The following is a 55,239-nucleotide window of genomic DNA, read 5'->3' as shown; positions in this document are numbered from 1 at the left end:
CTCGCCCGTTCCCTTCAGGGAGGCGAGGATGCGCCACACCGCGACCGGCACCCCGCGCGCCCGTACCTGTTCGTGGAATTCCGCGCTTGCAACGCTGGAGGCCCGCGCCAGCAGATAGAGCAGATAGCCGTCGACGAAGCGTCCGTCCCGGCTTGCACTTCCGCTGTCCGGCTGGCTGCCGGCGGGTGGGCGGCTAGATGCCGCGATATCGATCATTGCACGCCTCTCATTCGGGCAGGACGGCCGACGCATCGGCATAGCTCGGGGTCGCGTACCGCCCCGAATGATAGAGCAACGGCTCGCGGTCGGCATGGTCGAAGGCCTCGACCTTGCCGAGGAAAACCAGGTGGTCGCCACCCTCCACCCGGGTCGCGTTGAGGCACTCGAACACCGCGGTTACCCCCGCCAGCACCGGCACGCCGCACTGCCCCGGCTGCCAGGAAACTCCGGCGAAACGGTCCTCCACCGGCCGCGCGAACCGGTCGGACAGCGCCCGCTGATCGGACGCCAGAATGTTGACCGCATAGTGCCGGGACCGCTCGAAAACGGCGAGATTCTGCGATTTTCGGGCGAGGCTCCACAGCACCATCGGCGGATCGAGCGAGACCGAGTTGAACGAATTGGCCGTCAGCCCGACCGGCCGACCGGCCTCGTCCAGCGTGGTGACGATGGTGACGCCGGTGACGAACCGCCCGAGGGCGCTGCGGAAGCTGCGGTGATCGCTCATCATGGCCTGTCCTCGTGCCTTCGGCTTGCGGAATGCCGGCGCGCCGCCGCCGGCAACAAGTTCATGCCTAAAAATATTCCTTTTCATACAATAACGAAATTGCTACGCTCCTCCAAGTTCTTTTCGCTTGCTGCGAAAATTGCCCGCCCGGCGCAACAAAACGTCGGACGGCACGGATCGGGCCGTGCCGGACGTCGGCGCGAAGCGATTGGCCGGGGCGGATCGGGAGGAGGATCTGATGCTCGCCGACAGGATCGAGGGAAAGTGGATCGACGCCTTCGCGGCCGTCTTCACCCTCTGCAAGGTGGCGCCGGGGGAGAGTGTCGCAATCCTCTCCGAAACCCAGTCGCGCGCCCTCAACGTCCACATCGCGGAACTTGCCCTGCAGCGCCTCGGCGCCCGGCCTTTCCATGTGGTCGTGCCGACGCCCCCGCAAGATGCGCCGGTGCCGGTGCGCTCGACCGGTGCCTCGGCTGCGCTCACCGGACAGGACGCGGCGATTGCCGCCCTTGCCGCCAGCGGCCTCGTCGTCGACCTGACGGTCGAGGGCCTGCTGCACGCGCCGGAGCTGCCGCGCATCATCGCGGGCGGCGCCCGCATGTTGATGATTTCAAACGAACATCCGGACGCGCTTGAGCGCCTTCTGCCGCAGCCGCGCGACAAGGACCGGGTGCGAGAGGCCGTCTCCCGCATCCGTGCGGCGACCGAGATGACCGTCACTTCCGCCGCCGGCACGGATCTCAAGGTCGCCATGAAAGGCGCCTCGACCGTCGGCGTATGGGGCTGGTGCGACCGGCCGGGCTCCGTCGCCCACTGGCCGGCCGGCCTCGTTGTCAGCTTCCCTGCCGCCCACAGCGTCAACGGCACATTGGTGCTGGATGCCGGCGACATCAACCTGACCTTCAAGCGCTATCTCGAGCGCCCGGTCTGCCTCACCATTGTCGACGACTATGTGACGGAGATCGAGGGCGAGGGCACCGATGCCGAACTGACCCGCCGCTATCTCGCCGCCTGGGGCGACAAGGAGGCCTATGCCGTCGCCCATGTCGGCTTCGGCATGAATGCCGGAGCGCGCTACGAGGCGCTGACCATGTACGACCAGCGCGAGACCAACGGAACGGAAGTGCGCGCCTATTCGGGCAATTTCCTGTTCTCGACCGGAGCCAACGAGTTCGCTGGCCGCTTCACCAAGGGCCATTTCGACATTCCGGTGCGTGGCTGCACCATCGCGCTCGACGGCGAGCCGGTGGTGGTGGACGGCGAGTTGATCGAGGCGCTGCGATGAACGGGACCGACCACATCCGCAGGACCGGGGGCGAGCGCGCCGTCGTGCTGCTGCACGGCATCGGCGCCGGTGCCGAGATGTTCGCGCCGCAAATCGAGGGGCTCGGCCAGGATCACGACGCCATCGGCTGGAACCTTCCCGGCTACGGCGGCACCGCGCTGCTGTCGCCGATGACCTTCCCCGCCTTGTCGCAAGCCCTGCTCGCCTTTCTCGATCGGCTCGGGCTCGACCAGGTCGACCTGCTCGGCCACTCCATCGGCGGCATGCTGGCCCAGGACTTCGTGGCCCGCCATCCAAGCCGCGTGCGCACCCTGGTCCTGTCCGCCACCACCGCCGCTTTTGGCAGCCGTGACGGCGAGTTCCAGAAGCGCTTCGTCGCCGAGCGGCTGGCCCCGCTCGATGCCGGACGCACGATCCCCGAGCTTGCCCGCGAATTCGTGCCGGATCTCGTCGGACCGGCCTCGGACCCGGCTGCCGTGCCGACGGCCACCGCCGCCATGAGCCGGGTGCCGGAGGCGACCTATCGCGAGGCGATCCGCTGCCTTGCCACCTTCGATGCGCGCGAGACGCTGGCGGACATCGCGGCGCCGGTTCTGCTCGTCGCCGGCGAGGTGGACCGCAACGCGCCCGCCCCGACCATGCGCCGGATGAGCGAAAAGCTGCACGACGCCCGCTACGTGGAGTTGCCCGGCACCGGCCATCTGGCCCCGCTGGAATGCCCGCAGGCCTTCGAGGCCGCGCTCCGCGACTTCCTGAAACAGACCGAGACCACACCGCCGCAAGAGGGAGCAGGCCGATGACCGTCGCCGATCTCGAGACGCTCGACATGGACAAGCCGATCTTCGATCCCAAGGCCTTCCGCCTGACCGAGCAGGAGGAGGAACTGACCGCCCTCGCCCGCCGGGTGGCCAAGTCCCGCTTCGCTCCGCGTGCCGAGGCCATCGACCGCGACGCGGTCTTTCCGACGCAGAACTACCGCGACATGCACGAGGCCGGCCTTCTCGGCATCTGCGTGCCCAAGGAGGACGGCGGCCACGGCGCCCCGTTCCGCACCTACATGATGACGGCCGCCGAGATCGGCCGCTATTGCGGTGCGACCGCCCTGACCTGGAACATGCATGTGTGTTCCTGCCTGTGGACCGGCGCGCTGACCGATGACCTGGAAATCGAGGCCGACGAGCGGGAGCTGCATCGCCAGCGCCGTGCCGTCCACTATAAGCGCATCCTGGAAGACGGGGCCATCTACTCCCAGCCCTTCTCGGAAGGCGGCGCCGCCGCGGCTGGCGCTGCGCCCTTTTCCACCTCCGCCCGCAAGGTCGACGGCGGCTGGATCATCAACGGCAAGAAGATCTTCGCCTCCCTGTCAGGCCATGCCGACTACTACGGTATCCTCTGCGGCGAGATGAAAGAGGGCGAGCGCCCCTCCCGCCGCGACACGATGTATATCGCCGTGCCGGCAACGGCGGAGGGCGTCGAGGTGGTCGGTCCCTGGGACCCGCTCGGCATGCGCGGCACCGTCTCGCGCACCCTGCTGTTCAAGGACGTCTTCGTGTCCGAGGACGAGGCATTGATGCCGCGCGGCGTCTACTATCAGGCCGCCAGCCGCTGGCCGCACATGTTCATGACCCTGTCGCCGACCTACATGGGCATCGCCCAGGCGGCCTTCGACTTCACCGTCAAGTATCTGCGCGGCGAATGGCCGGGTCTGCCGCCGGTCAAGCGGCGCATGTTCCCCACCAAGCAGATGGGCGTTGCCCAGATGCACCTGATGCTGGAGCAGACCAAGGCCCTGTGGTTCCAGGCGATCACCGAGGCCGGCCCCGATCCCTCGCGCGAGCAGATGCTGCGTGCCTGGGCGGCCCACTACACGGTGATGGAAAACGCCAACGAGATCTGCCAGCTCGCCATCCGCACCTGCGGCGGCCAGTCGATGCTGAAGTCCCTGCCGCTGGAGCGCCTGTTCCGCGACAGCCGCTGCGGCGCCCTGATGCTGCCCTGGACGGCCGAGATCTGCCTCGACCGGATCGGCCGGGAAAGCCTCTACCTGCCGGGAGAAACCGACGAGTGACGTCGATCGACCACTGGATCGAGGCGCATGCCCGCTTCACACCGGAGAAGACGGCGCTGGTCTTCGGCGACGAGCGGATCGATTACGCCGCTCTCGCCGCCCGCATCGGCCGTCTGGCCGGTGCCCTTGCCACCCGCCATGGGATCACCCGCGGCGAGCGGATCGCGTATCTGGGCACCAATTCGCCCGACCAGCTGCTGCTGACCTTCGCCGCGGCCCGGCTCGGTGCCATTCTCGTGCCGCTGAACTGGCGCCTTGCCCCGCCCGAACTCTCGCACGCCCTCGCCGACAGCGGCGCGAGGCTGCTGGTGCATCAACCCGACTTCGCCGCCACCCTTGCCGCGATGGCGGCCCTCGCCCCGCTTCCCGAGACGCTGGTCGCCGACCCGGCAACGGGCGGCCTCGCCCGCCAGACGCTGGATGACGCACCGCTCGGCCATGGCGAGGGAGACGGTGCGGCGCAAGATCCCCTGCTCATCGTCTACACCTCCGGCACGACCGGCCGGCCGAAAGGCGCCGTCCTGACCCAGGCCGCCGTCGAGGCCAACGCGCTGAACGCCCTGCACATGCAGGAGATCACCGCCGCCGACACGGTGCTGACGGTGCTGCCGATGTTCCATGTCGGCGGGCTCAACATCCAGACGACGCCGGCGCTCTATGCCGGGGCGACGGTGATCCTGCACGACCGGTTCCACCCCGGCACGACGCTCGCCGCGATCCGCGACCAGCGTCCGGACATCACGGTCCTGGTGCCGGCAACGCTCGCCGCGCTGATCGCCCATCCCGAGTGGGAGACGGCGGACCTTTCCTCCCTGCGCCTTGTCGCGACAGGCTCCTCCGACGTGCCGCACGCCCTGATGCGCGCCTTCGTCGACCGCGGCGTGCCGGTGCTGCAGGTCTATGGCGCGACCGAGACCGGACCGGTCGCGATCTACCAGCGCCGCGAGAACGTTGTCCCGGAATTCGGTGCCATCGGCCGGCCCGGCCTGCACACCAGGGCGCGCATCCGCATCGGCGACCGCGACGCCCGTCCCGGCGAGATCGGCGAGATCGAGCTCAAGGGCGGCAACATCACGCAAGGCTACTGGAACAACGAGACGGCGACGGCCGACACGTTCCGCGACGGCTGGTTCCGCACCGGCGACCTTGCCCTTTGCGACGAGGCCGGCGTCTTCTGGTTCAAGGACCGGCTGAAGAACGTCATCATTTCCGGCGGCGAGAACATCTATCCGGCCGAGCTGGAGCGGGTGCTCGGCGAGATCGCCGACCTGAGGGAAGCCGCAGTGGTCGGCATTCCCGATCCGCGCTGGGGCGAAAGCCCCGTGGCGGTGGTGGTTGCGGAACCCGGCCGGGAGGTCACCGCCGAGGCGGTGCTGGCAGGGTTCGACGGACGTCTGGCGCGCTACAAGCACCCGAAATCCGTCGTCTTCACGCAGGAGCTGCCGCGCAATGCGCTCGGCAAGATCCAGCTGGAAAGGGTCAGGAAAATAGCCGAGGATGCGCTCAATGCGTCCGGCAAGAAGCAAAGCGCCTGACCGGAACAAGAACCAGACAGAGGGGACTGAAATGCGGAAATTCATCGGGATGCTGACCGCGGTCGCGGCACTTGGCCTCGCCACTGCCGCCTCCGCCGAGACCACCTTGCGCGTATCCAACTGGCTGCCGCCCTCCCACCCCATCGTCAAGGACATCCTGGCCCCCTGGGGCGAGCAGGTGGCCAAGGCGACCGACGGACGCGTCAAGGTCGAGATCATGGCCGCGCCGATCGGCAAGCCGCCGGCACAGTTCGACCTGATCCGCTCGGGCGCGGCCGATGTCGGCTATGGCGTGCATGGCTACACGCCCGGCCGCTTCAAGCTGACGCCGCTGGTCGAGGGGCCGTTCCTGTCCGACAGCGCCGAGGCGCTGTCCGTCGCCTACTGGAAGGTGCAGGAGGCGATGCTCTCCAAGGCCGACGAGCATGAGGGCGTCAAGCTGCTCACCGTCTTCACCCATGGTCCCGGCGGCATCTACACCACCAACAAGAAGGTCGCCTCGGTCGACGACCTTGCTGGCCTGAAGATGCGCATCGGCGGCGGCATCGTTGCCGAGATCGCCTCGCGGCTCGGCATGGTCGGCGTGCAGGCCCCCTCGCCGCAGGTCTACGAGATCCTCGCCAACGGCGTTGCCGACGGCATCCTGTTCCCGCCGGAGTCCGTGCCCTTCTTCCGCATCGACGAGGTGATCCGCAACGGCGTGTCGGTGCCGGGCGGCCTCTACAACACCTCCTTCTTCGTGGTGATGAACCGCGGCGCCTGGGACAAGCTCTCCGACGAGGACAAGGCCGCCATCGACAGCGTGTCGGGCGAGGCCATGGCCCGCATGGCCGGACAGGCCTGGGATGCGGCCGACGCGGCCGGGATCAAGGTGATGGAGGAGAAGGGCGTCGCCCAGACCACCGCGGACGATGCCATGACCGCCGCCATCGCGGAGAAGCTCGCCGGTGTCGAGAAGGGCTTCCTCGACGCGGCCTCCGCCGCCGGCATCGATGGCCAGGCGGCCATCGACATGCTCAAGGCCGAGATCGCCGCAGCGAAATGACCGGCGAAACCCGCGACGGCGCGACCGGCGGGGGCGACAGCCCCTTCCGGCCGCTCGCCGCGGCGACGCGCCTCCTCCAGCTCGTCGCCGCGCTGCTGCTGCTGGTGATGATGACGGTGACCTTCGTCGACGTCATCGGTCGCTATGTGTTCAACAGCCCGCTGCCCGGCGCGTTCGAGCTGACCGAGGTGCTGCTGGCGCTCGTCGTCTTCGTCGGCCTGCCGATCGTCACCGCACGGCGGGAGCATGTCACCGTCGACCTCGTCACCGGCCGACTGCCCGGCGCGTTGCGGCGCGGCTTTGCACGGCTGGCGCTCACGGTGACCGCCGGCGTGCTGGGGCTGCTGTCGTGGCGGCTCGCCCTGCTGGCGCGCGACTTCAGCTCCTATGGCGATGCCACGGTTTATCTCGGCATTCCGCTGGGGCCCGTCGCCCTCGTCATGGCCGTGCTGACCGGCATCTCGGCGCTGGTCGCCACCGTATTGATCCTGCGCCGGCAGCCCTGAGCGGCCGCCTCGTCCACCTCCCCCAGGGACCTTCGCAAGACCATGGAAACCTGGCTTCCCGGCCTCGTCATTCTCGTTGTCGTGATGTTCGCGGGCGTGCCGATCGCCGTCGCGATGGCCGCCGTCGGCGGCCTCGGCCTGACGATGATCCTCGGCTTCGCCCCGGCCATGGCGATGGTCGGACAGACCACCTTCGACACCGGCCTTTCCTACCCGTTGTCAGTGGTGCCGCTGTTCGTCCTGATGGGCAACCTCGTCACCCGGGCAGGCCTGTCCGACGAGCTCTACGCCGCCTGCCACGCCTGGCTCGGCCATCGACGCGGCGGCCTCGCCATGGCGACCGCCGTCGCCTGCGGCGGGTTCTCCGCCGTCTGCGGTTCCTCGCTCGCCACCGCCGCGACCATGGGCAAGGTCGCCCTGCCGCAGATGCGCCGCTACAAATATGACGACGGGCTGGCGAGCGGCGTGATCGCCGCCGGCGGCACGCTCGGCATCCTGATCCCTCCTTCCGTGATCCTGGTGCTCTACGGCGTCACCGCCCAGCAGGACATCGCCAAACTGTTCATCGCCGGCATCATTCCGGGCATTCTCGGCATCCTCGGCTACATGGCCGCCGTCTGGCTGGTCTGCTGGCGGCGCCCGGAAGCCGGTCCGCCGGCCGAACGCCTGCCCTATCGCGAGCGCTTCCGCGCCCTCGCCGGCGTCGCCGGCATCTCCGCCCTCTTCGCGCTGGTGATCGGCGGCATCTATGCCGGCGTCTTCACCGCCACCGAGGCCGCCGGCATCGGCGCCAGCGGCGCATTCCTGATCGCGCTCGCCCGCCGCCGGCTGACCCTTGCCAACCTGCTGGAGACGCTGAGCGATACGGCCGCTACCACGACGATGATGTTCATGGTGCTGATCGGCGCGCTGATCTTTTCCAACTTCGTCAACATCGCCGGCCTGCCGGCGGCGCTCTCCGGCATGGCGGCGGCCTCCGACCTGCCGCCCTGGGGCATCCTGCTGGCCGTCCTCGGCGTCTATCTCTGCCTCGGCATGGTGCTGGAAAGCCTCTCCATGGTGCTGCTCACCGTGCCGATCTTCGCGCCGATGATGGCCTCCCTCGGCTACGACCTCGTGTGGTTCGGCATCGTCGTCGTCGTCGTCACGGAAATCAGCCTGATCACCCCGCCGGTCGGCCTCAATGTCTTCGTGCTGAAGACGGTGATGCCGGATGTCCCGCTCGGGCGGATCTTCCGCGGCATCGTGCCGTTCATCCTCGCCGATATCGTGCGTCTGGCGCTGATCGTCGCCGTACCCTCGCTGGTCCTGCTGCTGCCCGGCCTGATGCGCTGACGCCCGCCGCTCCGGCCGCTCGGGGCGGCCTGCGCAGGCAACTGCGGCCTTGACCCGGCAAGGCAATCGGCGCAAATGAAAGGGAACGGGCACGACATCGGCAGGCGCGGTTCCATCGAACCGGGCGCCGCCGGGCAGCGTGGCCCGTCATCGATCGACATGCCGGCCGCCGCTTCAGGCGGGGAGGGAACCGGCAGCGTCGGAAGCTGGAGCCGCTGGAGACCATGCCGGTCGCATCGTGTGACAGGACGCCCGCGCCAATGCGCGGCAGGACATCGCAGCCGGACGGCACCGTCCGGGGCGCGCTTGACTGTACGCGTCCGCGCCCGACCCGCACCCGCCGCTGGCAGCGCATCGAGATCGGCGACCGCCGCCGCCTGCCTGCGCGCTTTCACGCCCTTTTTGCATCGCCGGGCGATCCCGGCCTTACCACCGGGCTCGCGCCGGCTGGTACCCCCGCCGGCTGAGAGGCCCGCACTTTTCTTCGAAGACCGCCATTCGCCGCGCTCCGTGCGGCACCCGGCCGGAGGCCCGACGGCCCCGTCCCGGACCTAAAGATTATCAGGAGAGACAGATGAACGCTCCGCGCACACTCTATGACAAGATCTGGGACGACCACGTCGTCGAGACCCAGGAGGACGGCACCGTCCTGCTCTATATCGACCGCCACCTGGTGCATGAGGTCACCAGCCCGCAGGCCTTCGAGGGCCTGCGCATGACCGGCCGCAAGGTCCGCCAGCCGCAGCGTACGCTGGCCGTGGTCGACCACAACGTGCCGACCACCGACCGCAGCCACGGCATCGACGATCCGGAATCCGCCCTGCAGGTCGACACGCTGGCGAAAAACGCCGCCGAGTTCGGCGTCGAGTATTACAGCGAGACGGACCTCCGCCAGGGCATCGTCCACATCGTCGGCCCCGAGCAGGGCTTTACCCTGCCGGGCATGACCATCGTGTGCGGCGACAGCCACACCTCGACGCATGGCGCCTTCGGCGCGCTCGCCCATGGTATCGGCACCTCGGAGGTGGAGCATGTGCTCGCCACCCAGACGCTGATCCAGAAGAAGGCGAAGAACATGCGCGTGACCGTCGACGGCATCCTGCCGGACGGCGTCACCGCCAAGGACATCATCCTGGCGATCATCGGCGAGATCGGCACGGCCGGCGGCACCGGCCATGTCATCGAATATGCCGGCGAGGCGATCCGCGCGCTGTCGATGGAAGGCCGCATGACCGTCTGCAACATGTCGATCGAGGGCGGCGCCCGCGCCGGCCTGATCGCCGCCGACGAGAAGACCTTCGACTACATCAAGGGCCGCCCGAAGGCCCCGAAGGGCGCTGACTGGGACAAGGCCGTCGCCTACTGGCAGAAGCTCTTCACCGACGAGGGCGCGCATTTCGACAGCGAACTGCGCCTCGACGCGGCCAACCTGCCGCCGATCGTCACCTGGGGTTCCAGCCCCGAGGACGTGATCTCGGTCACCGGCCGCGTGCCGGATCCGGAGGAGATCGAGGACGAGAACCGCCGCGCCTCCAAGCGCCGCGCGCTGCAGTACATGGGCCTGACCGCCGGCACCCCGATCACCGACATCTCCGTCGACCGGGTGTTCATCGGCTCTTGCACCAATGGCCGCATCGAGGATCTGCGCGCCGCAGCCTCGGTCATCCGCGGCCACAAGGTGCGCGAGAGCGTCAACGCCATGGTGGTGCCGGGCTCGGGTCTGGTGAAAGCGCAGGCCGAGGCCGAAGGCCTCGACAAGGTGTTCCGCGAGGCCGGCTTCGACTGGCGCGAGCCGGGCTGCTCCATGTGCCTTGCCATGAACGCCGACAAGCTGTCGCCGGGCGAGCGCTGCGCCTCCACCTCGAACCGCAATTTCGAGGGCCGTCAGGGCTTCAAGGGCCGCACCCATCTGGTGTCGCCGACCATGGCGGCCGCCGCCGCGATCGCCGGACATTTCGTCGACATCCGCGAGTGGCCGCACGGCTGACATCCCACGCCGTAGCGTCCAGGAGAATGAACGCGGGCTCTCGGGCCCGCGTTTTTTTGCGTGCAAGCCCCTGCGTCAAAGACCAAGCCATGCGCTTTGTCGGGCTTCACAAGACTGTCACTGTGGCTCTACACTATGCTCGCGTTCGGTCGACCGGCCGGGAAGCGAATCGCGGTTGCGATGCGCCTTCGCTGGGCCGGCGAAGCAGGCATGAGGAGCGAAGGTGTGACACTCGCCATCTCTCCAGGTGCTCACCCGGCCCTGGTGCTTAATGCTGACTACCGCCCGCTGGCCTATTATCCGCTGTCGCTGTGGGCGTGGCAGGATGCGGTGAAAGCCGTGTTCCTCGACAGGGTCAACATTGTCTCCGAGTACGACATCACGGTTCGAAGTCCGAGCAGCGAGTTCAGACTTCCCAGCGTCGTCTCGCTGAAAAGCTACGTAAAACCGAGCCGCCACCCCGCCTTTACCCGCTTCAACGTCTTCCTGCGCGACCGGTTTCAATGCCAGTATTGCGGCTCGCGGGAGGAACTGACCTTCGACCATCTCGTCCCACGCTCCAAAGGCGGGCAGACCACCTGGGACAACGTGATTACGGCCTGCTCGCCCTGCAACCTCCGCAAAGCCAACAAGTCCTGTGGCGACATCGGCATGTGGCCGATGCACATGCCCTTCCCCCCGACCGTCCAGGACCTGCACAACAACGGTCGTCTGTTCCCCCCGAACTATCTGCACGAAAGCTGGCTCGACTTCCTCTACTGGGACACCGAGCTGGAGCCCTGAGCTCAACCGTCTGCCGTCGCCGCCCCGCGCAGGGCCGCGCAGGGCCGCGCCCGCGGCATCCTGGCGGTTTTACCCTTCGTCAACCTACTCTTTGAAACTCCCGTTTTTCGCAGAATGACTTAACCAACCGGTCGCTCCTTCGTGCCACTGTCCCGGCAACAGGCACGTGCCGCCGCATGGGCACGGGAGTGGGGAAAGATGCTGTCTCGTAATTCCGGCAAGAGGCTGAAGGCTGCAGGACGCCAGGCGCGGCGCTTCGGCAGGGACCGCAGCGGTTCCATCCTGCCGCTCTTCGCGATCGTTGCGATCTTCGCGATCGTCGCCGGCGGCGCCGGCCTCGATTTCGCCCGCGCCATCAATCAGCGCCAGAGCATTGCCCGCGGCCTCGACGCTGCAATGCTGGCGGTGGCCCGAGAGCTTTCGATCCGCAACATGACCGCCGAAGAGATCAAGTCGTATCTCAACGCCAACTACGAGGCCTATTTCGGGGCCAATACGAAAGGGTCCGGCAGCGCCAGCCCCATCGTCATCGACGAGCCGAAGATCAACACCGAGTCCCGGGTGATCGAGGTTTCGGCGCGCTCGAGCGTTCCGACCTATTTCATCCATCTCGCCGGCTTCGGCCCCAAGGAGCTGAATGTCAGCGTCAACGCCGAGGCCGTCTACCCGAAGAGCGTCGAGGCGACGCTGGTCCTCGACGTGACCGGCTCGATGGGCGGCAGCAAGATTTCCGCGTTGCGCAGCGCCGCAACCAACTTCGTCAACACGCTGGTGCCGCCCGACATCGCGCCCACCAACGAGAAGGTCCGGATCGCCGTCGTGCCCTATGCCAGCGGCGTCAATATCGGCTCCGCGCGCGCCTCGCTCGCCACCAAGGGCGCGAACTCGACGCGCAGCTCCTACACCGATTGCGTCTCGGAGCGCATAGGTGCGCAGGCCTACACGGATGCCAGCTACATCACCGCCTCGGTTGGGCCGGGAACGGCACAGGCCGGCTACAACAGCGGCTACTACTGGAACGGCTCGCGGGCCTACAGTTCCTCCGGCTTCGTCTGCCCCAATGCCGAAGTGGTGCCGTTGACGCTCGACCCCGGCTCGTCGTCCAAGCCCGGGACGCCGCTCTACACGATCTCGCAGCTGTCGGCCAGCGGCAACACGGCCGGCCAGACCGGTGTCGCCTGGGGCTGGTACACGCTGTCGCCCAACTGGTCGACGCTGTGGCCGTCGGACGGCAAACCGGCCGCCTATACCGACGAGCGCGTGCTGAAATACATGCTGTTGATGACCGACGGCGACTTCAACACCTGGTTCGATGGTCCTGTGAGGCTGGACAGGACGAACTACGACTGGATCGCAAGGCTCGACCAGAGTTCGAACTCGGCCAACCGTGCCATCGCCCTGTGCGATGCGATCAAGAAATCCGGCATCCGGGTCATCACCGTCGGTTTTCAGATCGGCAGCAACTCTCAGGCGAAGAAGGTCATGAGCGAATGCGCCTCCTCGTCCGGCGACTACTATCTCGCCGAAAACGAGGCCGAGCTGAACGGGCGGTTCCAGGCGATCGCCAACCAGATCAAGTCAACCTACCTGTCGCGCTGAGGCCGCGCCGCCGGGGGCTGCGAAAGCGGGGATGGCGGGTGCAAAGCCTCTTGCGCACCGCTCGCTTGTCCGCTATCACACCGCCACCTGACGGACCGGTCGTCCGGCATCACCCTTCCCGTGGTATCGCCCTTGAGGCTCTGCCGAAGCGGAACGGGGTGCTTGCCGAGAAGACAAACCGCCCGGCGGGCAACCGGCCCGGCCCCGTGCCGCCGGTTCTGGCGGGAACCCGCCACACTCCCCGGGGCACTTCGTCCCGGTCTGGTACGCCGCTGTAGCTCAGTTGGTAGAGCACGTCATTCGTAATGATGGGGTCGTAGGTTCGAGTCCTATCAGCGGCACCACTTCCCTCTTCGACCTTACGGAAAATCCGCTTTTCCCCTCGCCCGCAAGGCAGGGTGCGCGCGTATCGTGCCACGGCTGCGCCTGCGGTCCGCCCTCGTGATATCTGCCGAGACGTCCACGTCTGTCGCAGCGGCCGAGCTGGCGCGCATTTGTGCTGGCGAGAGTTCACGATACGTTCTATCATCGCGGCATGACCGGACCCGTTGCAACCCTGCCGGCCGGCACGTCCGCCAGTGACGGCGGAACTGCCGGAACGGAGCATCGACCATCCTCCCCTGCCCGGCCCTCCGGCGCGAGGGGCGAGTTCGCTGTTCCGTCCGCATCTCCAACGGATGCGGCCCGGCCGGCAGACAGCTCGGCCAGCGACCCTGCCGATCTGCTTTCCGCATCCTCCGTCGAGACGCCCATCGCGGGGCAGACGCTGGACGAACTCTCGGTTCCGGCGCAGGCGGGCGCGCCGCGTGCTGCCGAGGAACTTGGCCTCGGCGACCGTTACCGCTATCTCTCCGGGGCCTCGGGCAAGCGCTATCTGTTTTCCGGCGTCGATCTCGACGCGCTGGAGGACTTTCGCAACGCGGTTGTGGTGATCGGTCTCGGCGAGGCAAGCCCGGAGGGCGGTCATGCCCGCTGCGTGTGGATCGGCGAGATCGACCGAGACGGCATCCGCCGCGGTCCGGCCCTGCCGCGAGCCCTGTCCCGGGCAGCGGCAGAAGCACGTGGAACCGTTCTGGTCCACCTCCTGGCGGGCCGGGCGGCGGAGCGTCGCGAGGCGCTGGAGGATCTTGCGGCCGGCCTTGCCCGTGCCGGGCTGGAAACGCTGATCGCCTGAACGGCGGAAAATTGGAACGGATCAGGCTGATGATGTTCGACGGGATCGACCTTCTCGCCGTGCTGGCCGCGGCAGTTGCTTCCTTCGCCGCCGGGGCGGTGTGGTACGGGGTGCTCGGCAAGGTGTGGATGCGCGCCGCGCGCCTGGACGAGGCCGACATCAAGCCGCGACCGCTCCTGTTCCTCGCCACATTCGTCTGCCAGCTGGTGATGGCGCTGATCTTCGCCGGCATCATCTACCACGCCGGCCCGATGACCGTGTCCAACGGCATCCTGTCGGCCGTCCTGGTCTGGACCGGCTTTCTCGCCACCAGCCTGATCGTCAACCACCGCTTCCAGGGCTCCTCCTGGGCGCTCACCCTGATCGACGGCGGCCACTGGCTTGCCGTTCTCCTCGTCCAGGGAATCGTTCTCGGTCTGATGGGCTGACGGATCAGGCGGACTTAACGCCGCGTCCCGCCCCGCCTACGAAAGAACGATTGCAGCAAAGTGGACGGCCCCCGCCGCGATCACCATAATGCCCGGCGACAACTAGGGGTGCGCCGGCATTATGCGCGCGCTTCGAGATACTGGGAGGATCCGTATGTCCGAAAATCTCTATCCGGTTCCGGCTGCGATTGCCGCATCCGCCCTGATCGACGATGCGAAGTATCAGGAGATGTACGCCGCCTCGGTCTCCGACCCGGAGGCATTCTGGGGCGAGCACGGCAAGCGGATCGACTGGATCAAGCCCTATACCCGGGTCAAGAACACCTCCTACGACCCGCACAACGTCTCGATAAAATGGTTCGAGGACGGCACGCTGAACGTCTCCGCCAACTGCGTCGACCGCCATCTGGCGACGCGCGGCGACAAGGCGGCAATCATCTGGGAAGGCGACGACCCGTCCGAGCACAAGGTGATCACCTATCGCGAGCTCGCCGGCGAGGTGAACCGTTTCGCCAACGTCCTCAAGGACCTGGGCGTTGCCAAGGGTGACCGGGTGACCATCTACCTGCCGATGATCCCGGAGGCAGCCTACGCGATGCTGGCCTGCGCCCGGCTCGGCGCCATCCACTCGGTCGTGTTCGGCGGCTTTTCGCCAGACAGCCTGTCGCAGCGTATCTCGGGCTGCGAAAGCAAGGTCGTGATCACCGCCGACGAGGGCCTGCGCGGCGGCCGCAAGGTGCCTCTGAAGGCCAATGTCGACAAGGCCGCCGAAAAGGCGCCGGTCGACAAGGTGCTGGTCGTGCGGCGAACCGGCGGCAACATCGCCATGAAGGATGGCCGCGACGTGTGGTACCATGAGGCGCGCGAGCGCGTTTCGGACAGCTGCCCGCCGGTCGAGGTCAACGCGGAAGACCCGCTCTTCATCCTCTACACGTCCGGCTCCACGGGCCAACCCAAGGGCGTGCTGCACACGTCCGGCGGCTATCTCACCTATGCCTCGATGACCCACCAATACGTCTTCGACTGCAAGGACGAGGACATCTACTGGTGCACGGCGGATGTGGGCTGGGTGACCGGCCACTCCTACATCGTCTACGGACCGCTCGCCAACGGCGCGACCACGCTGATGTTCGAGGGCATCCCGACCTATCCCTCCCCGGCCCGCTTCTGGGAGGTGATCGACAAGCACAAGGTGACGATCTTCTACACCGCGCCGACGGCGATCCGCTCGCTGATGGGCGCCGGCACCGACCATGTGAAGAAGACCTCGCGCGCCTCGCTGCGGATCCTCGGCTCGGTCGGCGAGCCGATCAATCCAGAAGCCTGGATCTGGTACTACGAGAATGTCGGCGACAGCCGCTGCCCCATCGTCGACACCTGGTGGCAGACGGAGACGGGCGGCATCCTGATCACGCCGCTGCCCGGAGCCACGGCGCTGAAGCCCGGGTCCGCGACGCGGCCCTTCTTCGGCGTGCAGCCGGCTCTCGTCGATGCGGAAGGTGCGATCCTGGAGGGTGCGGCCGAGGGCAACCTCGTCATCACCGATAGCTGGCCGGGGCAGATGCGCACGGTCTACGGCGACCACGAGCGCTTCGTGCAGACCTACTTCTCCACCTACAAGGGGATGTATTTCACCGGCGACGGCTGCCGCCGCGATGCCGACGGCTATTACTGGATCACCGGCCGCGTCGATGACGTCATCAACGTCTCCGGCCACCGCATGGGCACTGCCGAGGTGGAATCGGCTCTGGTCGCCCATCCCAAAGTGTCCGAGGCCGCGGTGGTGGGCTATCCGCACGACCTCAAGGGCCAGGGCATCTACGTCTATGTGACGCTGATGGCCGGCGAGCAGCCGAGCGAGGATCTGGCCAAGGAACTGCGCGCCTGGGTGCGCCAGGAGATCGGGCCGATCGCCTCGCCCGACCTGATCCAGTTCGCCCCCGGCCTGCCGAAGACCCGTTCGGGCAAGATCATGCGCCGCATCCTGCGCAAGATCGCCGAGGACAGCTTCGAGAACCTCGGCGACACCTCGACGCTGGCCGATCCGGCCGTGGTCGACGACCTGATCGAGAACCGCCAGAACCGCGGCGCCTGACGCAGGCAGGAAGACGACAAAGAAGGGGCGCGGGAGATGATCCCGCGCCCCTTTTGCATTCTCGTGCCCGCCGTCAGTTGAAGAAGCGGTAACCCGGGTTCTTCGGCGGCTCCTCATCGTCGCCCCCATCCGGTCCCGGGTCGTCCGGCATATGCTTCAGCGGAAACTCGATGGGCCGCGACAGGTCCTTGCCCTTGTCGTCCTTCGGCTCCGGTTTCGCATCGCCCTTCGCCGGGGCGGCCGCGGCTGCAGCTGCAGCCGCCGATGCAGGAACTGCCGGCGCCGCGGCAGGCTTGGCCTCGCTCTTTTCCGCAAGGTCCTTCCCGGCGGCAGCCGTCTCGACCGGCTTTGCTGCCGGAGCAGGCGCAGGTGCAGGCTGTACCTCGGCCACGGGCTTCTCCGCGGCCTTTTCGGCCACCTTCTCCGGAGCCGTCTCCTCGACCTTGGCAACCGTCGCCGGCGTGTCGGCGGGCCTGGTTTCGGCAGCAGGCGCAGCCGGCGTCATCTCCATGACCGGCCCGTCGTTCAGCGCATCGATCTCATCCGGCCGAGCCGGGATCGAGGCAGCAACCGCGGGAAGCGCCTCGAACATCGCCTCGTCCAGCGCCTCCAGAGAGGTGTCCTGGTGGTCGAGCGCGGCCGGAGGCGAGGTCCACACGAAAGCGTCCAGGCGGCCGTCGACCGGAGACACCGGCGCCCAGGCCTCGCTGACGACGCCGTCGGCAACCCAGGCCGGATCTGCCGGCGCACGCACGGCGCGGGCGAGCCACTCGCGCACCCGGCCACGGTCGCCGTGCTGGGTTTCCTCCAGCTCCGCCATCAGCAGGAAGGCCCGGCGGGTCGGCTCCAGCGTCATTGCCGCCTTGAGCTGGGCACGGGCCAGCGTGTAGTCGGAGGCCTCTAGCGCAGCACGAGCCAGCGCCAGCGCGCCTTCCGCATTGTGCGCACGCAGGGCCGCCAGCGCCTTGACCCGCTTCAGCCGGTCGAGCGCGGAATCGCCGGTGCGCGCATGGGCATAGGCGTCCGCCAGATCGGGATGCGGCGAAAGCTTCCAGGTGGTCTCCACCACCTTCAGCGCCTTGCGGATGTCGCCGCGCCGGGTGGCGAGCCGTGCCGCAACCACCGCGGCCGGCACCAGATCGGGCGCAAGCCCGTGCGCCTCGGAGGCCAGCCCCTTGGCCTGATCCGGATCGCGGTCCTCCAGCTCAAGCGCCTGTGCGGTCAGCAGTACCGCCTTGTGGCGGCGGAAGGTCTTCTTGTCGATGAGCTTGGCCGCGTAATTGCGCTCCAGCGAACGGATCGCATCGGCCCAGTCGCCGGCAACGGCCTGATAGCCGAGCACCGCGCGGCCGGCCCAGGCAAGACCCGGCACCAGCTTCGCCGCTTCCTCGGCATAGTGCCGTGCGGCGACCGGCTCGCCGACCCGCTCCGCCTCGACATAGAGCCCGTGCAGACCCACCGGCTTCAGCTGGGGATCCTCCAGCATCGCCTCGAAGCGGCCGCGCGCCTCCTCGTGACGGCCGGCCAGTTGGGCGCTTTGGGCGAGCAGCAGGGAGGTTGCCGGCTCGTGACCGAGCAGCTTGGCTGCCTCGCCGCCATAGCGCGAGGCGCTGGTGGCATCGCCCACGCCCAGCGCCAGCATGCCCTTCGACAGCGCGTCATAACCGCGATCCCGGCGGCGACGGCGGAAGAAGCGGCCGACAAGGCCGGGCGAGCGCATCAGGAACAGCGCCAGGTTCCACAGGAAGATGCCGATGGCCAGCAGCGCCGCCAGCGCTACGGCCGCGGTCATCAGCCCGGTCTCGATCCGGTAACCCTGCCAGTCCAGCGTGACGAGGCCGGGCCGGTCGGCAATCCACGCCATGCCGAGCGCGGCGGCGAAGACCAGGGCGATGAAAATCAGCAAGCGGATCATGTCGTCTCTACTCCCGGCGGCTCGTTACCCGGCGATTGGTGCGCAACTGGCGCGGCGGTCGTCAGTTCGAGGCGGCCGGCGTCGCCGATCCGCCCATCGATTTCAGCACGTCGCCGGTCACCCGGTCCATCAGCTCGTCGGCGGCAAGCCGGGCCCTGGCATCCGCCACCCAGTCCGCGCCGGCGGCACGTACCGCCTCCGGCAGCTCCTCGTAGGCGGCGAGCGCGCCGGCGAGATCGCCGCTGTCGACCCGCGCTTCCATGCGGCCGAGCGCGGCCTCGGGCGTTGCCGCATCGCTTTCGCCGGGCTGGCGAACCGAAACGAGCGAGCGGGCATTGGCCAGCAGGCTGCCGACGAGGTCGCCATCGGCCGGCGCATCGATCTGCGCGGCCATGGCGCGCGCCGCAACGGCGAAATCGGCCCGCAAGGCGGCACGGGTCGGCACGCCGCTTTCAGCGCGCGCTGCAAGGGCGGAAAGATCCGTCCCCTCCGGCAGCGCCGAGGAGACTGCCGCGAGCTCGGTCGCGTAAGACTCGCCCCGGTCCATCGCCGCGCGCAGCGACGAGACGGCAACAGCACGCGCCGCCGTTTCCCGCGCGCTGACATCGCCCATCTGCGCCTCGACGGGGGCAAGCCGCTCGTCCAGCGCGGCAACGCGCCCGGTCAGGCCGGACAGCTCCTGCTCGAGCTTCGTGGCCAAGGCATCCTGGCTGCTGGAAATCGTGTCGAGATCGCCGCGCAGGCCCGAGAGCTCCGACTTCAGCCCTTCGAAGTCCTGCCCGAGCGAGGCCGTGCGGTCGCGCAGCTCGGCTACGCCGCCGGAAAGCTCCGAGGTGTCGGGAACCTTGGCCGCAAGCTCGTCGAGACGGGTGGTCAGCGCCTGCTGGCCTTCCGAGATCTGCTTGAGCGTCGTATCCAGCGTGCCCTGCGCCTCCTGCAGGCTGGCAAGGCCAGCCGTCTCGCCGGCACCGCCGGAGGACACGAACCGGCGAAGCTCGGCAAGTCCGGACTCGATCTGGTCGATGCGCGTTGCCGCTTCATCGGACAGGCCGCTTGCCGCCGACCCGGACGAGAGCTCACGCAAGGACGTTTCAAGCGCGGCGATGCGCTCCTGGACGGCACTCAACGCGGCATCGGCGGCCGGGGCTTCACGCTCGGCGAGCCCTGCGATCTGCGTCTCCAGGCCGGTGATGCGGCTCTGCGCGGCAGTCAGCGCCGACCGCAATTCGGCCGATCCGCCGCCCGGGGACAGAAGACCCGCCTGATTGGCCCCCCAAACGCCGCCAAGAGCGATGGCACCGCCCAGCAGCGAGGCGGCAAGCAACCCGCCGAAACCGGTCGAGGACTTCGCCTCGCTTGCCGGCGTAGAGGCTGCAGGCTTGTCCGACTTGGCCTGCGAAGACGCGCCCGAGGCTGCGGCCGATGCCGAAGAGGTCGGCTTGGCGGCAGCCCCACTGGCTGAGCCGGCGGCACCCGACGATGCCGAGGAAGACGACGGAGTGGACGAGGAAGCCGCCCCCGAGGAGGGAGTTGCCGCAGCCGGCTTGGCTGCCGTGTCCGAGCCGGAGGATGACGGCGAGGGTGCCGAAGATGTGGGCGAGGCCTGCGAGCTGGCGGAAGACGCGCCACTCCCGGTCGAGGCGGCCGAGGACGCGCCAGCGGACGGCTTCGTGCCGGCTGCGGCGGCATACGGGGAAGCCGAGGCCCCGGGCGTCGAACCGCTTGCCGGGCCGGATGCCGGGCTGGGGGTGGACTGGCTGGTCGTTGCGCTGCCTGCAGGCTTCGATGCAGCTCCAGATGCAGCCGAAGTCTGCGAAGGAGAAGACGGCGACGCCGTCGAAGCCGAGGAACTGCCGGAAGACGCAGAAGCGGTCTTCGCCGCGCCCACTTCCTTGGCCTGCAGGTCGATGGTCACCGGCTTGCGCCCGGCGCCCGCCGCCCCCTTGGCGTCGGTCGCTTTCGGATCACCCGCCTTCGGGTCGGCGGTTTTCGAAGCGGTGCTCCTGGGGTCCGGCTTCTTGCTGTCAGCAGCCATGAACGGTCTCTCCCTTGGGTCCTTCACCGGGGCCGGATATCGGCACGGGGCCAGTATAGCGCGTCCGGCGGCGTCCTTGCCCCTCACCCCTTTGTCTATGTTCGCCGCTCTTGCGGTGCAAAACAAATTTGCCCCTCGGCGAGTTTCGCCGCAGGCGAAAAAATCGTTTCAACACCCGCACATCACCGCGGCAGCAGTGCCATGAGGCCGGCCTCATCCGGAGTTTTCGCAAGGTCCACCGGCCCGAGGCCGGTCAGCGGTTCGCCCGCTTCCGCTGAGATGGCGAGAAAGCGAAACGGCGGCCGGTCGCCCCAGGCGGCTAGCACATCGGCCAGCGCCTGTGCGGACCGGCGCGAATAGACGGGCGCCAGCACCGGATCGGTACCGTCCGACAAGGCCGCACGCACATCCCCCGGCAGGTGCCCCACCGGTTCCATCGCATAAAGCTCGACCAGCCGGCAGCCGATCCCGGCATCCTGCAAGAGCGCAGCGAGGTCGCCCGAGCGGTCGCGCCCGGCGAGATGCAGCACCTCGCCTCCGCTTGGGATCGCCGCCCTCAACGCCGCCGCAAGGGCGATGAGATCCCCCTCGGCCGCGTGGGTATCGGCAAAGCCCGCCGCCCGTGCCGCGCGTGCGGTCGCCTCGCCCACCGCATGCAGCGGCAGGGCGTAATGGGCAGGCGACAGAAACGGCACCGCCGCCTCGATGCCCCTCGCGCTGGTCACCGCGATTGCCGCAAGGCCGTCCGCCGGCGGCAAAGCTCCCGGGCCGGGGTCGAGCGGCGCGAACGCCAGGAGCGGCGCCACATGCACCTGATGGCCGGCCGCTCGATAGCGTCCGGCACTACGGTCGGCGGCAGGCGCCGGGCGGGTCACCAGGACGCGGGCCACGTCTCAATACGCGAAGAAGTGCGGGCCACCGCGGCGCTTCAGCTCGGCGCCGGCATCGCGGCCCATCGCTTCGGCCTCGGTCGCCGTCCCCTCGCGCCGGGTCTCGTGCACCGTGCGCCCGTCCGGCGTCAGGATCAGCCCCTCCAGCACCAGCCGGTCGCCGGACAGGCGCGCCAGGCCGCCGATCGGCGTGCGGCAAGAGCCGTCGAGTTCGCGCAGGAAGGCGCGCTCGGCCACAAGACAGGTCTCCGTTGCGGCGTCATGGATCGCGGCGATCATCTCCCGCGTTGCCGCATCGTCGGCGCGTGCTTCGATGCAGATCGCCCCCTGCCCCACCGCAGGCAGGAACTCCTCCACCTCCAGCAAGGAGGTGATGACATGGGCGAGGCCGAGACGGCGCAGGCCGGCATTGGCGAGCAGCGTCGCGTCGACCACCCCGTCGGCCAGCTTCTGCAGCCGGCTCTGGACATTGCCGCGATAGGTCACCACCTCGATGTCCGGTCGCAAGCGCTTGATCATCGCCTGGCGGCGCAGGCTCGAGGACCCGACCACCGCGCCTTGCGGCAGGTCGGCCAGACGCGCCGCCTTCGGCGAGATGAAGGCATCGCGCACATCCTCGCGCGGCAGGAACGCGATGATCTCGAGCCCGTCGGGAAGCACCGTCGGCATATCCTTGGAGGAATGCACGGCAATGTCGATCTCCCCCTCCAGCATCGCCGTTTCCAGCTCCTTGGTGAAAAGGCCCTTGCCGCCCACCTCGGAGAGCGGACGGTCGAGGATGCGGTCGCCGGAGGTCTTGATCACGACGATCTCGAAGGCCTCCTGCGGCAGGCCATGGGCGGCCATCAGCCGGTCGCGGGTCTCGTGCGCCTGGGCAAGCGCCAGGGCGCTGCCGCGCGTGCCGATGCGCAAGGGAAGGCCGGAATGTTTTGTTTGCAAGAAACTCGTCCCTGGTGTTAGGCGGGGTGCGTCCGTTAGGCGGAACCGCGATGATAAGACCTGAAAGCGCATCGGCCAATGCGGCCAGCTCAAGTTTCCCCCTTGGTGGTCCTGGCTCCGGGGGGCCTGCCGGGCCGATGACGGTGTTGGGCATCGAGACCAGCTGCGACGAAACCGCCGCTGCCGTGGTGCGCGTGGCGCCCGATGGCAGCCGGCAGATCCTGTCCGACGTGATCCGTTCGCAGACCGGCGAGCACGAAGCCTTCGGCGGTGTCGTACCCGAGATCGCCGCGCGAGCCCATATCCGCATTCTCGATGGACTGGTGAGCGCAGCGCTCAAGGATGCCGGAGTTGGCTTCGACAAGCTCGACGCCGTCGCTGCAACCGCAGGCCCCGGCCTGATCGGCGGCGTCATCGTCGGCCTGACAACAGCCAAGGCCATCGCCATGGCCGCCGGCAAACCGCTGGTCGCCGTCAACCATCTGGAAGGCCACGCGCTGACGGCACGGCTGACCGACGGACTGCCGTTTCCCTACCTTTTGCTGCTGGTTTCCGGCGGACACACCCAGTTCCTGCTGGTGGAAGGCGTCGGCCGGTACCGGCGGCTCGGCTCCACCATCGACGATGCCCTGGGCGAAGCCTTCGACAAGACGGCGAAGCTCCTGCAACTCGGATTTCCGGGCGGGCCTGCCGTGGAACAGGCGGCCATGCGCGGCGATCCGTCGCGCTTCCACCTGCCCCGGCCGATGCTCGACCGGCCGGGCATCGACCTCTCCTTCGCCGGGCTGAAGACCGCCCTGCGCACCACCGCCGAGGCGAACGCGCCGTTGTCGCCGCAAGATGTCGCAGACCTGTGCGCCTCGTTCCAGCAGGCGGTGACAGACGTGATCGGCGAAAAGAGCCGGCGGGCGCTCGCCCTCTTCGCCGAGAGCCATCCGCAGACCCCGCCCGCGCTGGTCATCGCCGGGGGCGTCGCCGCCAACACGGCGATCCGGGCGCGACTGGAGGCGGAAGCGAGAAAGGCCGGCGCTCGTCTCGTCGCCCCACCGGGCCGCCTTTGCACCGACAATGCCGCAATGATCGCCTGGGCCGGCATCGAACGGCTTGCAGAGGCGCAAGCCGCCGGCAAGTCTCTGGACGAGCGCGACGCCCCGGCGCGGCCGCGCTGGCCGCTGGATGCGGAGGCCGCCGCCGTGATCGGATCGGGACGCAAGGGAGCCAAGGCGTGACCGCAGATCCCCGCTTTTTCGAGGGCGTCCTGTGCGACGTCATGCCGGACCGCTTCGACCGGCTCAAGCACAAGGCCTATATCTACCTTACCGCCGGGCGCGAGGTTCTGGTCTTTCGCCAGCCCGACCAGCCGGAGGTCGGCCTGCAGGTCCCCGGCGGGACGGTCGATCCCGGCGAGAGCCATCTTTGCGCTGCCTGCCGCGAGTTTCGCGAGGAAACAGGGCTGGAAGTCGCCCGTGCGCTCGACCCGCTCTGCGAGCAGACCGTGCTCTTCGACAATTTCCAGGGACGCGACATCCACGCCCGCCGGCTCTATCATGGCCGGCTGCGCGGCAACGAGGCGCGCCGGGCCCGCTGGGAACACTACGAGATGACGCCCTCCGCCGGTGGCGATCCGATCCGCTTCGAGCTGTTCTGGATGGATGTCGGCGAGGCCCTGCGGCTCGGTCCGGAGCGGTTCTTCACCGGCTTTCACGCCCCGCTCGCCGAGCTGGCCCGCCGTCTGGGGATCGCCCCGTGAGCCCCGCGGCGAACAAGGCGCTGGAGATCCACCGCATCGCCGTCATCGGTGGCGGGGCCTGGGGCAGCGCGCTAGCGCTGACCGCAGCGCGGGCCGGACGCGACACGGTGCTGTGGGCCCGCGATGTCGAAACGGTTGCGGCTGTGGCCTCGGGCCGCGGCAATCCGGCCTATCTGCCTGACATTCCCTTCGATGCCCGCGTTGCAGCAACCACGAACCTTTCCGAGGCACTGGAGGGCGCGGACGCGGCGCTGCTGGTGACCCCGGCCCAGACCACGCGCGCCATCGGCGCGGCGATCGCCCCGCTCGCCCGGCCGGGCTTGCCGATCGTACTCTGTGCCAAGGGCATCGAGCGCGAAACCGGACTGCTGCCGGCACAAGTGCTGGCCGAGGCCGCCCCCGCCTGCCGGGCAGCGATCCTCTCGGGCCCGAGCTTTGCCGCGGACGTGGCGCGCGGCCTGCCGACCGCGGTGACCCTGGCAGCCGAGGACGGCGATCTCGCCGATGCGCTGGCGCTGGCGCTGGCCAGCCGCCAGTTCCGCCCCTATGCCTCGACCGACCCGCTCGGTGCGCAGATCGGCGGTGCCCTGAAGAACGTGCTGGCGATCGCCTGCGGCGCGGTAGCGGGCAAGGGCTGGGGCGCGAGTGCGCTGGCCGCCCTGACCGCGCGCGGCTTTGCCGAGCTCAGCCGGCTCGGCCTGACGCTGGGCGCAAGACCCGAAACGCTGACCGGCCTCTCCGGTCTCGGCGATCTGGTCCTCACCTGCTCCTCCGCCCAGTCCCGCAACTTCGCCTTCGGCATCGCACTTGGAGAGGGCCGCACGGTAGCCGAGCTCGCCGCGACCGGGAAGCTGGCGGAAGGCGTGCATTCCGCCGCCGTTGCCGTTGATCTTGCCGCCCGGCACGGGGTCGAGATGCCGATTGCCGCCGCAGTGGCCGAAGTGCTGGCGGGCAGGCTCGCCGTCGACGATGCCCTGCAGCGGTTGATGACGCGCCCGCTGCGCCGGGAAACCTGACACGGGTCCTCAGCGCGGCTTGCGGACGCGTGCGAACCGGGTATCTATGCCGCATGACCTTCCGGTGCCCGTAAAGGGACACCGACATCACCTGAACCGATACGGGAGGCCCCGCCCATGCTTTATGCCCTCATCTGCACCGACAAGCCGAACGCGCTGCAGACCCGCCTCGACAACCGCGCCGACCACCTCGCCTTTCTCAAGGCGATGGGCGACAAGCTGAAGGCGGCCGGCCCGTTCCTGGACGACGACGGCGGCATGACCGGTTCTCTGGTGGTGATCGAGGCGGCAAACCGCGACGAGGCGCTCGCTGTCGCCTCCGAGGATCCCTATGCCCGTGCGGGCCTCTTCGAGAGCGTCGAGATCCGGCCCTGGAACTGGGTCATCAAGAACCCGGAGGCGTGAGCATGCGCTACTGGCTGTTCAAGTCCGAGCCGGACAAGTGGTCCTGGGAGATGCAGAAGGCGAAAGGCGAAGTCGGCGAGCAGTGGGACGGCGTGCGCAACTACCAGGCCCGCAACAACATGCGCGAGATGAAGCTCGGTGACCGCGGCTTCTTCTACCATTCCAATATCGGCAAGGAAGTCGTCGGCATCGTCGAGGTCTGCGCGCTCGCGCATCCCGACAGCACGACCGACGATCCGCGCTGGGAATGCGTCGACATCCGTGCCGTCCGCGACATGCCCAGGCCCGTGACCCTGGCCGACGTCAAGGCCGAGCCGCGACTGGCCAACATGGCGCTCGTCACCTCCATGCGCCTGTCGGTGCAGCCGGTGACGGAAGAGGAATGGAAGATCGTCTGCGAGATGGGCGGCCTGAAGGACGCATGACCACAACCGTCGATCCGCGCGCCTTCGTGCTGGCGAACACGCGGATCCACCCGGTCCCGCATGCGCCGGAGATCCGCCTGCACCTGGCCGACGAGGCGGTGGCGCTGTGGCAGAAGACCGAGGACGATCTCGGCGCCATCGGCCTACCGCCACCGTTCTGGGCCTTCGCCTGGGCCGGCGGCCAGGCCCTCGCCCGCCATATCCTGGACGAGCCGGCGCTGGTGGCAGGCCGCAGCGTCTATGATTTCGCCACCGGATCGGGGCTGGCTGCCATCGCAGCCGCCCGCTCGGGCGCGGCGCGTGTGACCGCTTGCGACATCGACCGCTTCGCACTGGCGTCCGCCCGTCTCAACATGGAGCTGAACGAGGTCTCCTTCGCCCTTGAGGGCGAGGATCCGCTCGACCTTGCGCCGCCCGATGCCGAGGTGATCCTGACCGGCGACGTCTTTTACGAAAAGCCGATGGCAAGCCGGGTGCTGGCCTGGGCCGACCGGGTGCTTGCTCGCGGCTCGCGCGTACTGGTCGGGGATCCAGGACGCGCCTATCTGCCCAAGGAGCGGATGCGGCACCTCGCCACCTTCGACGTGCCGGTGAACCGCTCGCTGGAGGATTTCGAGGTCAAGCGCACCAGCGTCTACGAGTTGCTGGCGTCGGACAGCTGACGTAGCGGCGAGGCGGCGCGGGCAAAACTGGGCCTGCAAAATGGCGCCGGGACTTGCGCAAGCCCCCGTTTTCGGCGTCAGATACGCGCCTCTCCGCGGCCACGCCGCAGCCTCGACAGCTTTTTGCCAAAACCAGAGGACCACCATGCCGATCATCAACCGCTTCGCCGATCTCGCCGAGGAGATCACCGAGTGGCGTCGTGACATCCATGCTCATCCGGAGCTGCTTTACGACACGCACCGCACCTCCGAGCTGGTCGCCGAGAAGCTGAAGGCTTTCGGCGTCGACGAAGTGGTAACCGGCATCGGCCGCACGGGCGTGGTCGGCGTCATCAAAGGCAAGTCGAACGGCTCCGGCAAGGTGATCGGCCTGCGCGCCGACATGGACGCGCTGCCGCTCGACGAGATCACCGGCAAGCCCTACGCCTCCACGGTTCCGGGCAAGATGCACGCCTGCGGCCATGACGGCCACACCGCCATGCTGCTGGGCGCCGCCAAGTATCTCTCAGAGACCCGCAATTTCGACGGCACCGTGATTGTCATCTTCCAGCCGGCCGAAGAGGGCGGCGCCGGCGCCAAGGCGATGGTCGACGACGGCCTGATGGACCGTTTCGGCATCCAGGAAGTCTACGGCATGCACAACATGCCGGGCGAGCCGCTCGGCAGCTTCCACATCCGCCCGGGCGCGATGATGGCCGCCGCCGACCGTATCCAGATCGACATCGAGGGTGTCGGTGGTCACGCGGCAAAGCCGCATGATGCGGTCGATACGCTGCTGGTCGGCGCCCACATCATCCAGGCGGTGCAGTCGATCGCCAGCCGCAACGTCGATCCGTTGAAGTCGGTCGTCGTGTCGATCACCGCCTTCAACGGCGGCTTCACCGACAACGTCATCCCGCAGACGGCACGCCTGCGCGGCACCGTGCGCACGCTCGACGCGGAAGTGCGCGATCTCGCCGAGAAGCGGCTGAAGGAGATCGTGCCGACCATCGCCTCCGCCTTCGGCGCCAAGGCCGAGGTCAACTATCTGCGCGACTATCCGATCACCATCAACCACGCGGAGCAGACCGAGTTTGCCGCCGGCATCGCGCGAAAGATCTCGGGCGACGACAATGTGGTGACGGACGTCGCCCCGACCATGGGCGGCGAGGACTTCTCCTTCATGCTGCTGGAGCGTCCGGGCGCCTTCATTTTCGTCGGCAACGGCAACAGTGCCAGCCTCCACCACCCGGCCTACGACTTCAATGACGAGCTGATCCCGGTGGGCTGCTCCTACTGGGTCAAGCTGGTCGAGACGGCCATGCCCTCGAACTGATGCAAGACCGGATGCGGGAAGCGAACTCCCGCATCCGCCCCTCCCCCTCTTGCGGGTCTCCCCTTGACCGCCGTTCTCGACACGCTCCAGCATCTTGTCTCCGCTCCCGGCATGTCGGCGGCCTCGCAAGTCCTGCTCATCGCCGTCAGCCTCGCGACATCCGCCGTTTCCGCGGCCTTCGGGTTGGGTGGCGGCATGATGCTGATTGCCGTGATGGCGCAGGTCATGCCGATCCCGGCGCTGGTCCCCGTTCACGGCGTCGTCCAGATGGGCTCCAACGGCGGCCGGGCGCTGGTCTTGCTGCCGCATGTCAACTGGATCGCCGCCCTGTGGTACGCGCTCGGTGCGGTGGCCGGCGCCGCGCTCGGCGGTGCGCTGGCCGTCAACCTCCCGGCAGAGGTTGTCCGTCTCGCCCTCGGTCTCTTCATTCTCTGGATCGTCTGGGGCCGCATGCCGCGCTTCGAGCGCGCGCCGAAGCGGGCCATGGCCGGCGCCGGTTTCATCGCGACCGGCCTCAGCATGGTGTTCGGCGCCACCGGCCCGATCGGAGCGGCGGTGCTGGCGGCCCTGCGCCTGCCGCGCCAGACCTTCGTCGCCACGCAGGCGGTCACCGCCCTGTCGCTCCACGTGTTCAAGATCGCCGTCTTCGGCGTCCTCGGTTTCGCCTTCGCCCCGTGGACCGGGCTTATCCTGGCGATGATCGCCAGCGGCTTCATCGGCACGCTGATCGGCACGCGCCTGCTTGCGCGCATGTCGGAAGGCGCATTCCGATACGGCTTCCGCCTCCTCATGACCGTCCTTGCCGGCGGTCTCGTGCTGCGCGGCCTTGCCGGGTTCCTGCCCGTCTGAACCGCAGCCCCCTTTCACCTCCCTCAAGGAGCCAGCCATGACCGACACGGCAGCAACGCCCCTTCCCGTCACCGCCGCCGATATCGAGGCCGCCGCCGCTCGGATCGCAGACAGGGTCCGCCGCACGCCTGTGGTCGGCAGCGGGGCGGGCAGCTTCGGCATCGACTCCTCTCTGTCGATGAAACTGGAACTCGTCCAGCACACCGGCTCCTTCAAGGCGCGCGGCGCCTTCAACACGCTGCTGTCGTCCGGCGTGCCCACGGCCGGCGTCGCAGCCGCCTCCGGCGGCAATCACGGCGCTGCGGTTGCGTATGCGGCACGCGCCCTCGGCCATCAGGCGGATATCTTCGTTCCCGAAACCTCGGCCCCCGCCAAGATCGCGCGCATCCGTTCCGCCGGCGCAAGACTGCACGTGGCCGGCACGCGCTATGCCGATGCGGCGGAAGCTTGCGCCCGCCACCGGGAAGAAACCGGCGCGATGGACATTCACGCCTATGATGCGCCCGGCACCATCGCCGGCCAGGGAACGGTCGCGCTTGAATGGCTGGAACAGGTGCCCGATCTCGACACGGTGCTGATCGCCGTGGGCGGCGGCGGGCTGATTTCCGGCTGCGCGCTGTGGCTCGCCGGCAAGGTGCGTGTCGTGGCGGTAGAGCCGGAAGGCTCCTGCGCCCTGCACGCTGCACTCAAGGCCGGCGAGCCGGTCGATGTGCCGGTCGACAGCCTTGCCGCCGACAGCCTCGGCGCCCGGCGCTGCGGCGACCTGGTGCACACGATTTGCGCCGCCCATGTCGACCAGAGCCTGCTGGTGACCGACGAGGCCATCCGCAACGCCCAGACGCGGCTTTGGACGGAGCTGCAGGTGGCGGCCGAGCCCGGCGGCGCGACCGCCCTTGCCGCCCTGACCTCGGGCGTCTACCGCCCGGCTCCGGGCGAACGGGTCGGCGTGCTCGTGTGCGGCGGCAATGTCGCCCTCGACAGTATCGCAACGGCCTGAGCCGCATGCTTGCCAAGCGGCGCGCGACGTTCTAGCAGAAACCGGAAAGATCATCCCTTTCGCCTTCAGGAAAACCCACGAGGAAACGCTTCCAATGACGACCTACAAGCTTCTGCTCCTGCCCGGCGACGGCATCGGCCCCGAGACCATGGGCGAAGTGAAGAAGGTGCTCGGCTGGTTCAACGCCCGCGGCACCGCCAGCTTCGAGACCGAGGAAGATCTCGTCGGCGGCTGCGCCTACGACGCGCATGGTAAGGCGATTTCCGACGAGGCGATGGCACGTGCGATGGCGTCCGATGCGGTGCTGTTCGGCGCCGTCGGCGGCCCGAAGTGGGACGGCGTGCCCTATGACGTGCGCCCCGAGGCCGGCCTGCTGCGCCTGCGCAAGGACATGGAGCTCTTCGCCAACCTGCGCCCGGCGATCTGCTATCCGGCGCTGGCCGACGCCTCTTCGCTGAAGCGCGACGTGATCGAAGGCCTCGACATCCTGATCCTGCGCGAGCTGACCGGCGGCGTCTATTTCGGTGAGCCGAAGGAGATCACCGAGCTCGGCAACGGCCAGAAGCGCGCCGTCGACACCCAAGTCTACGAGACCTACGAGATCGACCGTATCGCCCGCGCCGCCTTCGAGCTGGCCCGCACCCGTCGCGGCAAGGTCACCTCGATGGAAAAGCGCAACGTGATGAAGTCCGGCGTGCTCTGGAACGAGGTGGTGAGCCAGGCCCATGCCGACGGCTACCAGGACGTGGAACTCGAGCACATGCTGGCCGATGCTGGCGGCATGCAGCTGGTGCGCTGGCCGAAGCAGTTCGACGTCATCGTCACCGACAACCTGTTCGGCGACATGCTGTCAGACGTCGCGGCGATGCTGACCGGCTCGCTCGGCATGCTGCCTTCGGCCTCGCTCGGCGCTCCGGACCCGGAGACCGGCAAGCGCAAGGCCCTGTACGAGCCGGTGCACGGCTCGGCGCCGGACATTGCCGGTAAGGGCGCGGCCAACCCGATCGCGATGATCGCAAGCTTTGCCATGTGCCTGCGCTACTCCTTCGGCCTCGTCGAGGAAGCGGACCTGCTGGAGAAGGCGATCTCGTCCACGCTGGACAAGGGCCTGCGTACCCGCGACATCGCCGGCAAGGGCGAGAACACCATCGGCACCTCGGCCATGGGCGATGCCATCGTCGCCGAGCTCGATGCGCTGAGCGCCTGACGCACCTCGCATACCGCAATGAAAAGGGCCGGCCCCGCGGGGCCGGCCCTTTTTCGTTTCGGATGATCGCTCGCGATCCGCTCCGATTCAGGCCCCGTCGCTATCGTCCAGCGGACGCGCCTCGTCCGGCAGCATGATCGGAATGCCGTCGCGGATCGGATAGGCGAGCTTGGCCGCACGCGAGATCAGCTCCTGCTTCTCCGCACTGTATTCCAGCGTCGTCTTGGTCAGCGGACAGACCAGCAGCTCCAGGAGCTTGCGGTCGAGTGCATGGGCGGGTTCGCTCGCCATCCCGGTCTCTCTCCGTTGTCGGGCCCGGGCAGGCCCGGTTCTGAGCCGATTGCTGCCATGACCGGCTCGCCAATGCAACAGGGTGCCCTGTTGCCGTTGCCGAACCTATTGCAGCGTAACCCCGCCCTCGTCCCGGCTGCGGCGCGCGAGATCGACCTCGGTCAGAGCGACGAGCGTTTCGGCGCGCGTGCGAAGATCCGGCGCCTCCAGCAGCGCCTGCTTTTCGGCCGGACCATAAGGGCTCATCATCGCCAGGGCGTTGACCAGGATCTCGGTCGAGGCGCGGTCGATGCTGTCCCAGTCGGCTTCCAGGTCGTTGGCATCGAGATAGGCCCGCAGCGTCTTCACCAGCCCGTCGCGGTCGACTTCGTCCTCGCCGAGCCCGGTGCCGAAATCCTCGGCAAAGCCGGCCGAAGCGATGCGCCCGATCCGGTAGGGTGTGAGCGTTGCCAGTTCCTCCTCGAGACGGAAGCGGGCGATGCCCGTGAGCGTCACCAGATAGCGCCCGTCGCCGGTCTCCTGCACCGCGATGATGCGGCCGAGACAGCCGATGCCGACGAGCGGGGGAACCGGCTCCTCGGACTTTCCGGAGGCGAAGTCAGGCTGGATCATGCCGACCACCCGGTCGCTGGACAGCGCCGCGTCGATCATCGCCACATAGCGCGGCTCGAAGATGTTGAGCGGCATCTGCGCCTTGGGCAGCAGCACGGCGCCGGCGAGCGGAAACAGCGGAACCGTCGCCGGCAGGTCTGAGAAACTGGAATAGGTCGCGTTTCCGGCGCGCATGTCGGATCACCCGTTGGAAAGCGTTGCGGCGGGCTCCAGCCCGCCTTCTCTCTTCCTATATGGGCGCACAGGCGCCCCGTGGCCAGCCGGGGGCGGCCACGGGATGAAAAAAGCCCGCTGACTCAGGCAAATACCCGAGGCTGCAAAGATCAGCGGAACAGGACTGCGGAGAGGCGACGGCGACCATAGGCAGTCGCCGGATCCTTGTGGCCCCAGGCCTCGAAGAACTGCAGCAGCTGCTTGCGTGCGCCGTCTTCGTTCCACTCCCGGTCGCGGCGGACGATCTCGATCAGCTGATCCACCGCCTCCTGGCGCCGCGCAGCGCTGGAGCCCAGCGCAACGGCCAGATCGAAGCGCGCCTGATGGTCGGACGGATCCTCGGCGATCCGCGCCTCGAGACCGGCGAGATCACCCAGATTGCTCGCCTGCTCGGCAAGGTCCAGCGCCGCACGGGCGGCGGAAATCGCCGGATCGGAAGCAGCAGCCTCCGGCGCCATGGCGAGAACCTCGCGCGCCTTGTCGAGCGCTTCGGCGGCGACATAGCACTGGGCAAGGCCGCCGATGGCGGCAGCGCTTTCCGGCTCCATCGACAGGGCGCCGGCGTAAAGCTGGGCAGCCTGCGCCAGATCGCCAGCCTCGCGTGCGGCTTCGGCCTGCGCCAGCACCTGCTCCAGGTCGCTTGGCCCGACCGGGCCGGCGATCCGCTCGATGAACGCCTTCACCTGGCTTTCCTGCTGTGCACCCATGAAACCGTCGACCGGCTGGCCGTTCTTGAACGCGATGACCGCCGGGATCGACTGGATGCCGAGCTGGCCGGCGACTTCCGGATGGTCGTCGATGTTCATCTTGGCGAGGATCACGGCGCCGCGCGCATCACGCACCGCCTTTTCCAGCACCGGGGTCAGCTGCTTGCACGGACCGCACCATGGCGCCCAGAAATCAACCAGCACCGGCTGCTTGCGCGAGGCCTCGATGACATCGGTCATGAAGGTCTGTGTGGTGACGTCGCGGATGACATCCGCGGCCGGCGCACCGCCGGGCGCCGGGCTGGCACCGCCTCCCGGTGCGGGCGGTGTTCCGTAGCCACCACCGCCGAAGGAGCCGCCGAAGCTGCCCCCGACCGAAAAACCGTCGTTGCTCATACCCTGTCGTCCCTGGTTGCGCGAATGGTCGTCATCGACCTGTCCGCCGCGTGATTCGTCTGGTCGCCCCGCCCTGCCGCCGGATGGTCCGGCGGAACGAAAGGGCTCCCGCATGTTGCGCCTAACATGGGCGCATCGGCGGCAAAATTCAAACTGCGCCTTGCTGCCCGGACACCGCGATGACCCGCGGTTCGTGGCCGCACGCGCGCGCGAAAGCCAACAGTCCCTCGCGCGAGATCGTCGTGGTCGCCGTGTTCTCCAGCGGATGGAAGTTGAGCGGCTCGACATCCATCATCGCCGCATCGAAGATCGGCGTGACCCTCTGGCCTTCGCGGTCGTTGATCAGGGCGAAGGGCGTGACCGAGCCGGGCAGCACGCCGAGCACCTCCATCAGGAGATCCGGCTTTCCGAAGGAAACCCTCCCCTGCGCACCGATGAGCTGGTGGATCGACTTCAGGTCGATCTCCGCATCGTGCAGCGCGACGACCAGAAAGATGCGGCCCTTCTTGTCCTTCAGGAACAGGTTCTTGGTGTGGCCGCCGGGAATTTCGTCGTGGATTTCGGTGGATTCCGCGACCGTGAAAACAGCCGGATGATCGCGCGTTACGACATCCAGACCGAGGTCGGCGAGAAAGGCAAGAAGGTCCTGGCGGCTGGCCGGCATGGGCTCGTATCCTGATCCTGCGAGCCGGAATTCCGGCGGGAAAGCTCGATTTTCGAGCCTTGCGAACGAAGGCCGTACCGGTCTAGCCGACAGGGCCGCAGGTAGACAAGCCGCAGCGTGTTCCAGCGCCTGCCACCCCCGGAAATCCACTGTTGATCCACAGGCTGCGGCGCACAAAAAACACTGTTGCAATCCGCATCGCCTTGGTTCATATACAGCCCACCTCAGGCGCCGGTCGCGACCGGCCGCCACAAACTGATGCGGGCGTAGCTCAGGGGTAGAGCACAACCTTGCCAAGGTTGGGGTCGTGGGTTCGAATCCCATCGCCCGCTCCAGTTTATCGAGGGTGCAACAAGCCGCGGTTCGCCGCGGCTTTTGTCGTTTCAGGACGGCCTGGCCGCCTCCGGTCTTCTGGCAGACTTGCGAAACACCCTGCCCGACCGCCCTCCCTCTCAGATCGGGATCTTGCCGGTTTCCTCAGGTCCCTTGGGCTGCACCGACCATACGGGGCGCGGAGCGGGCCGGCCGATAAAGAAGCCTTGCGCGATATCGCAGCCGAGCTGGTCGAGAAACGCGAGCTGAGCCTCTGTTTCCACCCCTTCCGCAACCGTGGTCATGCCGAGGCTGTGCGCCAGACCGATGATGGCACGCACGATGGCGACATCATCATCGGACTGCCCGATATTGCGCACGAAGGACTGGTCGATCTTCAGTCGCGACACGGGAAACCGCTTGAGGTGGGTGAGCGAGGCGTAACCGGTGCCGAAATCGTCGAGCGCCAGGGTGATGCCGAGCCGCCTGAGGGCCACCAGCGTCTCCGCGATCCGTTCGGCGGAACGATCGAGCAGCACGGTTTCCGTCACCTCGAACTCCAGTTGCCGCGGGTCCAGCCCGTACCGCGCCAGTGCCTCCATCACGTATTCGGGAAAGTGAGGATCCTTCAGCTGCGACGTCGCAAGATTGATCGCAAGCTGGCCGGGGTCGGAACGCGCGCGCGCATCGGCGGCCGCGGCCGCGGAAAAGGTCGCAAAGGCCCGCTCCATGATTGCGCGGCCGAGCACCCCGCCCAGCCCGAGGTCCTCGGCGATGCCGATGAACTCAAGCGGACTGATCGCCTGCCCTCCATGCTGCCAGCGCGCCAGCACCTCGAACCCGACGATCCGGCGGTCGCCGAACCCCAGCTGCGGCTGGAAGGCCACATCGATCTCCTCGGCAGAAATCGCCTTGCGTAGCGCGTCGCCCAATTCATGCCGGCGTTCCAGCCGGCGGCGCAGCTGCGGGTTGAACAGGGTCCAGCCGTTCCGGCCCTGGGCCTTCGACTGATAAAGGGCGATGTCGGCGTTCTTGATGATATCGGCCGGCGTGTCGCCGTCGGCGGGAAACAGGGTCACGCCCATGGAAATCCCGGGCCGCATCATCCGGTCGCCGAGCCGGATGCGCGCCGTCAGGGCCTTGTGCAGCTTTTCCGCGGTGCGCTCGGCCGCCAGCTCGTCCGAAAGGCCCGTGAGCAGCACGGCGAATTCGTCGCCGCCCAGCCGCGCGACGACATCGCCCCTTCGCAGCAGGCGGCGTAGCCGCCGCGCCACCACCCGCAGCAGCGCATCGCCTGCATCATGGCCGAGCGTGTCATTGATCGACTTGAAGTGATCGAGGTCGATGATGATGAAGACGCCCGACTGATCGCGCGCGCGCTTGCCCTGCAACGCCTTGTCCAACTCGCGCGTCATCACCGAGCGGTTGGCCAGCTGCGTCAGTCCGTCCGTCTCCGCGGTGCGGCGGATGGCCAGCTCCGCCTGCTTCAGCGCGGTGATGTCGGTGCGCGCGCCGACAATGGCGCCGCTGGCCGAACGCCTTTCGCTGACCTGCAGCCAGCGCCCGTCCGACAAGAGCTGGATGCTCGGCTCGCTCGGCGGATTGCGATGGATCGCAATGCGGTTCCGGATCCAGGCTTCCCTCTGCTCCTCCGTCGCCCCCGGGTCCATGTACTGCCCCGCCGCCACGCCGTGGCGCAGGATGTCCTCGAACGGCGTGCCTTCGCGGATAAGCTTGGCAGACAGCGCGTAATAGTCGCGATAGGAGCGGTTGAAGAGGATTAGCCTGTCTTCGCCGTCGAAGGCCGCGATGGCATCCGGGATCGTCTCAATGACATCGTGCAAGAGCGCGCGCGCCTCGACGAGCTCCGTCACATCCGTCTGTACGCCGACGAAGCCTTCCGGCTCCCCGCCCTCTCCCCCGATTGGTCGGATGTCGAGGTCGAGCCAGTAACGCCGGCCGGTCCGGGATTCGTTGAGAACCTGCGCCCGCACGGCCCGCCCCTCGCGGATCGCGGCGCCCATCACCCTTATGGTTTCGGGATCGGTCTCGGAACACTGCAGCAAGGCGCCTGGCTTCTTGCCGAGAACCTCGGCTTGCGCGTAGCCGGTCAGGCGCTCGAAGGCGGTGTTCACCCACAGAATCCGGCCATCCCGGTCGCACACCACCATGGCGTTGTTGGTCGCACGGATGACGATGTCCGAGCGGCGCAGCTGCTCCGCCATGATTTCGCGCCGCGTCACGTTGCGCGTCACGCCGCGATAACCGAGGAACCGGCCGTCTCGCGAAAGGCGCGGACGCCCGTTGACCTCCACCCAAATCGGCTCGCCGTTGGCGCGCAGGCCTGGAAAGATGAAGTTCACGATGGGCAGTTGCCGCGTGACCGTTTCCACGTAGTCCCGCCAGAGCGGGTCGGTCGCCGGATCCCCGTTTGCCACGTCCCAGCGGGTACGGCCGATCCACCCGGCAAAATCCAGTCCAAGCCGCTCGCCATCGCCCATCACGCTGGTAAAGCGATGCTTCTCATCCGTTTCCCAGACCCAGTCGGAGGAAACGGCCACGAACTCCGCCAGCCGCTGATGCGCCTCGTTGAGCCTGCGAACCGCATCTGTTCGGGAAGTCTGGTCGACCGATACGCCGACGCCGCCGAGGATCACCCCATCGGCCATCACCGGCTCGATGGAGGTTTCGGAGACGATCCGGCCTTGCGAGGTTTCCATCTCGCGGCTGTAGTGAACGCGCTCGCCGCCGATCACCTTGAGATGCATTTCCGTCCAGGCCTGCCCCTCCTCGGGGCCGAGGCCCGCTTCGCTCGGCAGCAGCCCGACAGCGTTGCCGTGAATTTCGCGGTCGATGCGGTTCTGGAAGACATAGCGACCGCTGCGGTCGAAGATCCAGGCAGAATGGGGGAGACAGTCGAGCACGGCGGTCAGGCCGCGGGTGCTTTCGAGAATCCCGGTCTCCATGGCGGAGGCGGGATCGGAGGAAGAACCGTCCCGATCCATCGTGCATCCCGTCCGGCGGATGAGGCTGCGCCGATACGGGTCTCGGGCCGCAACCTGCCATCCCTGGTCAATTCCGTGGACCGATTGTTCGCATGTTCCTTGCGACGGCCCTGGTGCCTGCCCTGACGGGCAAGGCGCCTCCCGGGCCGACGCAAACACCCGTTGATGCGGAAAGCGCCGCCCCGCGAACGGCCATCCGCGAATCGCCCACCTGTAGAAATTTGCATGGCCGACCGATTTCTCAAAGCGGCAAGTCGCGGATCGGGCACCTTCCTCCCCCGTGTAACCGGCACGGAACGCGACGGAAAGTTCGCTTCGGCGCCCTCGTCATGCGACCGTTACACACGCCGCGTATCACTCCGTCTGGAAATTCTGACGTGTCTGCGGCGTTGCGCCACACGAGGCCCGAGGCTAACAATATGGAAACGCCGTTTCGTCGGCAGAAGAAAAACAGCGTGTATCTTGCGATGCACAGCTGTGCAAAGGGTGGAAAATGACGCAAGAGGGCTTCCTGAACATCGCGGGCCTGTCCGCGGGCTATGGCGCAACACGCGTGCTGGACGGTCTCGACCTGGCCATCGCCAAGGGAGAGTTCGTCGCCCTGCTCGGCTCGTCCGGTTGCGGCAAGACAACGTTGCTGCGCGCCATCGCCGGCTTCGTGAAGCCCTCGGGCGGCAGCATTTCCGTCGACGGCGCCGACGTGACGCGTCAGCCGCCGGACAAGCGTGGCATGGCGCTGGTCTTCCAGTCCTACGCCCTGTGGCCGCACATGACGGTGGCGCAGAACATCGGCTACGGACTGAAGCTGCGTGGCCGCCCCAAGGCCGAGATCGCCCGGCGCGTCGGTGAACTTGAGGATCTGCTCGGGCTGTCCGGCCTCGGCGGCCGCAAGCCCGGTGCCCTGTCCGGCGGCCAGCGCCAGCGCGTCGCCCTCGGCCGGGCGCTGGCGATCGACCCGCAGATCCTGCTGCTCGACGAGCCGCTGTCCAATCTCGACGCCCGCATTCGCCTCAAGGTCCGCCACGACATCAGCGCGCTGCAGAAGCGCCTCGGCATCACCGCCGTACATGTGACCCACGACCGCGAGGAAGCCATGGTGATGGCCGACCGCATCGTCATCCTCGACCGCGGCCGCATCGCCCAGCAGGGCACGCCGCAAGAGCTGTACAACCGTCCCGCCTCCCCCTTCGTCGCCGCCTTCATGGGCGCGGAAAACCGTATCGACCTTACCAGCCGGATCGCTGGCGACAGGGTCATCGTTGCCGCAGGCCCAGCCAATGCGGCAGCCGATCTGGCCCTGGACGGACGGCCGCTGGCCGACGGGCTTCTGGAAGGACGCTTTCGCGCCGAGGCCGCAACCATCCTTGCCGGCGAGGGCGACGGCAACGCGACCCGTGACGCGCTGGAACTGCCCGGCCGGGTCGAGGCGGCCAGCTATCCCGGCGGCGCGTGGCGCCATTCCGTGCGGGTCGGCGAGGAGACCCTGCTCGTCGACAGTCCCGATCCCTTCGCGCTCGGCGCGGCGGTGCGCATCCGCATCCCCACCGAAGCGCTCTTCCTCTTCGTCCGGCAGGGTACCCCCGCCGGCCCCGAAGGCTCCTTGAGCGACGGCACCAAGCGCCGCGTCCTGGAAGCATCCGAGACCTGATCGTCAATGATGTCTAGAAAGCGGAGTACCGACATGAGGAAACTTCTTTCGGCGACGCTGGTGCTGGGCCTTGCGTCCACGCCGGTGACGGCGGCCGAGCTCACCGTGATCACGGCCGGCGACCAGAACATGGTCGACTACATCAATGAATATCTCGGCCCGATCTTCGAGGAGCAGAACCCGGGCCACACGGTGCGCGCCGTCGGCACCGGCCCCGGCGATGCCGGCTCCCAGAAGATCCTGGAGCGCTTCGAGGCCCAGAAGCAGGCCGGCAGCGAGACCTGGGACACGGACGTTGCCGTGGTCCACGAGAAGTTCGCCGGCCCGATGGTCTCGGGCGGCTATCTCGAGGCCTATCGCGACAACATCTCCTCCGGCAAGCTGGTGACGCGGGCGAATGCCGACATGGCGCTCGGCTCGAACGTCAAGGGCTATGTCATGCCGATGTTCAACAGCCAGACCGCCCTGGCCTACAATCCGGCCCTGCTGCCCAACCCGCCGAAGAGCTACGAGGAACTCGCCGCCTGGGTGAAGGAGAACCCGAAGCAGTTCGGCTACAACGGCATCAAGGGCGGCGCCTCGGGCGTCAGCTTCGTCATGGGCTGGGTCTACGCCTTCGGCGATGGCGATGCCGCCAAGCTGATGAACGGCCCGTTCGAGGAAGCCGAGACCACCAAGTGGGACGCGGCCTTCGACAGCCTGAAGGAGTTCACCCAGAACGCCACCTTGACCCCGGGCAATGCCGGCACGCTCGACCTGCTGTCGCGCGGCGAGATCGCCATCGGTCCGGTCTGGGTCGACATGTTCTATTCCTGGCAGGCCAACGGCCAGCTGCCGCCGGAATTCAAGCTTGTGCTGCCGGCCCCCGGCATGCCCGGTCAGCCGATGCACTACGTGATCCCGGCCAAGGCTCCCAACAAGGACCTGGCGGAGAAGTTCGTCGAGCTCGCCACCAGCCCGAAGGTGCAGGCGGAAGGCATCGTCAAGCGCTTCAACTGGTATCCGGGCATCGACGCGCAGCATGTTCAGGCCGAGCTCGATGCCGAGACCTGGAACAAGCTGTTCACGGACGTGACGCCGGAAGACCTCGCCAGCTACGGCAAGCCCTTCCCGATCGCTCCGTACAACAACGCGATCCTGGAAGCCTACGAGGCCAAGGCCGCCAACTGACCTTCACCGCAAAGGCCGCCCGGATCCCCCGGGCGGCCCCCACCGGATCGATGCCACCATGCCACGACGCCTGCTCGGACTGCTTCTCGTCCTGCCCGCCCTGACGGTGATCCTGTTCCTGTTCGTGCTGCCGCTTGCCCTCTCGGTGATCGGCGCGTTCGAGACCGAGGCAGGCTACGGGCTGGGGAACTTCACGAAGTCCTTCGCCCTCTACAGCTCCGACATCCTCTTCACCGTGGTGATCGTCAGCCTGTCGACCTGTCTGATCGGGCTCTTCTCGATCGCCATCGGCGGCTATCTGACGCTGGGCGAGAACCCGCGCGCGGTGGCGATCCTGCGCTGGCTGTACCGCTGGCCGCTGTTCATTCCCTTCATCGTCGTCGGCCAGGTGCTGCGCACCTTCCTCGCCAAGAACGGCTTGATGAACAACATTCTCGTGGGCGCCGGCCTCATCACCCCGCTGCAGGCGGTGAGCTTCCTCGACTGGCGCGGCATCGTCATCGCCTTCGTGTGGAAGCAGACGCCCTTCGTGACGCTGCTGCTCGCAGGCGCCATGGCCTCGGTCGACCGCGGCACGATCGAGGCGGCCCGCAATCTCGGCGCATCGCGGCTCCGCATCCTGATCGAGATCCTGGTGCCGCAGGTCGCAACCACGCTGATGGTCGGGCTGGTCCTGTCCTTCGTCACGATGATGTCGGTGCTCTCGGTGCCGCTGATGATCAACGCCCAGTCGCCGACCATGCTGACCGCCGACATCGCCTTCCGCATCAATGCCTATGGCGATTATGGCGTGGCCAACGCGCTCGGTCTGATCTCGCTCGCCGCGACCGCCTGCGTCGCATGGTTCTACCTGCGCCAGAGCATGAAGGAGCGCGGATGAGCACCCTGTCGACACCCCTCCCGAGCAAGGCCGAGCCCGCGCGCATCCGTCCCGACTTGTGGTGGGTGCCGCGCGCCATCGTGCTCGGCCTCATCGCCTTCATCATCTTCGGCCCGCTGACGAACCTCGTCCTGTGGACCGTCGCGGAGCGCTGGTACTTCCCTCATGCGCTGCCGCTGGAATACGGCTTCAGCTACTGGGAACGGGTGTTCTCGCCCCGTGGCAATGCGATGGAGTCGCTCGCCAACAGCGTCCTGGTGGCGAGCCTCACCGTGGTACTGGCCATCGCGCTGGCGGTACCCGCCGGCTATGCGCTGGCACGCCTGCGCCTGCCCTTCCGGGCGCTGATCCTGCTGGCTTTCCTGATCCCCCAAGCCTTTCCGAACCTGCCCGTCTACGTCAACATCGCCCGGCTCTTCTACCAGATCGGCCTCAACGGCACGGTCATCGGCGTCGTGCTGGTGCATGTCACGCACGGGCTGGTCTATGCGGTCTGGATCGCAACGGCTGCCTTTTCCGCCGTCGACAGCGAACTGGAACAGGCCGCCCGCTCGCTCGGGGCCGGCGCTTTCCGCGCGTTCCGGGACGTGACGCTGCCGCTTGCAGCCCCCGGGCTGCTGGCCAGTGCGATCTTCGTCTTCCTGGAATCGCTCGACGAGTTCACCGGCAGCTACTTCGTCGGCGCACCCGACGTGAACCTTTTGCCGCTTCTGCTCTATACAGCGGGTGCGGGCGGAAACTATCAGGTGGCATCGATCACGGCGTTGTTGCTCCTGATACCGTCCATTGCTTTCATGCTCGTCGTCGAGCGTTTCCTCAGATCCGACGTGCTGTCGAAGGTTGGCCATTGAAACGGGACCAGGGCGACAAGACCCCCGCACGGCGCTTCATCAGCGCGCAGCAGGTGGCACAAAAGGCCGGCGTATCGCGCTCGGCGGTCTCGCGCGCGTTCACGCCGGGCGCCAGCATCGCGCCGGAGACCCGCGAGAAGGTCATGCAGGCGGCGGCAGAACTCGGCTATCAGGTCAACGACCTGGCACGCGGCCTGCTCGCCAATCGCAGCCGGCTCGTCGGGCTCATCGTCACCCGGCCCGAGGTGGGCTTTCGCGCCCATCTCGTCTCCGCCCTGACCCGGGCACTGATCCTGCGCGGCAGCGTGCCGCTGATCATCAATACCGGCAGTCTGGAGCAAGAACTGCAGGCCGCACAGAACGCGCTGTTCGGATACCGCGCGGCGGCAACGATCATCCTGTCCGGTTCGCCTCCGGCCTCCTTCGTGGAGCTGGCCCGGCGCAACGGCCAGCCGCTGATCATGATCGGGCGTTCCGAACCCGACTGCGATCATGTGCGGATCGACAACACCGGCGCCGCCCGCACTGCTGCCCGGCTCTTCGTCGAGCGCGGCTTCACCCGCCTTGCGGTGGCCGGCGTCGCCTCAGCCACGCCGAGCCTCGTCGAGCGCGAGGAGGCCTTCGCAGACGAGGCCCGGCGCCTCGGCGCAAGCGTTGCCCGCGCTCACGGTGAGGAAGCAAACTATGCCGGCGGCCAGGGAGCCGCCGACGCGCTTCTCGGGGGCGATGCGACAGCCGAACGGCCCCAGGCCGTCTTCTGCGTCAACGACCTAGTGGCCATCGGCCTGATGGACCGGGCCCGCAGCCACTTCGCCATCGACATTCCTCGCGACCTGGCCGTTATCGGCTTCGACGACATTCCGGAGGCGTCGTGGGACGCCTACCGGCTCAGCACCTTCCGGCAGGATCCGGAAAAGATGGCAGAGGGCGCCGTCGCCCATCTGGAACGGCGGTTGACCGATCTGGACGCACCGCCCTCCACCTTGCGGCTGGAGGCCGCGTTCGTGGAACGCTCGACGACACCCGTGCGCTGACCGCCCGGCCGCCTTTACGGCCGGCCGGGTCTGCCGCCGAGGGCAGAAAGATGCTACCTCCGGGGGAATACGCCTCGGCGAAGCATGTTTCACCATACGGAGAACGAGCCCATGAGCGCTGACGACCGGCGAGCGGTAATCCGCCAGTTCACCTGCCTCGACGACAATTTCGGTGTCCTTGTCCATGTGCCGGAAAGCGCAAGCGGTCCCGGCGGCACCATCGCCATCGACGTGCCCCATCCCGATCCATACAAGGCAGTGCTGAAGGAAACCGGCTGGACGCTGACGGACATTCTCGTCACGCACCATCACTGGGACCATGTACAGGGACTGGAAAAGCTGAAGGCCGACACAGGCGCCCGCGTCACCGGCCCCGCCCTGTCGCGCGACAAGATCGCCGGGCTGGACGCCTTCGTCGAGGATGGCGACGAGATCACGGTCGCAGGGGTCGCCTTCAAGGCGATCGGCACGCCTGGCCACACGCTCGACCAGATCTCGTGGTGGGCGCCGGAACTCTCCTTCGCCCATACCGGCGACACGTTGTTCTCGCTCGGCTGCGGTCGCATCTTCGAGGGCGATCCGGCGATGATGTGGGCCTCGCTGGAAAAGCTGATCCACCTGCTGCCGCCGCAGACCTCAATCCATTGCGGCCATGAATACACGCTCTCGAACGCCCGCTTCGCGCTGACCGTCGATCCGGACAACGCCACCTTGAAAGCGCGCGTTGCCGAGGTGGAGAGCCTGCGGGAACAGGGGTTGCCGACGCTGCCGACGACGATGGCGGCGGAGCTTGCCGCAAATCCGTTCCTGCGCCCCGGCGACCCTGCGATCCGCAAGCATCTGGGCCTCGAAGACGCAAACGATGCGGCGGTCTTTGCCGAGATCCGGCGCCGCAAGGACACATTCTGACCGCTTGCAGGAGCCACCCCCATGTTCGACGCCGACATGACCGCCGCCGAGATCATCTCGATGCTCGGCCTCACGCCGCATCCCGAAGGCGGGCACTACCGGGAGACGTTCCGCGACAGCGAGACGGATGCTGCGGGCCGTGCCCGGTCGACCGCCATCTACTACCTGCTGGAAGCGGGCGAGCTCTCGGCCTGGCACCGGGTGGATGCGGTCGAGATCTGGCACTGGCATGCCGGCGGGCCGCTCGCCCTGACCATTTCGGAAAACGGGCACGACGCCCGCGCCCTGCATCTGGGGAACGACCTTGCCGCCGACCAACGGCCGCAAGGGATCGTGCCGGCCGGCGCCTGGCAGACGGCCGAAAGCCTTGGCCGCTGGACCCTGGTCGGCTGCACGGTGGCGCCCGGCTTCGAGTTTGCCGGCTTCGAGATGGCGCCTCCCGACTGGCGCCCTGTTCCGCGCGGCTGAATTTCCGCGCGGAACCGCGGTGCTTCGGGGTTTCCCGGCTTGCGCTCCGGCGCCCAAGGGCTACAGTGCGCGCGGATTTCACCCACCGGCAAGCGTTGCCGGCCCATACCGGCGTGCGGATCGCCGCAACCCGCCTCAACCTGCCCAGGACTGGACTACGGACCCCATGGCACACAAAGACATCAAGAAGGTGGTGCTCGCCTATTCCGGCGGCCTCGATACCTCGATCATCCTGAAGTGGCTGCAGACCGAATACGGCTGCGAGGTGGTGACCTTCACCGCCGACCTCGGCCAGGGCGAGGAACTGGAGCCGGCACGCAAGAAGGCAGAGCTGCTCGGCATCAAGGAAATCCACATCGACGATTTGCGCGAGGAATTCATCCGCGACTTCGTCTTCCCGATGTTCCGTGCCAATGCGGTCTACGAGGGCGTCTACCTGCTCGGCACCTCAATCGCCCGTCCGCTGATCTCCAAGCGGCTGATCGAGATCGCCCACGAGACCGGCGCCGATGCGATCGCCCACGGTGCCACCGGCAAGGGCAACGACCAGGTCCGCTTCGAGCTGTCCGCCTATGCGCTCGACCCGGACATCAAGGTCATCGCCCCGTGGCGCGACTGGACCTTCAAGTCCCGGACCGACCTCATCGAGTTCGCCGAGCAGCACCAGATCCCGGTGCCGAAGGACAAGCGCGGCGAGGCACCGTTCTCGGTCGACGCCAACATGCTGCACTCGTCGTCCGAGGGTAAGGTCCTCGAGGACCCGTGGGAAGAGCCGCCGGCATATGTCTACCAGCGCACCGTCGATCCGATGGAAGCGCCGGACGTCCCGACCGAGATCACCATCGGCTTCGAGAAGGGCGACGCCGTGTCGCTCAACGGCGAGAAGCTGTCGCCGGCAACCCTCTTCGCCAAGCTGAACGAGTATGGCCGCGAAAACGGCATCGGCCGCCTCGACCTCGTCGAGAACCGCTTCGTCGGCATGAAGTCGCGCGGCGTCTACGAGACGCCGGGCGGCACGATCCTGCTCACCGCCCACCGGGCGATCGAGTCGATCACTCTCGACCGCGGCGCTAGCCACCTGAAGGACGAGCTGATGCCGCGCTATGCGGAGCTCATCTACAACGGCTTCTGGTTCTCGCCGGAGCGCGAGATGCTGCAGGCCGCCATCGACAAGAGCCAGGAAAAGGTCGCCGGCGAGGTCCGCCTCAAGCTCTACAAGGGCAACGTCATCGTCGTCGGTCGCCAGTCGCCCTACTCGCTCTACTCCGAGGAGCTGGTGACGTTCGAGGACGATCGCGGCGCCTATGACCAGAAAGACGCGGCCGGCTTCATCCGCCTGAACGCTCTGCGCCTGCGGACCCTGGCCAAGCGCGACCGTCTGAAGTGAAAACGCACCCGGCGCGGGATGCAGCCTGGATCGCCGGTCTCGGCGACAGGCTCGCTCGCGCCGGGTTTTGCCTGCTCGGCCAGTTCGCGCCCGCCCCGGGCGATGCGGTGCCCGGCGCAAGAGCCGGACATGCTGCCCGCGCGGTGCTCGTCGTCGGCAGCCTCTCCAATCCACTCTTCGAAATCTTCGGCACCAGTCCGGAAGCCATCGACGGCCTGCCGGACCCGTTGGACCGCTTCACCCGCCGGGTTCTGACCGGGCTGGCCGGCAGCGAAGGGCTCGGCATCGTCTTTCCCTTCGACGGTCCTCCTTACCATCCCTTCCAGCGCTGGGCTCTGAAGGCAGGCGGTTTCTCGCGGTCGCCGATGGGGGTTCTTGCACATCATGAGTTCGGCCCCTGGACAGGGTTGCGCGCCGCCCTCCTGTCGCCGGAGCCGATGGCCGTGCCCGCATCTTTGCCCGAACAAGGCCCCTGCCCGACCTGCTCCGACACGCCCTGCATGTCCGCCTGCCCGGCTGGTGCCCTGTCGCAGACAGGATACGACGTGCCGCGCTGTCTGGCCTATCTGCGGGCGAACCCTGCCGCCCCCTGCCATGCCGGCTGCATTGCAAGGCGTGCCTGCCCCTTCGGCCGCGCGCACGCGCAGTCGGAAGAAGCAGGCAGCTTCCACATGCGTGCCTTTCTGGGGTGAAACCCGGCCGGCCGGGACCTCAGCGATCGCGGACGGCAACGAAGCGGGCAAGCCCGGCGAGCTCAGCCGCCCGGGTGCCATAGGGAGCAAGCAGCGTCTCCGCCTCGCCGACCAGACGGGACAGCTCCGCGCGCGTCCACTCGGCGCCCTTGAGCGCCACCAGGGTCGCCTTGCCGGCAGCCGCGTCCTTCCCTGCGGCCTTGCCGAGCGCGGCCGCATCGCCTTCGACATCGAGCAGATCGTCGGCCAGCTGGAACGCAAGGCCGATCACCTCGCCGAACCGGGTCAGCCGCTCGATATCCTTGGCCGACGCTCCGGCAAGCCGCGCGCCGGTGCGCGCCGCATAGCGGATCAGCGCCCCGGTCTTCATCGACTGCAGCAGTCGGATATCCGCTTCGCCGAGCGAGCTGTGCTCGGCCGCCAGATCCAGCATCTGCCCGCCAGCCATGCCGCCGACACCGGCAGCGCGCGCCAGGTCGCGCGAGGCCGCAAGCCGGACGCCCGCATCCGCATGCACCCGCGGATCGGCGACGAGATCGAAGGCCAGTGTCAACAGCGCGTCGCCGGCAAGGATCGCCGTCGCTTCGTCGAAGGCACGGTGAACCGTCGGCTGGCCACGACGAAGGTCGTCGTCGTCCATCGCCGGCAGGTCGTCGTGGACGAGCGAATAGCAGTGGATGCACTCAAGAGCGGCGGCTGCGACGAGCACGCCTGCGTCGTCGCGGTCGAACAGCCTCGCAGCCGCGATCATCAGGCCCGGGCGCAGCCGCTTGCCGCCGCCGAGCGCGGCATAGCGCATCGCCTCGATAAGTCGGCCGGGGCGTGCAGGCTCTCCGTCGGCCGGTTGCGAGGCAAGCAGCGTCTCGAGCATTGCCTCGAACCGCCCGGCATCGGCGGCAAGCTGGTCTGCGGCATCGGCGGTCACGGGGCAGCTCCGAAAAACCTTGAGGAACGGGTGCCGGCGTCGATCAGCCGGCGCCCCGCCTCAGTGTCGAAAAACCCGGCGAAGGTCAACCACCTCGAGGGACGATCCGGCGCCGGCGGCCAACGGTCTGTTGTCTGACGCATCGCCAGCCTGTATTCCGGCGCCGCGGTGTGGCACCGTGCGCCGAAGGGTCGGCGAGACGGACTGCGGGGGCGAATGAGCGAAGGCGAAGTCAGGAGCGAGACGCGACGGGCGCGCGGCGGGCGCTTGCGGCGGCTCGTGCTGCGCGCGCTTCTGGTCATCCTGCTGCTGCCGCCCGTCCTGACGCTGCTCTGGGCTGTGGTGCCCCCCGTCAGCACGCTGATGCTGGCCCGCTATGTGCAGGGCCTGTGGGTCGACCGCGACTACGTGTCACTGGACGATATCTCCCCTCATCTCGTGCGCTCGGTCGTCGCCTCGGAGGATGCCCGGTTCTGCCAGCATGGCGGCATCGACTGGGAGGCGCTGGAAAACCAGATCGCCGCCCTGAACGAGGGCGACGGCGTGCGCGGCGCGTCGACCATCACCATGCAGGTCGCCAAGAACCTGTTCCTCTGGAACGACCGCAGCTATGTCCGCAAGGCGGTGGAGCTGCCGCTGGCGCTGATGATCGACGCCATGCTGACCAAGCGGCGGATCCTGGAAATCTACCTCAATATCGCCGAATGGGGCGAAGGCGTTTTCGGGGCGGAAGCCGCCTCGCAGGCCTGGTTCGGCAAGCCCGCCAAGGACCTCGACCGCACGGAAGCGGCGCGCCTGGCCACCGCGCTGCCCAACCCGCTGGCCCGCAATCCGGCACGCCCGCGCCCCGGCCACGACCGGCTCGCGCGGATCAATCGCGGCCGGGCAGCGGCAATCGAACCACATCTGGAATGCATCCCGGGTTTCGGCCCCTGATCGCGACGTAAAGAATCGCCCGCAGACGACAAAATTTCTGACTTTCGGGCTGGCAAAGCGGCAAAAGGTCCGGTATAAGCCCGCCATTCCTGCACACCGTGTAGACCCACGCCCCGGGCTGACCCGGTCCGGGTTTCGCGGGATATTGCACGACGGAGAGTACGACAATGGCCGTTCCGAAGAGAAAAACCACGCGCATGAAGCGCGGCGCGCGTCGCTCCGCGGACGCCCTGAAGCAGCCGACCTATGTCGAGGACAAGGATTCGGGCGAACTTCGCCGCCCGCATCACGTCGACCTGAAGACGGGCATGTACCGGGGCCGCCAGATCCTGGCGGTGAAGGACGACGTGTGATCCTGAGGCGGCCGCAACGCGGCTGCCCGGGAAAACGCGAAAAAAGAGGCCGGTGCGCAAGCGCCGGCCTTTTTCGTTTGGCGTTCTAAGATCCGACGGTAGCCGTGATACCTCTCATGCGAGCGCCAGCAAAAAGGGCCCCTGCCGAGGCAGGAGCCCTTTCGAAATCCTGTTCGCTCGCGCGTGCGATCAGCCGTTGGCGTAGTACTGGCCGCCGTTGATGGTCAGCACGGCACCGGTCATGAACGCGGCTTCCTTCGAGGCGAGATAGGCGACCGCAGCAGCGATCTCCTCTGCCTGGCCGAGCCGGCCGACCGGAATGCCGGCGATGATCCCCTCCAGGACCTTCTCCGGGACGGCTGCCACCATGTCGGTGTCGATGTAGCCCGGGCAGATGGCGTTGACCGTGATGCCCTTGCGGGCGTTCTCGGATGCCAGCGCCTTGGTGAAACCGATCACGCCGGCCTTCGCGGCCGAGTAGTTGGTCTGCCCGAGCTGGCCCTTCTGCCCGTTTATGGACGAGATGTTGATGATGCGGCCGTGACCACGCTCGCGCATGCCGTCGATGACCGGACGGGTCATGGTGAACATGGAATCGAGATTGGTGCGGATCACCGCCGACCACTGCTCGAAGTCCATCTTGTGGAACCAGCCGTCACGGGTGATGCCTGCGTTGTTGACGAGCACCTCCACAGCACCGAGGTCGGAAACCACCTGGCCCACACCCTGGTTGCACGCCTCGGCATCGGACACATCCCACTTGTAGACGTGGATGCCGGTCTCGGCCTTGAATGCCTCAGCCTTCTCGGTGTTGCCGGCATAGGTCGCCGCCACCGTGTAGCCGGCAGCCTTCAGGCCCTTGGAGATCGCAGCGCCAATGCCCCGCGTACCGCCCGTAACGATTGCCACATTGCTCATTCACTTCCTCCCGTTCAGCTTGCGCTGCCGCACCAGCCGCCGCTGACTGGCCCGGTCCGCCGGTTGCGGGCAGAAGCCCGATCCGGCCCACCCGCAATCCAGCCGATGCCGGCCGCCCGTGCCTTGATCGGCATCAAGCGGCCGTCATCAAATCGTGGTCAACGCTCCACGCAGAGCGCTACGCCCATGCCGCCGCCGATGCACAGCGTCGCCAGGCCCTTCTTCGCGTCGCGGCGCGCCATCTCGTGCAGCAGCGTGACGAGCACGCGTGCGCCCGAAGCGCCGATCGGATGGCCGATGGCAATGGCACCGCCATTGACGTTCACGATGTCCGGGTTCCAGCCCATGTCCTTGTTCACCGCGCAGGCCTGGGCGGCGAAGGCCTCGTTGGCCTCAACGAGGTCGAGGTCCTCGACCTTCCAGCCGGCCTTGGCCAGCGCCTTGCGCGAGGCCGGGATCGGACCGGAGCCCATGATCGTCGGGTCGACACCGGCGGTGGCCCAGGAGGCAACCCGCGCCAGCGGGGTCAGGCCGCGGCGGGCAGCCTCGGCCGCGCTCATCACGACCAGCGCCGCGGCACCGTCATTGATGCCGGACGCATTGCCCGCCGTTACCGAGCCTTCCTTGGCGAAGGCCGGGCGCAGCTTGGCCATGCTGTCGAGGCTGGCGCCGTGGCGGATATACTCGTCCTCCTCGACGATCCGGTCGCCCTTGCGCTCCTTGATCGTCACCGGCGTGATCTCGTCCTTGAAGCGGCCGGCCTTCTGCGCAGCTTCCGCCTTGTTCTGCGAGGCGACGGCAAACTCGTCCTGCTGCTCGCGCGAAATCTGCCACTTCTCGGCAACGTTCTCCGCGGTCTGACCCATGTGGTAGCCGTTGAAGGCGTCCCACAGGCCGTCCTTGATCATCGTGTCGATCATCTTGTAGTCGCCCATCTTGTAGCCGGCGCGCATATGGGCGCAGTGCGGCGACAGCGACATGTTTTCCTGGCCGCCGGCAACGATGATGGACGCATCGCCCGCCGCAATCTGCTGCATGGCGATGGCGACGGTGCGCAGGCCCGAACCGCAGACCTGGTTCAGAACCCAGGCCGTGGCGCTGTCGGGAATGCCGGCGAGAATGGCGGCCTGGCGAGCGGGGTTCTGGCCCTGGCCAGCCGTCAGCACCTGGCCGAACACGACCTCGTCGACATCGGCGGCGGCAACGGAGGCGCGCTCGAGTGCAGAACGGATCGCCACTGCGCCGAGCTCGTGGGCGGGCGTGTTCGCGAAGGCACCATTGAAGGACCCGACAGCAGTGCGCGTTGCGCTGACGATGACGACGTCGGTGGATGCGCTCATTTCATGATCTCCCGAAAAACCGGACCTCCCCTGGCGCGAGCAATCCCCTGGTTGTTGTTCGGCTGCCTGCGCGTATCTCGCAAACTAGAGACGCCCGCCCGCCAAGTGTCAACCGCAACCCCCCTTAGCCACCGGCGATTTTCCCGCTCTCACGGTCATCCTTTCGGTGCAGTCGGGGCGCTGCCTGACAAGTTTGACAAAACGGTGGTGCGCCCGCCTACGATTGGCTTATCGTGCGTCAGGACAAAGTCGCGGAAGAGGCAGGTCGATCTACCGCCGCGACCCAGGGAGGAATGCCGCAACGGCTTGCGGGCCGGGGCGCGAAGCCGGGATCTGAAAACCGATATGGCTACAAAGACCACCGAGCCGACCATCATCAAGAAATACGCAAACCGGCGTCTCTACAACACCGGGACCAGCACATATGTAACGCTGGAAGACCTCGCCCTGATGGTGAAGGACGAAGAGGATTTCATCGTCTACGACGCCAAGACCGGCGACGACATCACCCGCTCCGTGCTCACCCAGATCATCTTCGAGCAGGAGAACAAGGGGCAGAACCTGCTGCCGATCACGTTCCTGCGTCAGCTGATCCGCTTTTACGGCGACAGCATGCAGAACGTCGTGCCGTCCTATCTCGACTTCTCCATGTCCTCGCTAACCAGGGAGCAGGACAGGATGCGGGAGCAGATGGCCAATGCCTTCGGCTCCACCGCCTTCGATGCGATCGAAGACCAGGTGAAGCGCAACGCCGAGATTTTCGACCGGGCCATGCGCATGTTCCTGCCGTTCGGTCCGGGCAAGGACGCGGAAGGGCAGCCCCGGCCGGTCGATCCCGCCAAGGGAGCGGGTCCTGCCAGCGCCGACGATCTCGACGCGCTCAAGAAGCAGCTGGCCGACATGCAGAAGAAGATCGACGCCATCGCCGGCGGCGGCCGCGAGTAGACCGCCACCAAGCACGTCAAAAATGGTGGCCGGGCGCTTTGCCCGGCCTTCGTTCACCCGCGATCGGCGCTGAAGCCGGCCGCTTCGATCCCCGCCACCGCACAGGCCTCGTCATTGTCCGAGGTATCGCCGCTGATGCCGACGGCGCCGAGAATCTCGCCGCCCTCGCCAGCGCGAATCAGCACGCCGCCCGGTACCGGAACGATGGCGCCACCCGCCACGCCGTTCAGGGCCTGCACGAAATGCGGACGCGTCTTGGCGTTCTCGTCGAGCCAGCGCGAACCGGCCCCCACGGCAATCGCCCCGTAAGCCTTGCCGCTTGCCACCTGCGGACGCAGGATCGAGGACCCATCCTGGCGCTTGAGCGCGACAAGGTGGCCGCCGGCATCGAGAACAGCGACGGTGAGCGGCTTGAGGCCGAGTTCCGCACCCTTGGCGAGTGCCGTATCGACAATCTTTTCCGCGCTGGAAAGGGTCAGTTTGCTCATTTTCTATGGTCTCCGTGCCGGCATCCGATAATCTTGCAGAACCATGGCTAGCAGTGTCACCGCTTGCCACCAACGGACAAGAACGACAAGCACTCGTTCCCTGGGGACGAAAATCCTCCCGCCGACCGGCGGACCTTCCCATATGACGACACTTGCGCCGACCACGGTCCCCAGACCTGCGGCCCGGCGCGGGGCCAGAACAAGGACAGGCGATGCGCGACTTCCATGCTCCGGGACGCTCCTGCGTCCATGCCACCACCGCGATGGCGGCAACCTCGCATCCGCTGGCGAGCGCGGCCGCACTGGAAATGTTGCAGGCCGGAGGCAATGCTGTCGACGCCGCCGTGGCCGCCTCGGCGGTGCTTGCGGTCGTCGAGCCGCAGATGACCGGGATCGGCGGCGACTGTTTCGCCATCGTCGCGCGCCCCGACGGGTCCATCCACGGCATCAACGGATCGGGACCGGCCCCCAAGGCGGCAACGCCGGCGCGCCTCGCCGAGCTGGGGGTCACCAGCATCGATCCGCAAGGCCCTCACTCCGTCACCGTGCCCGGTGCCATTCGCGCCTGGCACGACCTGCTTTCCGCCCATGGCCGCCGCGGTTTCGCAGAGGTGCTCAAGCGCGCGATCTCCTATGCCAGGGACGGCTATCCGGTGGCACCGCGCGTTGCCCATGACTGGGCGCTGGCAGTGCCGAAGCTCGCCGCCGACCCCGGCGCGCGGGAAAGCTATCTCTTCGGCGGCGCCGCGCCCAAAGCAGGCGACATCATCCGCCAGCCGGCGCTGGCACGCACCCTGCAGAAGATCGCCTCGGAAGGCCCTTCCGGCTTTTACGAAGGCGAGGTCGCCCGCGATATCGTCGACACGCTGGCCGCGCGCGGCGGCCTGATGAGCCTCGACGATCTCGCCGGCATGACCATCCTGCCGATGCCGCCGGTGATCCGGTCCTATCGCGGCATCGACGTGGCCGAGCTGCCGCCCAACGGCCAGGGCTTCATTGCGCTGGTCATGCTGGGGCTGCTGGAACGCTTCGATCTCGCCTCTCTCGATCCGCTTGGCACAACCCGCTTCCATCTCGAGCTGGAGGCCGGCCGGCTCGCCTATTCGGTGCGCGACCTGTTTCTCGCCGATCCCGACCACATGCAGCACGGACTGGACGCCTTCCTGTCCCCCGCCTATCTCGACCGGCTGGCGGCACGGATCTCCCCGACGGCCCGCATTCCGGAGATTCCGCCTGCCCTGCTCGGCCCCTCGTCCGACACGATCTATCTCACGGTGGTCGATGGCGAAGGCATGGCCGTCTCCTTCATCAATTCCGTCTACAAGAGCTTCGGATCGGGCATCTGCGCGCCGAAGAGCGGCGTCATGCTGCAGAACCGCGGCGCCTGCTTCCGCCTGGAACCGGGACATCCGAACTGTATCGACGGCGGCAAGCGGCCGTTGCACACGATCATTCCAGCCATGGCGATGAAGGACGGCCGTCCGTATCTCTCCTTCGGCGTGATGGGCGGCGGCTATCAGCCCTGCGGCCATGCCCATGTACTGAGCAACATCGTCGATTTCGGCATGGACCCGCAGGAGGCCATCGACGCTCCGCGCATGTTCTTCGACGAGACCACTCACGTGCTCCAGGCCGAACGCCACGTGCCGCAAAAGACGCTGGACGGGCTGCGCAAGCTCGGTCACCAGGTCGACCTCGTCCAGGAGGCCATTGGCGGCGGACAGGCGATCCTCATCGACCGCAGCCGTGGCGTGCTGATCGGCGGTTCCGACCCGCGCAAAGACGGCTGCGCTATCGGCTATTGAGCCGGCAAGCACAAGGCCAACGAAAAAAGGCCCGCGCGACACATCGCGCGGGCCTTTTGTCTCTCGGGGTCAGGACGGAAGGTGCCCGTCAGCGGCTGACGGCCAGAACCCGCCCGGGAGCCGCCATGCGCGGCTGGCGCTCCGCAACCCTGTAGGCGTCGATCGCCTGATCAGGGGCGGCCCGCCGCCTGACCCGCATCTGCGGAACATGTTCGCGCATGGCGATCAGCTGGGCCAGAAAGGCGGCATCCGGGCGATAGAGACGGGCGAAACGGTCAGCTCGCGGTTCGCTGACGGGAGCAACCGGCACCACCGCCCGCGCGGCGGAGCCTGACGCAGGCCCGCCGACAGCCATGGACGGGGCCGCATCTGCGACCCGTCGGCTCTCTCTTGGTCCTGCTGCGGGACGTCTGCCCTGCTCGATCCGCATTTCCGCCTCCCAGGCGTGCCAATTTGATACATTGGCGTTGTTCCTAGGGAATTTAGCGCAAATGCCGTGCCAGGCGATAACCTTTTGTTAACTTTTAACGTAGGGGCAGACTGAATCCACGGTTTCTCCCCGACTTCCTGGCGGCAAAAAACAACGGTTTGCCGTCTTTTGTGACCGGGGCCTGTGTCGCCGACTAGCGATAGGTATCGCCGTTGGAAACTCCGAAATCGCGGCGAGCGCCCGTGATGGTGATCGAGAAACCCGCGATCACGTCGACCAGAGAAACACACATCAGGATGAAGAAGACCGACGTCGCGGCCTCGCGAACCGTCAGGAATTCGACCAGATAGGCAATGAGGACGAGCGTCGAGAAGATGTGGTCGGTCAAGGCAGAGACGCCCGTGCGGGTCGCCTTGAGCAGCTCGACGAAAAGCAGCACCAGCGCGCACAGGATCATCAGGTCGCCGCCCAGCAGCGAGAAGCTGGCACCCGACACGAGATCAATGGTCATCACCGGAGCGGCCCAGGGCGTGCCGGCACCCCCGAGAAGGCCGAAAGCCAGCACGTTGTAGACGACCAGCGGCAACACGGTGAGCGGGATCGAAGCGATGAGCGGCATGACGTGTCCTCGTTGCATCCGGCACGGGGCCCATGCCGACGCCGCCTGGCTGCTGCTTGCACCGGCGGCCGGACGGGCGAATCACGCAAACCGGGCCAGAAGCGAAGATGACCGGCAGGATCTCGCCAGGCAACAATACCGCCGCGATCCGGCACGAAAAAAGCCCGGGGCAGACAGCCCCGGGCTTCAAGGTGCAGCCGTCGGTCACGCCGGCTGCTTCGGGAGATGGGTCGGGAGGGCTCAGACGCGCTGGCTGCCCTGACCGAATT

General features: G+C 67.5%; 56 protein-coding genes and 2 tRNA genes (2 of these 58 cut by a window edge). 40 read left to right on the top strand and 18 right to left on the bottom strand.

Features of this window, described 5'->3' with window-relative positions; genetic code table 11:
• Together ACVJ6E_RS17185 and ACVJ6E_RS17180 are read right to left on the bottom strand one after the other, a co-directional pair.
• Window positions 1-216: the start of a MarR family winged helix-turn-helix transcriptional regulator gene (locus ACVJ6E_RS17185; protein WP_158592733.1), read on the bottom strand. 324 nt of this gene lie to the left of the window's left edge; 216 of the gene's 540 nt are visible here — the first part of the coding sequence; its start codon is at window positions 214-216; the stop codon falls past the left edge of the window.
• A gap of 10 nt (window positions 217-226) precedes the next feature.
• Entirely contained in the window at window positions 227-727 is a 501-nt protein-coding gene (locus tag ACVJ6E_RS17180; protein WP_120270223.1) for a flavin reductase family protein, read from the bottom strand.
• Between the two features lie 238 nt (window positions 728-965).
• On the opposite strand from ACVJ6E_RS17180, the gene ACVJ6E_RS17175 reads away from it, so the two are divergent.
• The 15 genes from ACVJ6E_RS17175 (at window position 966) to acs (ending at window position 16,567) form a co-directional block, all read left to right on the top strand.
• A complete protein-coding gene (locus ACVJ6E_RS17175) occupies window positions 966-2,012 on the top strand; it encodes a 2,5-dihydroxypyridine 5,6-dioxygenase NicX family protein (RefSeq protein WP_120270011.1) in 1,047 nt (348 codons plus the stop codon).
• Window positions 2,009-2,812, top strand: coding sequence for an alpha/beta fold hydrolase (locus ACVJ6E_RS17170; protein WP_120270010.1), 804 nt, complete (start codon window positions 2,009-2,011; stop codon window positions 2,810-2,812). Before ACVJ6E_RS17175 ends, ACVJ6E_RS17170 begins: the two co-directional genes overlap by 4 nt.
• Window positions 2,809-4,080 carry an acyl-CoA dehydrogenase family protein gene (locus ACVJ6E_RS17165; RefSeq protein ID WP_120270009.1) on the top strand — a complete coding sequence of 424 codons (1,272 nt, stop codon included), beginning with the start codon at window positions 2,809-2,811 and terminating at the stop codon, window positions 4,078-4,080. The genes ACVJ6E_RS17170 and ACVJ6E_RS17165 overlap by 4 nt, the downstream gene beginning before the upstream one ends.
• Window positions 4,077-5,615 carry an AMP-binding protein gene (locus ACVJ6E_RS17160; RefSeq protein ID WP_199681406.1) on the top strand — a complete coding sequence of 513 codons (1,539 nt, stop codon included), beginning with the start codon at window positions 4,077-4,079 and terminating at the stop codon, window positions 5,613-5,615. Before ACVJ6E_RS17165 ends, ACVJ6E_RS17160 begins: the two co-directional genes overlap by 4 nt.
• Window positions 5,616-5,646: 31 nt before the next feature.
• A complete protein-coding gene (locus tag ACVJ6E_RS17155; protein WP_120270008.1) occupies window positions 5,647-6,660 on the top strand; it encodes a TRAP transporter substrate-binding protein in 1,014 nt (337 codons plus the stop codon).
• Window positions 6,657-7,166, top strand: a complete 510-nt coding sequence (locus ACVJ6E_RS17150; protein ID WP_120270007.1) for a TRAP transporter small permease — start codon at window positions 6,657-6,659, stop codon at window positions 7,164-7,166. The genes ACVJ6E_RS17155 and ACVJ6E_RS17150 overlap by 4 nt, the downstream gene beginning before the upstream one ends.
• A gap of 42 nt (window positions 7,167-7,208) precedes the next feature.
• Window positions 7,209-8,501: a TRAP transporter large permease gene (locus ACVJ6E_RS17145; protein WP_120270006.1), complete on the top strand. Its 1,293-nt coding sequence runs from the start codon at window positions 7,209-7,211 to the stop codon at window positions 8,499-8,501.
• 260 nt (window positions 8,502-8,761) lie between these two features.
• Window positions 8,762-8,968: a hypothetical protein gene (locus ACVJ6E_RS17140; RefSeq protein ID WP_097174297.1), complete on the top strand. Its 207-nt coding sequence runs from the start codon at window positions 8,762-8,764 to the stop codon at window positions 8,966-8,968.
• A gap of 107 nt (window positions 8,969-9,075) precedes the next feature.
• Complete coding sequence (gene leuC, locus ACVJ6E_RS17135; RefSeq protein WP_120270005.1) at window positions 9,076-10,488, top strand: 3-isopropylmalate dehydratase large subunit; 1,413 nt, start codon at window positions 9,076-9,078, stop codon at window positions 10,486-10,488.
• Between the two features lie 225 nt (window positions 10,489-10,713).
• Window positions 10,714-11,271, top strand: a complete 558-nt coding sequence (locus ACVJ6E_RS17130) for an HNH endonuclease (RefSeq protein ID WP_120270221.1) — start codon at window positions 10,714-10,716, stop codon at window positions 11,269-11,271.
• A 198-nt stretch (window positions 11,272-11,469) separates the two neighbouring features.
• Window positions 11,470-12,870, top strand: coding sequence for a TadE/TadG family type IV pilus assembly protein (locus ACVJ6E_RS17125; protein WP_120270004.1), 1,401 nt, complete (start codon window positions 11,470-11,472; stop codon window positions 12,868-12,870).
• 268 nt (window positions 12,871-13,138) lie between these two features.
• Window positions 13,139-13,214 (top strand) — tRNA-Thr (locus tag ACVJ6E_RS17120).
• A 191-nt stretch (window positions 13,215-13,405) separates the two neighbouring features.
• Window positions 13,406-14,044: a hypothetical protein gene (locus ACVJ6E_RS17115; protein WP_120270003.1), complete on the top strand. Its 639-nt coding sequence runs from the start codon at window positions 13,406-13,408 to the stop codon at window positions 14,042-14,044.
• Window positions 14,045-14,073: 29 nt separating this feature from the next.
• Window positions 14,074-14,472, top strand: coding sequence for a DUF1761 domain-containing protein (locus ACVJ6E_RS17110; protein WP_120270002.1), 399 nt, complete (start codon window positions 14,074-14,076; stop codon window positions 14,470-14,472).
• 154 nt (window positions 14,473-14,626) lie between these two features.
• Window positions 14,627-16,567 carry an acetate--CoA ligase gene (gene acs, locus ACVJ6E_RS17105; protein ID WP_120270001.1) on the top strand — a complete coding sequence of 647 codons (1,941 nt, stop codon included), beginning with the start codon at window positions 14,627-14,629 and terminating at the stop codon, window positions 16,565-16,567.
• 73 nt (window positions 16,568-16,640) lie between these two features.
• On the opposite strand, the gene ACVJ6E_RS17100 is transcribed toward acs, so the two are convergent.
• Together ACVJ6E_RS17100 and ACVJ6E_RS17095 are read right to left on the bottom strand one after the other, a co-directional pair.
• The gene (locus ACVJ6E_RS17100; protein ID WP_120270000.1) at window positions 16,641-18,482 is read right to left on the bottom strand and encodes a heme biosynthesis HemY N-terminal domain-containing protein; all 1,842 of its coding nucleotides are present in this window, start codon (window positions 18,480-18,482) and stop codon (window positions 16,641-16,643) included.
• A gap of 61 nt (window positions 18,483-18,543) precedes the next feature.
• Entirely contained in the window at window positions 18,544-19,707 is a 1,164-nt protein-coding gene (locus tag ACVJ6E_RS17095) for a mitofilin family membrane protein (RefSeq protein ID WP_147421896.1), read from the bottom strand.
• Between the two features lie 67 nt (window positions 19,708-19,774).
• On the opposite strand from ACVJ6E_RS17095, the gene ACVJ6E_RS17090 reads away from it, so the two are divergent.
• The gene (locus ACVJ6E_RS17090) at window positions 19,775-20,722 is read left to right on the top strand and encodes a hypothetical protein (RefSeq protein WP_120269998.1); all 948 of its coding nucleotides are present in this window, start codon (window positions 19,775-19,777) and stop codon (window positions 20,720-20,722) included.
• Here ACVJ6E_RS17090 and ACVJ6E_RS17085 read toward each other — a convergent pair.
• Both ACVJ6E_RS17085 and hemC read right to left on the bottom strand, forming a co-directional pair.
• Window positions 20,700-21,407, bottom strand: a complete 708-nt coding sequence (locus ACVJ6E_RS17085) for a uroporphyrinogen-III synthase (RefSeq protein WP_120269997.1) — start codon at window positions 21,405-21,407, stop codon at window positions 20,700-20,702. The genes ACVJ6E_RS17090 and ACVJ6E_RS17085 overlap by 23 nt on opposite strands.
• Window positions 21,408-21,410: 3 nt before the next feature.
• Window positions 21,411-22,346, bottom strand: coding sequence for a hydroxymethylbilane synthase (gene hemC / locus ACVJ6E_RS17080; RefSeq protein ID WP_208996818.1), 936 nt, complete (start codon window positions 22,344-22,346; stop codon window positions 21,411-21,413).
• Window positions 22,347-22,483: 137 nt separating this feature from the next.
• Here hemC and tsaD point away from each other — a divergent pair, with 137 nt between their 5' ends.
• From tsaD to leuB, 10 genes are all read left to right on the top strand, one after another.
• The gene (gene tsaD / locus ACVJ6E_RS17075) at window positions 22,484-23,575 is read left to right on the top strand and encodes a tRNA (adenosine(37)-N6)-threonylcarbamoyltransferase complex transferase subunit TsaD (RefSeq protein ID WP_120269995.1); all 1,092 of its coding nucleotides are present in this window, start codon (window positions 22,484-22,486) and stop codon (window positions 23,573-23,575) included.
• A complete protein-coding gene (locus tag ACVJ6E_RS17070) occupies window positions 23,572-24,096 on the top strand; it encodes an NUDIX hydrolase (protein ID WP_491676492.1) in 525 nt (174 codons plus the stop codon). Before tsaD ends, ACVJ6E_RS17070 begins: the two co-directional genes overlap by 4 nt.
• The gene (locus ACVJ6E_RS17065) at window positions 24,093-25,112 is read left to right on the top strand and encodes an NAD(P)H-dependent glycerol-3-phosphate dehydrogenase (RefSeq protein ID WP_491676491.1); all 1,020 of its coding nucleotides are present in this window, start codon (window positions 24,093-24,095) and stop codon (window positions 25,110-25,112) included. The genes ACVJ6E_RS17070 and ACVJ6E_RS17065 overlap by 4 nt, the downstream gene beginning before the upstream one ends.
• Window positions 25,113-25,229: 117 nt before the next feature.
• A complete protein-coding gene (locus ACVJ6E_RS17060) occupies window positions 25,230-25,517 on the top strand; it encodes a YciI-like protein (RefSeq protein ID WP_120269994.1) in 288 nt (95 codons plus the stop codon).
• A 2-nt stretch (window positions 25,518-25,519) separates the two neighbouring features.
• Window positions 25,520-25,942 carry an EVE domain-containing protein gene (locus tag ACVJ6E_RS17055; RefSeq protein WP_120269993.1) on the top strand — a complete coding sequence of 141 codons (423 nt, stop codon included), beginning with the start codon at window positions 25,520-25,522 and terminating at the stop codon, window positions 25,940-25,942.
• Window positions 25,939-26,604, top strand: coding sequence for a class I SAM-dependent methyltransferase (locus tag ACVJ6E_RS17050; protein ID WP_120269992.1), 666 nt, complete (start codon window positions 25,939-25,941; stop codon window positions 26,602-26,604). The genes ACVJ6E_RS17055 and ACVJ6E_RS17050 overlap by 4 nt, the downstream gene beginning before the upstream one ends.
• A 145-nt stretch (window positions 26,605-26,749) precedes the next feature.
• Window positions 26,750-27,919, top strand: coding sequence for a M20 aminoacylase family protein (locus tag ACVJ6E_RS17045; protein ID WP_120269991.1), 1,170 nt, complete (start codon window positions 26,750-26,752; stop codon window positions 27,917-27,919).
• A 63-nt stretch (window positions 27,920-27,982) separates the two neighbouring features.
• Complete coding sequence (locus ACVJ6E_RS17040; protein WP_208996816.1) at window positions 27,983-28,768, top strand: sulfite exporter TauE/SafE family protein; 786 nt, start codon at window positions 27,983-27,985, stop codon at window positions 28,766-28,768.
• Between the two features lie 37 nt (window positions 28,769-28,805).
• Window positions 28,806-29,765, top strand: coding sequence for a threonine/serine dehydratase (locus tag ACVJ6E_RS17035; protein ID WP_120269990.1), 960 nt, complete (start codon window positions 28,806-28,808; stop codon window positions 29,763-29,765).
• Between the two features lie 94 nt (window positions 29,766-29,859).
• A complete protein-coding gene (gene leuB, locus ACVJ6E_RS17030) occupies window positions 29,860-30,972 on the top strand; it encodes a 3-isopropylmalate dehydrogenase (protein WP_120269989.1) in 1,113 nt (370 codons plus the stop codon).
• Window positions 30,973-31,059: 87 nt separating this feature from the next.
• On the opposite strand, the gene ACVJ6E_RS17025 is transcribed toward leuB, so the two are convergent.
• From ACVJ6E_RS17025 to ACVJ6E_RS17010, 4 genes are all read right to left on the bottom strand, one after another.
• Window positions 31,060-31,263, bottom strand: coding sequence for a Trm112 family protein (locus ACVJ6E_RS17025; RefSeq protein WP_120269988.1), 204 nt, complete (start codon window positions 31,261-31,263; stop codon window positions 31,060-31,062).
• Between the two features lie 105 nt (window positions 31,264-31,368).
• On the bottom strand, window positions 31,369-32,049 hold the full coding sequence (locus ACVJ6E_RS17020) for an LON peptidase substrate-binding domain-containing protein (protein ID WP_120269987.1): 681 nt from the start codon (window positions 32,047-32,049) through the stop codon (window positions 31,369-31,371).
• A 149-nt stretch (window positions 32,050-32,198) separates the two neighbouring features.
• Window positions 32,199-33,191, bottom strand: a complete 993-nt coding sequence (gene trxA / locus ACVJ6E_RS17015) for a thioredoxin (RefSeq protein WP_120269986.1) — start codon at window positions 33,189-33,191, stop codon at window positions 32,199-32,201.
• Between the two features lie 148 nt (window positions 33,192-33,339).
• A complete protein-coding gene (locus ACVJ6E_RS17010) occupies window positions 33,340-33,855 on the bottom strand; it encodes a YbaK/EbsC family protein (RefSeq protein WP_120269985.1) in 516 nt (171 codons plus the stop codon).
• A gap of 260 nt (window positions 33,856-34,115) precedes the next feature.
• Between ACVJ6E_RS17010 and ACVJ6E_RS17005 the strand changes: the two genes are divergently transcribed.
• Window positions 34,116-34,190: transfer RNA gene (locus tag ACVJ6E_RS17005), tRNA-Gly, on the top strand.
• 117 nt (window positions 34,191-34,307) lie between these two features.
• Here ACVJ6E_RS17005 and ACVJ6E_RS17000 read toward each other — a convergent pair.
• Window positions 34,308-37,172, bottom strand: coding sequence for an EAL domain-containing protein (locus tag ACVJ6E_RS17000; RefSeq protein WP_120269984.1), 2,865 nt, complete (start codon window positions 37,170-37,172; stop codon window positions 34,308-34,310).
• Window positions 37,173-37,665: 493 nt separating this feature from the next.
• On the opposite strand from ACVJ6E_RS17000, the gene ACVJ6E_RS16995 reads away from it, so the two are divergent.
• The 9 genes from ACVJ6E_RS16995 to ACVJ6E_RS16955 all read left to right on the top strand — a co-directional run bounded on the left by ACVJ6E_RS16995 (window position 37,666) and on the right by ACVJ6E_RS16955 (window position 46,211).
• Window positions 37,666-38,820: an ABC transporter ATP-binding protein gene (locus ACVJ6E_RS16995; RefSeq protein ID WP_120269983.1), complete on the top strand. Its 1,155-nt coding sequence runs from the start codon at window positions 37,666-37,668 to the stop codon at window positions 38,818-38,820.
• A 33-nt stretch (window positions 38,821-38,853) separates the two neighbouring features.
• Entirely contained in the window at window positions 38,854-39,990 is a 1,137-nt protein-coding gene (locus ACVJ6E_RS16990; protein ID WP_120269982.1) for an ABC transporter substrate-binding protein, read from the top strand.
• Window positions 39,991-40,048: 58 nt separating this feature from the next.
• Window positions 40,049-40,870, top strand: a complete 822-nt coding sequence (locus tag ACVJ6E_RS16985; RefSeq protein WP_067224418.1) for an ABC transporter permease — start codon at window positions 40,049-40,051, stop codon at window positions 40,868-40,870.
• On the top strand, window positions 40,867-41,721 hold the full coding sequence (locus ACVJ6E_RS16980; RefSeq protein WP_120269981.1) for an ABC transporter permease: 855 nt from the start codon (window positions 40,867-40,869) through the stop codon (window positions 41,719-41,721). Before ACVJ6E_RS16985 ends, ACVJ6E_RS16980 begins: the two co-directional genes overlap by 4 nt.
• Window positions 41,718-42,755, top strand: coding sequence for a LacI family DNA-binding transcriptional regulator (locus tag ACVJ6E_RS16975; RefSeq protein ID WP_120269980.1), 1,038 nt, complete (start codon window positions 41,718-41,720; stop codon window positions 42,753-42,755). Before ACVJ6E_RS16980 ends, ACVJ6E_RS16975 begins: the two co-directional genes overlap by 4 nt.
• Window positions 42,756-42,866: 111 nt before the next feature.
• Entirely contained in the window at window positions 42,867-43,664 is a 798-nt protein-coding gene (gene gloB, locus ACVJ6E_RS16970) for a hydroxyacylglutathione hydrolase (protein WP_120270217.1), read from the top strand.
• Between the two features lie 36 nt (window positions 43,665-43,700).
• Complete coding sequence (locus ACVJ6E_RS16965) at window positions 43,701-44,132, top strand: cupin domain-containing protein (protein ID WP_199681460.1); 432 nt, start codon at window positions 43,701-43,703, stop codon at window positions 44,130-44,132.
• Between the two features lie 166 nt (window positions 44,133-44,298).
• A complete protein-coding gene (locus ACVJ6E_RS16960) occupies window positions 44,299-45,519 on the top strand; it encodes an argininosuccinate synthase (RefSeq protein ID WP_120269978.1) in 1,221 nt (406 codons plus the stop codon).
• Window positions 45,516-46,211, top strand: coding sequence for a hypothetical protein (locus ACVJ6E_RS16955; protein ID WP_208996814.1), 696 nt, complete (start codon window positions 45,516-45,518; stop codon window positions 46,209-46,211). The genes ACVJ6E_RS16960 and ACVJ6E_RS16955 overlap by 4 nt, the downstream gene beginning before the upstream one ends.
• Before the next feature lie 19 nt (window positions 46,212-46,230).
• Here the strand turns inward: ACVJ6E_RS16955 and ACVJ6E_RS16950 are convergent, their stop codons facing one another.
• Entirely contained in the window at window positions 46,231-47,082 is an 852-nt protein-coding gene (locus tag ACVJ6E_RS16950; RefSeq protein WP_120270215.1) for a polyprenyl synthetase family protein, read from the bottom strand.
• A 270-nt stretch (window positions 47,083-47,352) separates the two neighbouring features.
• Here ACVJ6E_RS16950 and mtgA point away from each other — a divergent pair, with 270 nt between their 5' ends.
• Both mtgA and rpmF read left to right on the top strand, forming a co-directional pair.
• A complete protein-coding gene (gene mtgA, locus ACVJ6E_RS16945; protein ID WP_120269977.1) occupies window positions 47,353-48,072 on the top strand; it encodes a monofunctional biosynthetic peptidoglycan transglycosylase in 720 nt (239 codons plus the stop codon).
• Between the two features lie 167 nt (window positions 48,073-48,239).
• Window positions 48,240-48,425, top strand: a complete 186-nt coding sequence (gene rpmF, locus ACVJ6E_RS16940; RefSeq protein ID WP_067224425.1) for a 50S ribosomal protein L32 — start codon at window positions 48,240-48,242, stop codon at window positions 48,423-48,425.
• A gap of 189 nt (window positions 48,426-48,614) precedes the next feature.
• Here the strand turns inward: rpmF and phbB are convergent, their stop codons facing one another.
• Both phbB and ACVJ6E_RS16930 read right to left on the bottom strand, forming a co-directional pair.
• The gene (gene phbB / locus ACVJ6E_RS16935; protein ID WP_097174324.1) at window positions 48,615-49,343 is read right to left on the bottom strand and encodes an acetoacetyl-CoA reductase; all 729 of its coding nucleotides are present in this window, start codon (window positions 49,341-49,343) and stop codon (window positions 48,615-48,617) included.
• Window positions 49,344-49,501: 158 nt separating this feature from the next.
• Window positions 49,502-50,683: an acetyl-CoA C-acetyltransferase gene (locus tag ACVJ6E_RS16930; RefSeq protein ID WP_120269976.1), complete on the bottom strand. Its 1,182-nt coding sequence runs from the start codon at window positions 50,681-50,683 to the stop codon at window positions 49,502-49,504.
• A gap of 345 nt (window positions 50,684-51,028) precedes the next feature.
• Here ACVJ6E_RS16930 and phaR point away from each other — a divergent pair, with 345 nt between their 5' ends.
• The gene (phaR, locus tag ACVJ6E_RS16925) at window positions 51,029-51,628 is read left to right on the top strand and encodes a polyhydroxyalkanoate synthesis repressor PhaR (RefSeq protein ID WP_199681392.1); all 600 of its coding nucleotides are present in this window, start codon (window positions 51,029-51,031) and stop codon (window positions 51,626-51,628) included.
• 53 nt (window positions 51,629-51,681) lie between these two features.
• Here phaR and ACVJ6E_RS16920 read toward each other — a convergent pair whose 3' ends face one another.
• Window positions 51,682-52,116 carry a GlcG/HbpS family heme-binding protein gene (locus ACVJ6E_RS16920; RefSeq protein WP_120269974.1) on the bottom strand — a complete coding sequence of 145 codons (435 nt, stop codon included), beginning with the start codon at window positions 52,114-52,116 and terminating at the stop codon, window positions 51,682-51,684.
• Between the two features lie 212 nt (window positions 52,117-52,328).
• Between ACVJ6E_RS16920 and ggt the strand changes: the two genes are divergently transcribed.
• Window positions 52,329-53,921 carry a gamma-glutamyltransferase gene (gene ggt / locus ACVJ6E_RS16915; RefSeq protein WP_120269973.1) on the top strand — a complete coding sequence of 531 codons (1,593 nt, stop codon included), beginning with the start codon at window positions 52,329-52,331 and terminating at the stop codon, window positions 53,919-53,921.
• An 88-nt stretch (window positions 53,922-54,009) separates the two neighbouring features.
• Here ggt and ACVJ6E_RS16910 read toward each other — a convergent pair whose 3' ends face one another.
• The 3 genes from ACVJ6E_RS16910 to ACVJ6E_RS16900 form a co-directional block, all read right to left on the bottom strand.
• Window positions 54,010-54,276, bottom strand: a complete 267-nt coding sequence (locus ACVJ6E_RS16910; RefSeq protein ID WP_120269972.1) for a hypothetical protein — start codon at window positions 54,274-54,276, stop codon at window positions 54,010-54,012.
• A 268-nt stretch (window positions 54,277-54,544) separates the two neighbouring features.
• Window positions 54,545-54,970: a hypothetical protein gene (locus ACVJ6E_RS16905; protein ID WP_120269971.1), complete on the bottom strand. Its 426-nt coding sequence runs from the start codon at window positions 54,968-54,970 to the stop codon at window positions 54,545-54,547.
• Between the two features lie 240 nt (window positions 54,971-55,210).
• A protein-coding gene (locus ACVJ6E_RS16900; RefSeq protein ID WP_120269970.1) for an ammonium transporter crosses the window boundary here: on the bottom strand, window positions 55,211-55,239 show its 3' portion. It continues 1,315 nt past the right edge of the window; the window shows 29 of its 1,344 coding nt (coding positions 1,316-1,344); its start codon lies beyond the right edge, outside the window; it ends in the stop codon at window positions 55,211-55,213.

Source organism: Stappia sp. G46H5W, assembly GCF_058448995.1.
Note: the sequence above shows the minus strand (reverse complement) of the source record. Positions and strands in the feature narration are given on the sequence as shown.

Excerpts from the sequence above, each read along its gene's own strand:
- ACVJ6E_RS17180 (WP_120270223.1), bottom strand. The coding sequence starts at position 727 with ATGAGCGATCACCGCAGCTTCCGCAGCGCCCTCGGGCGGTTCGTCACC.
- ACVJ6E_RS17175 (WP_120270011.1), top strand. The coding sequence starts at position 966 with ATGCTCGCCGACAGGATCGAGGGAAAGTGGATCGACGCCTTCGCGGCC.
- ACVJ6E_RS17170 (WP_120270010.1), top strand. The coding sequence starts at position 2,009 with ATGAACGGGACCGACCACATCCGCAGGACCGGGGGCGAGCGCGCCGTC.
- ACVJ6E_RS17165 (WP_120270009.1), top strand. The coding sequence starts at position 2,809 with ATGACCGTCGCCGATCTCGAGACGCTCGACATGGACAAGCCGATCTTC.
- ACVJ6E_RS17155 (WP_120270008.1), top strand. The coding sequence starts at position 5,647 with ATGCGGAAATTCATCGGGATGCTGACCGCGGTCGCGGCACTTGGCCTC.
- ACVJ6E_RS17150 (WP_120270007.1), top strand. The coding sequence starts at position 6,657 with ATGACCGGCGAAACCCGCGACGGCGCGACCGGCGGGGGCGACAGCCCC.
- ACVJ6E_RS17145 (WP_120270006.1), top strand. The coding sequence starts at position 7,209 with ATGGAAACCTGGCTTCCCGGCCTCGTCATTCTCGTTGTCGTGATGTTC.
- ACVJ6E_RS17140 (WP_097174297.1), top strand. The coding sequence starts at position 8,762 with ATGCGCGGCAGGACATCGCAGCCGGACGGCACCGTCCGGGGCGCGCTT.
- leuC (WP_120270005.1), top strand. The coding sequence starts at position 9,076 with ATGAACGCTCCGCGCACACTCTATGACAAGATCTGGGACGACCACGTC.
- ACVJ6E_RS17125 (WP_120270004.1), top strand. The coding sequence starts at position 11,470 with ATGCTGTCTCGTAATTCCGGCAAGAGGCTGAAGGCTGCAGGACGCCAG.
- ACVJ6E_RS17115 (WP_120270003.1), top strand. The coding sequence starts at position 13,406 with ATGACCGGACCCGTTGCAACCCTGCCGGCCGGCACGTCCGCCAGTGAC.
- ACVJ6E_RS17110 (WP_120270002.1), top strand. The coding sequence starts at position 14,074 with ATGATGTTCGACGGGATCGACCTTCTCGCCGTGCTGGCCGCGGCAGTT.
- acs (WP_120270001.1), top strand. The coding sequence starts at position 14,627 with ATGTCCGAAAATCTCTATCCGGTTCCGGCTGCGATTGCCGCATCCGCC.
- ACVJ6E_RS17100 (WP_120270000.1), bottom strand. The coding sequence starts at position 18,482 with ATGATCCGCTTGCTGATTTTCATCGCCCTGGTCTTCGCCGCCGCGCTC.
- ACVJ6E_RS17090 (WP_120269998.1), top strand. The coding sequence starts at position 19,775 with ATGGCACCGCCCAGCAGCGAGGCGGCAAGCAACCCGCCGAAACCGGTC.
- tsaD (WP_120269995.1), top strand. The coding sequence starts at position 22,484 with ATGACGGTGTTGGGCATCGAGACCAGCTGCGACGAAACCGCCGCTGCC.
- ACVJ6E_RS17060 (WP_120269994.1), top strand. The coding sequence starts at position 25,230 with ATGCTTTATGCCCTCATCTGCACCGACAAGCCGAACGCGCTGCAGACC.
- ACVJ6E_RS17055 (WP_120269993.1), top strand. The coding sequence starts at position 25,520 with ATGCGCTACTGGCTGTTCAAGTCCGAGCCGGACAAGTGGTCCTGGGAG.
- ACVJ6E_RS17050 (WP_120269992.1), top strand. The coding sequence starts at position 25,939 with ATGACCACAACCGTCGATCCGCGCGCCTTCGTGCTGGCGAACACGCGG.
- ACVJ6E_RS17045 (WP_120269991.1), top strand. The coding sequence starts at position 26,750 with ATGCCGATCATCAACCGCTTCGCCGATCTCGCCGAGGAGATCACCGAG.
- ACVJ6E_RS17035 (WP_120269990.1), top strand. The coding sequence starts at position 28,806 with ATGACCGACACGGCAGCAACGCCCCTTCCCGTCACCGCCGCCGATATC.
- leuB (WP_120269989.1), top strand. The coding sequence starts at position 29,860 with ATGACGACCTACAAGCTTCTGCTCCTGCCCGGCGACGGCATCGGCCCC.
- ACVJ6E_RS17025 (WP_120269988.1), bottom strand. The coding sequence starts at position 31,263 with ATGGCGAGCGAACCCGCCCATGCACTCGACCGCAAGCTCCTGGAGCTG.
- ACVJ6E_RS17020 (WP_120269987.1), bottom strand. The coding sequence starts at position 32,049 with ATGCGCGCCGGAAACGCGACCTATTCCAGTTTCTCAGACCTGCCGGCG.
- trxA (WP_120269986.1), bottom strand. The coding sequence starts at position 33,191 with ATGAGCAACGACGGTTTTTCGGTCGGGGGCAGCTTCGGCGGCTCCTTC.
- ACVJ6E_RS17010 (WP_120269985.1), bottom strand. The coding sequence starts at position 33,855 with ATGCCGGCCAGCCGCCAGGACCTTCTTGCCTTTCTCGCCGACCTCGGT.
- ACVJ6E_RS17000 (WP_120269984.1), bottom strand. The coding sequence starts at position 37,172 with ATGGATCGGGACGGTTCTTCCTCCGATCCCGCCTCCGCCATGGAGACC.
- ACVJ6E_RS16995 (WP_120269983.1), top strand. The coding sequence starts at position 37,666 with ATGACGCAAGAGGGCTTCCTGAACATCGCGGGCCTGTCCGCGGGCTAT.
- ACVJ6E_RS16990 (WP_120269982.1), top strand. The coding sequence starts at position 38,854 with ATGAGGAAACTTCTTTCGGCGACGCTGGTGCTGGGCCTTGCGTCCACG.
- ACVJ6E_RS16985 (WP_067224418.1), top strand. The coding sequence starts at position 40,049 with ATGCCACGACGCCTGCTCGGACTGCTTCTCGTCCTGCCCGCCCTGACG.
- ACVJ6E_RS16980 (WP_120269981.1), top strand. The coding sequence starts at position 40,867 with ATGAGCACCCTGTCGACACCCCTCCCGAGCAAGGCCGAGCCCGCGCGC.
- gloB (WP_120270217.1), top strand. The coding sequence starts at position 42,867 with ATGAGCGCTGACGACCGGCGAGCGGTAATCCGCCAGTTCACCTGCCTC.
- ACVJ6E_RS16965 (WP_199681460.1), top strand. The coding sequence starts at position 43,701 with ATGACCGCCGCCGAGATCATCTCGATGCTCGGCCTCACGCCGCATCCC.
- ACVJ6E_RS16960 (WP_120269978.1), top strand. The coding sequence starts at position 44,299 with ATGGCACACAAAGACATCAAGAAGGTGGTGCTCGCCTATTCCGGCGGC.
- ACVJ6E_RS16950 (WP_120270215.1), bottom strand. The coding sequence starts at position 47,082 with ATGCTCGAGACGCTGCTTGCCTCGCAACCGGCCGACGGAGAGCCTGCA.
- mtgA (WP_120269977.1), top strand. The coding sequence starts at position 47,353 with ATGAGCGAAGGCGAAGTCAGGAGCGAGACGCGACGGGCGCGCGGCGGG.
- rpmF (WP_067224425.1), top strand. The coding sequence starts at position 48,240 with ATGGCCGTTCCGAAGAGAAAAACCACGCGCATGAAGCGCGGCGCGCGT.
- phbB (WP_097174324.1), bottom strand. The coding sequence starts at position 49,343 with ATGAGCAATGTGGCAATCGTTACGGGCGGTACGCGGGGCATTGGCGCT.
- ACVJ6E_RS16930 (WP_120269976.1), bottom strand. The coding sequence starts at position 50,683 with ATGAGCGCATCCACCGACGTCGTCATCGTCAGCGCAACGCGCACTGCT.
- phaR (WP_199681392.1), top strand. The coding sequence starts at position 51,029 with ATGGCTACAAAGACCACCGAGCCGACCATCATCAAGAAATACGCAAAC.
- ACVJ6E_RS16920 (WP_120269974.1), bottom strand. The coding sequence starts at position 52,116 with ATGAGCAAACTGACCCTTTCCAGCGCGGAAAAGATTGTCGATACGGCA.
- ggt (WP_120269973.1), top strand. The coding sequence starts at position 52,329 with ATGCGCGACTTCCATGCTCCGGGACGCTCCTGCGTCCATGCCACCACC.
- ACVJ6E_RS16910 (WP_120269972.1), bottom strand. The coding sequence starts at position 54,276 with ATGGCTGTCGGCGGGCCTGCGTCAGGCTCCGCCGCGCGGGCGGTGGTG.
- ACVJ6E_RS16905 (WP_120269971.1), bottom strand. The coding sequence starts at position 54,970 with ATGCCGCTCATCGCTTCGATCCCGCTCACCGTGTTGCCGCTGGTCGTC.